This window comes from Streptomyces sp. NPDC026092, assembly GCF_040638605.1.
Taxonomy (GTDB): domain Bacteria; phylum Actinomycetota; class Actinomycetes; order Streptomycetales; family Streptomycetaceae; genus Streptomyces.
In genome coordinates this window covers 53658-110734 of sequence record NZ_JBEZYN010000015.1, presented here as the reverse complement: position 1 = coordinate 110734, position 57077 = coordinate 53658, and the positions used below count along the sequence as shown (strand labels likewise).

45 protein-coding genes, 1 tRNA gene and 1 pseudogene (2 of these 47 cut by a window edge) are annotated in these 57077 nt (G+C 71.4%); 21 read left to right on the top strand and 26 right to left on the bottom strand.

The annotated features are described in order from the left end of the window. The 3 genes from pflB to nirB all read right to left on the bottom strand — a co-directional run. On the bottom strand, positions 1-1642 hold the 5' portion of the coding sequence (gene pflB, locus AB0F56_RS24005) for a formate C-acetyltransferase (protein ID WP_362013117.1). The gene continues 638 nt to the left of window position 1, outside the view; 1642 of the gene's 2280 nt are visible here — the first part of the coding sequence; the start codon lies at positions 1640-1642; its stop codon lies beyond the left edge, outside the window. 167 nt (positions 1643-1809) lie between these two features. Then, entirely contained in the window at positions 1810-3234 is a 1425-nt protein-coding gene (locus AB0F56_RS24000) for a NarK family nitrate/nitrite MFS transporter (RefSeq protein WP_362013115.1), read from the bottom strand. A gap of 161 nt (positions 3235-3395) precedes the next feature. Beyond that, entirely contained in the window at positions 3396-6203 is a 2808-nt protein-coding gene (gene nirB, locus AB0F56_RS23995) for a nitrite reductase large subunit NirB (RefSeq protein WP_362013113.1), read from the bottom strand. 229 nt (positions 6204-6432) lie between these two features. Here nirB and AB0F56_RS23990 point away from each other — a divergent pair, with 229 nt between their 5' ends. From AB0F56_RS23990 to AB0F56_RS23975, 4 genes are all read left to right on the top strand, one after another. Next, entirely contained in the window at positions 6433-7119 is a 687-nt protein-coding gene (locus tag AB0F56_RS23990; RefSeq protein WP_362013111.1) for a CbiX/SirB N-terminal domain-containing protein, read from the top strand. Between the two features lie 171 nt (positions 7120-7290). Continuing rightward, on the top strand, positions 7291-8481 hold the full coding sequence (locus tag AB0F56_RS23985; RefSeq protein ID WP_362013109.1) for a low temperature requirement protein A: 1191 nt from the start codon (positions 7291-7293) through the stop codon (positions 8479-8481). A 32-nt stretch (positions 8482-8513) separates the two neighbouring features. Then, positions 8514-9587, top strand: a complete 1074-nt coding sequence (locus AB0F56_RS23980; protein WP_362013107.1) for a P1 family peptidase — start codon at positions 8514-8516, stop codon at positions 9585-9587. 133 nt (positions 9588-9720) lie between these two features. Further along, entirely contained in the window at positions 9721-10500 is a 780-nt protein-coding gene (locus AB0F56_RS23975) for a DUF6227 family protein (protein WP_362013106.1), read from the top strand. A gap of 19 nt (positions 10501-10519) precedes the next feature. Here the strand turns inward: AB0F56_RS23975 and AB0F56_RS23970 are convergent, their stop codons facing one another. After that, on the bottom strand, positions 10520-12091 hold the full coding sequence (locus tag AB0F56_RS23970) for a glycosyltransferase family 39 protein (RefSeq protein ID WP_362013104.1): 1572 nt from the start codon (positions 12089-12091) through the stop codon (positions 10520-10522). A gap of 9 nt (positions 12092-12100) precedes the next feature. Further along, positions 12101-13183 (bottom strand): glycosyltransferase, encoded by a 1083-nt coding sequence (locus tag AB0F56_RS23965; protein WP_362013102.1) that lies wholly within the window; start codon positions 13181-13183, stop codon positions 12101-12103. Positions 13184-13458: 275 nt separating this feature from the next. Between AB0F56_RS23965 and AB0F56_RS23960 the strand changes: the two genes are divergently transcribed. Beyond that, positions 13459-14826, top strand: a complete 1368-nt coding sequence (locus AB0F56_RS23960) for a hypothetical protein (RefSeq protein WP_362013100.1) — start codon at positions 13459-13461, stop codon at positions 14824-14826. A gap of 106 nt (positions 14827-14932) precedes the next feature. On the opposite strand, the gene AB0F56_RS23955 is transcribed toward AB0F56_RS23960, so the two are convergent. The 4 genes from AB0F56_RS23955 to AB0F56_RS23940 all read right to left on the bottom strand — a co-directional run bounded on the left by AB0F56_RS23955 (position 14933) and on the right by AB0F56_RS23940 (position 20401). Further along, the gene (locus AB0F56_RS23955) at positions 14933-16936 is read right to left on the bottom strand and encodes a fructose-specific PTS transporter subunit EIIC (RefSeq protein WP_362013098.1); all 2004 of its coding nucleotides are present in this window, start codon (positions 16934-16936) and stop codon (positions 14933-14935) included. Then, positions 16933-17886: a 1-phosphofructokinase gene (pfkB, locus tag AB0F56_RS23950; protein ID WP_362013096.1), complete on the bottom strand. Its 954-nt coding sequence runs from the start codon at positions 17884-17886 to the stop codon at positions 16933-16935. The genes AB0F56_RS23955 and pfkB overlap by 4 nt, the downstream gene beginning before the upstream one ends. Next, positions 17883-18644, bottom strand: a complete 762-nt coding sequence (locus AB0F56_RS23945) for a DeoR/GlpR family DNA-binding transcription regulator (RefSeq protein WP_362013094.1) — start codon at positions 18642-18644, stop codon at positions 17883-17885. Before AB0F56_RS23945 ends, pfkB begins: the two co-directional genes overlap by 4 nt. A gap of 215 nt (positions 18645-18859) precedes the next feature. Continuing rightward, entirely contained in the window at positions 18860-20401 is a 1542-nt protein-coding gene (locus AB0F56_RS23940) for an MFS transporter (protein WP_362013092.1), read from the bottom strand. A 63-nt stretch (positions 20402-20464) separates the two neighbouring features. Here AB0F56_RS23940 and AB0F56_RS23935 point away from each other — a divergent pair, with 63 nt between their 5' ends. After that, positions 20465-21421, top strand: a complete 957-nt coding sequence (locus AB0F56_RS23935; protein WP_362013091.1) for a transcriptional regulator — start codon at positions 20465-20467, stop codon at positions 21419-21421. A gap of 58 nt (positions 21422-21479) precedes the next feature. Here AB0F56_RS23935 and AB0F56_RS23930 read toward each other — a convergent pair whose 3' ends face one another. Beyond that, positions 21480-22487, bottom strand: a complete 1008-nt coding sequence (locus AB0F56_RS23930) for a sigma-70 family RNA polymerase sigma factor (protein ID WP_362013090.1) — start codon at positions 22485-22487, stop codon at positions 21480-21482. A 147-nt stretch (positions 22488-22634) separates the two neighbouring features. Here AB0F56_RS23930 and AB0F56_RS23925 point away from each other — a divergent pair. Both AB0F56_RS23925 and AB0F56_RS23920 read left to right on the top strand, forming a co-directional pair. Further along, a pseudogene (locus AB0F56_RS23925) lies at positions 22635-23068 on the top strand (hypothetical protein). Beyond that, positions 23065-23640 carry a Uma2 family endonuclease gene (locus AB0F56_RS23920; RefSeq protein WP_362013088.1) on the top strand — a complete coding sequence of 192 codons (576 nt, stop codon included), beginning with the start codon at positions 23065-23067 and terminating at the stop codon, positions 23638-23640. The pseudogene AB0F56_RS23925 and the gene AB0F56_RS23920 overlap by 4 nt, the downstream one beginning before the upstream one ends. A 153-nt stretch (positions 23641-23793) precedes the next feature. On the opposite strand, the gene AB0F56_RS23915 is transcribed toward AB0F56_RS23920, so the two are convergent. Beyond that, the gene (locus AB0F56_RS23915) at positions 23794-24582 is read right to left on the bottom strand and encodes a class III extradiol ring-cleavage dioxygenase (RefSeq protein WP_362013087.1); all 789 of its coding nucleotides are present in this window, start codon (positions 24580-24582) and stop codon (positions 23794-23796) included. Positions 24583-24728: 146 nt separating this feature from the next. On the opposite strand from AB0F56_RS23915, the gene AB0F56_RS23910 reads away from it, so the two are divergent. Further along, complete coding sequence (locus AB0F56_RS23910; protein WP_362013085.1) at positions 24729-25241, top strand: MarR family transcriptional regulator; 513 nt, start codon at positions 24729-24731, stop codon at positions 25239-25241. 129 nt (positions 25242-25370) lie between these two features. Here AB0F56_RS23910 and AB0F56_RS23905 read toward each other — a convergent pair whose 3' ends face one another. Together AB0F56_RS23905 and AB0F56_RS23900 are read right to left on the bottom strand one after the other, a co-directional pair. Then, entirely contained in the window at positions 25371-26876 is a 1506-nt protein-coding gene (locus AB0F56_RS23905; RefSeq protein ID WP_362013084.1) for an MFS transporter, read from the bottom strand. A 148-nt stretch (positions 26877-27024) separates the two neighbouring features. Continuing rightward, positions 27025-27699, bottom strand: a complete 675-nt coding sequence (locus AB0F56_RS23900) for a TetR/AcrR family transcriptional regulator (protein ID WP_362013082.1) — start codon at positions 27697-27699, stop codon at positions 27025-27027. A 298-nt stretch (positions 27700-27997) separates the two neighbouring features. Here AB0F56_RS23900 and AB0F56_RS23895 point away from each other — a divergent pair, with 298 nt between their 5' ends. Continuing rightward, complete coding sequence (locus AB0F56_RS23895; RefSeq protein WP_362013081.1) at positions 27998-29272, top strand: M6 family metalloprotease domain-containing protein; 1275 nt, start codon at positions 27998-28000, stop codon at positions 29270-29272. Here AB0F56_RS23895 and AB0F56_RS23890 read toward each other — a convergent pair. Further along, complete coding sequence (locus tag AB0F56_RS23890; RefSeq protein ID WP_362013079.1) at positions 29259-30968, bottom strand: class I adenylate-forming enzyme family protein; 1710 nt, start codon at positions 30966-30968, stop codon at positions 29259-29261. The genes AB0F56_RS23895 and AB0F56_RS23890 overlap by 14 nt on opposite strands. Positions 30969-31008: 40 nt before the next feature. Then, a complete protein-coding gene (locus AB0F56_RS23885; protein WP_362013077.1) occupies positions 31009-32115 on the bottom strand; it encodes an MFS transporter in 1107 nt (368 codons plus the stop codon). A gap of 89 nt (positions 32116-32204) precedes the next feature. Between AB0F56_RS23885 and AB0F56_RS23880 the strand changes: the two genes are divergently transcribed. Together AB0F56_RS23880 and AB0F56_RS23875 are read left to right on the top strand one after the other, a co-directional pair. Beyond that, positions 32205-32672: a helix-turn-helix domain-containing protein gene (locus AB0F56_RS23880; RefSeq protein ID WP_362013075.1), complete on the top strand. Its 468-nt coding sequence runs from the start codon at positions 32205-32207 to the stop codon at positions 32670-32672. A 63-nt stretch (positions 32673-32735) separates the two neighbouring features. Beyond that, positions 32736-32808 (top strand) — tRNA-Arg (locus AB0F56_RS23875). Between the two features lie 1078 nt (positions 32809-33886). Here AB0F56_RS23875 and AB0F56_RS23870 read toward each other — a convergent pair. Beyond that, a complete protein-coding gene (locus AB0F56_RS23870) occupies positions 33887-36217 on the bottom strand; it encodes an LPXTG cell wall anchor domain-containing protein (protein ID WP_362013073.1) in 2331 nt (776 codons plus the stop codon). Positions 36218-36423: 206 nt separating this feature from the next. Here AB0F56_RS23870 and AB0F56_RS23865 point away from each other — a divergent pair, with 206 nt between their 5' ends. Then, positions 36424-37017, top strand: a complete 594-nt coding sequence (locus AB0F56_RS23865; protein WP_362013071.1) for a hypothetical protein — start codon at positions 36424-36426, stop codon at positions 37015-37017. 99 nt (positions 37018-37116) lie between these two features. Here AB0F56_RS23865 and AB0F56_RS23860 read toward each other — a convergent pair whose 3' ends face one another. The 3 genes from AB0F56_RS23860 to AB0F56_RS23850 all read right to left on the bottom strand — a co-directional run bounded on the left by AB0F56_RS23860 (position 37117) and on the right by AB0F56_RS23850 (position 42610). Continuing rightward, positions 37117-38157 carry a kelch repeat-containing protein gene (locus AB0F56_RS23860; protein WP_362013069.1) on the bottom strand — a complete coding sequence of 347 codons (1041 nt, stop codon included), beginning with the start codon at positions 38155-38157 and terminating at the stop codon, positions 37117-37119. Between the two features lie 236 nt (positions 38158-38393). Continuing rightward, a complete protein-coding gene (locus AB0F56_RS23855; protein ID WP_362013067.1) occupies positions 38394-40082 on the bottom strand; it encodes an MFS transporter in 1689 nt (562 codons plus the stop codon). Positions 40083-40363: 281 nt separating this feature from the next. Continuing rightward, positions 40364-42610 (bottom strand): serine hydrolase, encoded by a 2247-nt coding sequence (locus AB0F56_RS23850; protein WP_362013065.1) that lies wholly within the window; start codon positions 42608-42610, stop codon positions 40364-40366. A gap of 162 nt (positions 42611-42772) precedes the next feature. Between AB0F56_RS23850 and AB0F56_RS23845 the strand changes: the two genes are divergently transcribed. The 3 genes from AB0F56_RS23845 (at position 42773) to AB0F56_RS23835 (ending at position 45001) form a co-directional block, all read left to right on the top strand. Then, complete coding sequence (locus AB0F56_RS23845) at positions 42773-43483, top strand: GPP34 family phosphoprotein (protein WP_362013305.1); 711 nt, start codon at positions 42773-42775, stop codon at positions 43481-43483. A 202-nt stretch (positions 43484-43685) separates the two neighbouring features. Continuing rightward, on the top strand, positions 43686-44546 hold the full coding sequence (locus tag AB0F56_RS23840) for a helix-turn-helix transcriptional regulator (protein ID WP_362013063.1): 861 nt from the start codon (positions 43686-43688) through the stop codon (positions 44544-44546). Between the two features lie 254 nt (positions 44547-44800). After that, positions 44801-45001: a DUF397 domain-containing protein gene (locus tag AB0F56_RS23835; protein ID WP_137988782.1), complete on the top strand. Its 201-nt coding sequence runs from the start codon at positions 44801-44803 to the stop codon at positions 44999-45001. A 139-nt stretch (positions 45002-45140) separates the two neighbouring features. Here AB0F56_RS23835 and AB0F56_RS23830 read toward each other — a convergent pair whose 3' ends face one another. Continuing rightward, on the bottom strand, positions 45141-45998 hold the full coding sequence (locus AB0F56_RS23830; protein ID WP_362013061.1) for a hypothetical protein: 858 nt from the start codon (positions 45996-45998) through the stop codon (positions 45141-45143). Between the two features lie 82 nt (positions 45999-46080). Between AB0F56_RS23830 and AB0F56_RS23825 the strand changes: the two genes are divergently transcribed. Together AB0F56_RS23825 and AB0F56_RS23820 are read left to right on the top strand one after the other, a co-directional pair. Then, positions 46081-46863, top strand: a complete 783-nt coding sequence (locus AB0F56_RS23825) for an SDR family oxidoreductase (RefSeq protein ID WP_362013059.1) — start codon at positions 46081-46083, stop codon at positions 46861-46863. Between the two features lie 209 nt (positions 46864-47072). Continuing rightward, on the top strand, positions 47073-48626 hold the full coding sequence (locus tag AB0F56_RS23820) for a sodium:solute symporter family protein (protein WP_362013057.1): 1554 nt from the start codon (positions 47073-47075) through the stop codon (positions 48624-48626). A 7-nt stretch (positions 48627-48633) separates the two neighbouring features. Here AB0F56_RS23820 and AB0F56_RS23815 read toward each other — a convergent pair whose 3' ends face one another. Then, the gene (locus tag AB0F56_RS23815) at positions 48634-49752 is read right to left on the bottom strand and encodes an ADP-ribosylglycohydrolase family protein (RefSeq protein ID WP_362013055.1); all 1119 of its coding nucleotides are present in this window, start codon (positions 49750-49752) and stop codon (positions 48634-48636) included. Positions 49753-49914: 162 nt separating this feature from the next. Here AB0F56_RS23815 and AB0F56_RS23810 point away from each other — a divergent pair, with 162 nt between their 5' ends. Beyond that, the gene (locus AB0F56_RS23810) at positions 49915-51003 is read left to right on the top strand and encodes a tyrosine-protein phosphatase (protein ID WP_362013053.1); all 1089 of its coding nucleotides are present in this window, start codon (positions 49915-49917) and stop codon (positions 51001-51003) included. A 57-nt stretch (positions 51004-51060) separates the two neighbouring features. Here AB0F56_RS23810 and AB0F56_RS23805 read toward each other — a convergent pair whose 3' ends face one another. The 4 genes from AB0F56_RS23805 to AB0F56_RS23790 form a co-directional block, all read right to left on the bottom strand. After that, positions 51061-53652, bottom strand: coding sequence for a bifunctional FO biosynthesis protein CofGH (locus AB0F56_RS23805; RefSeq protein ID WP_362013051.1), 2592 nt, complete (start codon positions 53650-53652; stop codon positions 51061-51063). Beyond that, positions 53649-53906: a hypothetical protein gene (locus tag AB0F56_RS23800; protein WP_362013049.1), complete on the bottom strand. Its 258-nt coding sequence runs from the start codon at positions 53904-53906 to the stop codon at positions 53649-53651. Before AB0F56_RS23800 ends, AB0F56_RS23805 begins: the two co-directional genes overlap by 4 nt. A gap of 98 nt (positions 53907-54004) precedes the next feature. Next, entirely contained in the window at positions 54005-54256 is a 252-nt protein-coding gene (locus AB0F56_RS23795) for a hypothetical protein (RefSeq protein WP_362013047.1), read from the bottom strand. Then, positions 54253-54714: a prevent-host-death family protein gene (locus tag AB0F56_RS23790; protein WP_362013045.1), complete on the bottom strand. Its 462-nt coding sequence runs from the start codon at positions 54712-54714 to the stop codon at positions 54253-54255. The genes AB0F56_RS23795 and AB0F56_RS23790 overlap by 4 nt, the downstream gene beginning before the upstream one ends. 20 nt (positions 54715-54734) lie before the next feature. Between AB0F56_RS23790 and AB0F56_RS23785 the strand changes: the two genes are divergently transcribed. Further along, on the top strand, positions 54735-54860 hold the full coding sequence (locus AB0F56_RS23785; RefSeq protein ID WP_362013043.1) for a hypothetical protein: 126 nt from the start codon (positions 54735-54737) through the stop codon (positions 54858-54860). Here AB0F56_RS23785 and AB0F56_RS23780 read toward each other — a convergent pair. Further along, a complete protein-coding gene (locus tag AB0F56_RS23780) occupies positions 54857-55690 on the bottom strand; it encodes an LLM class F420-dependent oxidoreductase (protein WP_362013041.1) in 834 nt (277 codons plus the stop codon). The genes AB0F56_RS23785 and AB0F56_RS23780 overlap by 4 nt on opposite strands. Positions 55691-55791: 101 nt before the next feature. Between AB0F56_RS23780 and AB0F56_RS23775 the strand changes: the two genes are divergently transcribed. Beyond that, positions 55792-57077, top strand: the 5' portion of a protein-coding gene (locus AB0F56_RS23775; RefSeq protein ID WP_362013039.1) for a CehA/McbA family metallohydrolase. It continues 199 nt past the right edge of the window; 1286 of the gene's 1485 nt are visible here — the first part of the coding sequence; it begins with the start codon at positions 55792-55794; its stop codon lies off the right edge, out of view.

Here is a 57077-nt window from a genome sequence, read left to right as displayed (position 1 = left end):
TGGCGTACTTGACGGCGGCCAGCGAGTCGGCGGCCACGGAGAGGCCGGCGATGCCGCAGGCCATGGTGCGGCGCACGTCGCGGTCGTGGAGCGCCATCTCGATGCGCTCGTACGCGTACTTGTCGTGCATGTAGTGGATGACGTTCAGGGCGTGGACGTAGACGCTCGCGAGCCACTCCATCTGCTCGTCGAACCGGGCCAGGACCTCGTCGTACTCCAGGACGTCCGAGGTGATCGCGCCGGTCTCCGGGCCGACCTGGGCGCCGGACTTCTCGTCCCGGCCGCCGTTGATCGCGTACAGGAGGGTCTTGGCGACGTTCACGCGGGCGCCGAAGTACTGCATCTGCTTGCCGACGGGCATCGCGGAGACACAGCAGGCGATGGCGGTGTCGTCGCCGAAGCGGGGCCGCATCAGCTCGTCCGACTCGTACTGCACGGAGGAGGTGTCGATCGACACCTTGGCGCAGAACTCCTTGAAGCCCTGGGGCAGCCGGGGCGACCAGAAGACGGTCATGTTCGGCTCGGGCGCCGGGCCGAGGTTGTACAGGGTCTGGAGGTAGCGGAAGGAGGTCCTGGTGACCAGCGGACGGCCGTCCTCGCCCATCCCGGCGATGGACTCGGTGACCCACGTCGGGTCGCCGGAGAACAGCTCGTCGTACTCGGGGGTGCGCAGGAAGCGGACGATACGGAGCTTGACGATGAAGTCGTCGACCAGCTCCTGGGCCTGCTCCTCGGTGAGGAGCCCGGCCTCGATGTCACGCTGGAGATAGACGTCCACGAAGGTGGAGGTCCGGCCGAGGGACATCGCGGCGCCGTTCTGCTCCTTCACGGCGGCGAGGTAGGCGAAGTACAGCCACTGGATGGCCTCGCGGCCGGTGGTCGCCGGGCCGGAGATGTCGTACCCGTAGGCGGCGGCCATCGTCTTCAGCTCGCCGAGCGCGCGGATCTGCTCGGCGAGCTCCTCGCGCAGCCGGATGGTCTCCTCGATCGAACGGCGACCGGCGGGAAGGGAGTTGAGCCCCTCCTTCTCCTCCTGCTTGACCGCGATCAGACGGTCGACGCCGTAGAGGGCGACGCGGCGGTAGTCGCCGATGATGCGGCCGCGGCCGTAGGCGTCGGGGAGACCGGTGACGATGCCGGCCTTGCGGGCGGCGCGGATCTCGGGGGTGTAGGCGTCGAAGACACCGGCGTTGTGGGTCTTGCGGTACTCGGTGAAGACCTGCTCCAGCTCGGCCGGGACCGGGTAGCCGTAGGTCTCCAGGGCGCCGGCGACCATGCGCCAGCCGCCGTTCGGCATGATCGCGCGCTTCAACGGGGCATCGGTCTGGAGGCCGACGATCAGGTCCTTGTCGCGGTCGATCCAGCCGGGGGCGTGGGAGGTGATGGTGGAGGGGATGTCGTGGGCGATGTCGAAGACGCCCTTGGCGCGCTCCTCCGGGAAGCGGTCGGTGATCGCCTTCCACACGGCGGTGGTCCGCTCGGTGGGGCCGGCGAGGAAGGAGTCGTCGCCCTCGTAGGGCGTGTAGTTCTGCTGGATGAAGTCACGGACGTCGACGGCATCGCGCCACAGTCCGCCCTTGAAGCCCTTCCAGGCCCGCTCGTTCACCGTTGCCTCAGCAGGGGTCGCAGTCACTGCCCGCACCGCCTTCTTCGAATCATTCGATCGCGTCGTTGCCTACCTCCATTGCACGCCTTTTGATCGATCAAAAGGCTCGGCATTGGTCACCAGTCGACGGCCATTGGTCCCCCTCCGGGCATGCGGAAAGACCCCGCCTGAGCGGGGCCTTTCGCGAGCGGATCGACAGCCGGTCAGCTGGGCGCCTCCGCGCCCTTGCGGGCGTAGAACCACCAGGTCACGACCGTGCAGCTGGCGTAGAAGGCGACGAAGCCCCACATCGCGCTGGTCACGGCGACCGAGCCGAAGAGGGCCGGGATGAAGAAGAAGCCGTAGGCGGCGATGGCCGAGGTGAAGCCGGTGACGGCGCCGGACTCCATCTCCGACTGCTTCAGCGCCTTCGTGTACTCCGGCGTGCCCTCGTCAAGCCCCTTCAGGTGCGTCGAGCGGAAGATCACCGGGATCTGGCGGAAGGTCGAGCCGTTGCCGATGCCCGAGAAGAAGAACGCGGCGAGGAAGCAGAAGAAGAAGCCGTAGAAGTTGCCGGTGTCCGCACCGGTCGGCAGGAAGCTGATGACGCCGATGATCGAGGCGGCCATGCCCACGAAGGACAGGATCGTCACCCGGGCGCCGCCCAGCTTGTCCGCGACCCAGCCGCCCGCCCACCGGGCCAGGGCACCGACGGCGGGACCCATCCAGGCGTAGGTGGCGACGGAGTAGTCCGGGAAGGTGGTCTTGATCAGCATCGGCAGCGCGGCGGCGAAGCCGATGAAGGAGCCGAAGGTGCCGACGTACAGCCAGGTCATCACCCAGTTGTGCTTGCGCTTGAAGATGACCTTCTGCTTGCTGAACGGGGTGGAGGCGACCTTCAGGTCGTTCTGGCCGAACCAGGCCACCGCCGCGAGGATCAGCAGCACCGGCACCCAGATGAAGGCCGCGTTCTGCAGGTAGACCGGGGTGCCGTCGGCCTTGTGCTGGGCCGAGCCGATCGCGATGGTCGAGAAGGTGATGACGATCGGCGTGAGCAGCTGGACCACCGAGACGCCCAGGTTGCCCAGGCCGCCGTTGATGCCGGTCGCGCTGCCCTTCTTCGCCTTGGGGAAGAAGAAGCCGATGTTGGCGAGCGAGGAGGCGAAGTTGGCGCCGCCGATGCCGCACAGGGCGGCGATGCCGACCATCACGGCGTACGGGGTCGACGGGTTCTGGATCGCGATGCCCAGCCAGATCAGAGGGACGATCAGCACGACCGTCGAAAGCGCCGTGAAGCGGCGCTGGCCGATGCGCGGGCCGAGGAAGGTGTAGAAGATCCGGGCGGTGCCGCCGGTCAGACCGGGGATCGCCGTCAGCCAGAACAGCTGCGAGGTCGAGAAGCCGAAGCCGACGTCCTTCAGGTTGGTGGCGGTGACGCTCCACACCTGCCAGACGACGAAGGCCACCAGGAGCGCCGGGACCGCGATCCACAGGTTGCGGTTGGCGACGCGCTTGCCGATCGACTTCCAGAAGAGCTCGTTCTCGGGCTCCCAGTCGTTGATCGGCCTGCCGGGGCGGTACTGCTCCGCGTCGTACGAGGGTGCCGGCCCGCTCGTCGCCGCTCTGCTGTCCTGGACTACGGAACTCATGGCGCTTCCCTGGGGGTGGGGACTTCGGTGGGTGGGGACTTCGGGTTCTTCCTTGCTCCTCCACCGTGCGCCCGTACATAAGGGGGAGGTCAGAGGCCATGGTCGCGACCTGAGCGGGCGGAGGTCCCGTCCGTCACGGGCCGTCCGTCGCGGGTCCCCCGTCAGTCGCGGGCCGTCGGGACACCCACACCCGCCCCGACCTCGTGCACCGGCAGCGCGACCGACGGGTCGTCCCGGCAGACGCCGGTCCGCAGCGAGAACTCCTGCTTGAGCATCGGCGAGGCCACCACCGGCTCCCCGTCCCGCGTTCCCATGATCCCGTCGGCGATCACGTCCGCCCCGGAGAACGGGTCGCGGTTGCCCACCGCGTACACCTCGCCCGTCCCGTCCCTGAAGAGCGCCGCCTCGCTGCCGTCCGCGAGCACCGCGGTCCGCCCGCGCCCCGGCTCCAGGAACTCCACCCCGTCGCCGTACGGGCCGAAGCGTGCCAGCGCCGCCGGGTCCTCCAGGACCGCGCGCCACTCGTCGCGGTAGGCCGCCACGTGCCGCCCCATCTGGGCCTCCAGCTCCGCGCCGATCCCGAGCCGGTCCTCGACGAGCACCTCCCGCAGATGGCCGAGGCCGCCGTCGAGCCGCTCCAGCCACGCCGACGTACGCTCCAGGCGCTCCCCGGTCCGTACGTAGTACATGAGGAACCGGTCGATCAGCGCGAAGAGTTCGGCCGCCGACAGGTCGGAGGCGAGCAGGTCGGCGTGGCGGGGGCTCGCGCCGCCGTTGCCGCAGACGTACAGGTTCCAGCCGCCGGCGGTGGCGATCACGCCGATGTCCTTGCCGCGCGCCTCCGCGCACTCGCGCAGACAACCCGACACCCCGCCCTTGATCTTGTGCGGGGCGCGCAGCCCCCGGTAGCGCAGCTCCAGGTCGATGGCGAGCTGCACGGAGTCGCCCTGCCCGAAGCGGCAGAACTTCGACCCGACGCAGGACTTCACGGTGCGCAGGGACTTGCCGTACGCGTGCCCCGACTCGAAGCCCGCGTCGATCAACCGCCGCCAGATGCCGGGTAGTTCGGCCTTCCGCGCGCCGAAGAGGTCGATCCGCTGGCCGCCGGTGATCTTCGTGTACAGGCCGTGGTCGCGGGCGATCTCGCCGATGACGATCAGCTGCTCGGCGGTGATCTCACCGCCAGGAACGCGCGGCACGACCGAATACGTTCCGTCCTTCTGGAGATTGGCGAGGAAGAGGTCGTTGGAGTCCTGCAGCGCGGCCTGCTCGCCGTGGAGGATGTGCGGCAGCCCGAGTTCGGGGCCGAGCGTCCCGAGGACGTTGGCGACGACGGGCTTGCAGACGACGCACCCCTCGCCCTTCCCACACTTCTCGATCAGCTCGCTGAAGGACCGGATGTGTTCGTCCCGCACGCGCGCGTAGAGCTCCGACCGGGAGAGGTCGGGGAAGTGCTCGCACAGGCCGCGCGGCTTCTCGACCCCTGCGGCGTCGAGGACCGCCTGGAGGGTGTTCACGCAGCCGCCGCAGCCCGTGCCCGCCTTCGTGCAGCGCTTGATTCCGCCGACGTCGGTCAGGCCGTGCTCGGCGACGGCGGCGCGCACCGCGCCCTTGGTGACGTTGTGGCACGAGCAGACGACGGCGTCGTCGGGCAGGCTGTCCGCGCCGGGCAGCTCGCCGCCACCGCCCGCGGGCAGCAGAAACGCTTCGGGAGGGGCCGGGAGCCGCCGCCCGGCGTGCGGCATCAGCGCACCGTACGCCTCCGCGTCGCCGACCAGGATGCCGCCGAGCAGCTGCCCGTCGGGGCCGAGCAGCAGCTTCTTGTACACGCCCTCGCGGCCGTCCGAGAAGACGATCTCGGTGGCCTGCGGCCCGGCGGCGAACGGGTCGCCGAAGGAGGCCACGTCCGCACCGAGGAGCTTCAGCTTGGTGGAGGTGTCGGCGCCCGTGAAGACCAGGTCACCCTCCCCCGCCAGCCGGTCCGCGACCGTCTCGGCCATCTGGTAGCCGGGCGCCACGAGCCCGTAGACCCGCCCGTCGCAGGTCTGGGCGCACTCGCCGATCGCGTAGATGTACGGGTCCGTGGTGCGGCAGTGCTCGTCGACCGCCACGCCCCCGCGATCGCCGACCGCGAGCCCCGACTCCCGCGCGAGCCGGTCCCTGGGCCTTACCCCGGCCGAGAAGACGACCAGGTCGGCGGGGACGCGGGTGCCGTCGGAGAGCTTCAGGGTGCGTGTCCGTCCGTCCGCGTCCGTCTCGATCTCGGCGGCGCCGACGCCCGTGTGCACGGCGACGCCCATCGACTCGATGGTGGCCCGCAGCGCGGCGGCCCCGCCGTCGTCGACCTGGAGCGGCATGAGCCGGGGCGCGAACTCGACCACGTGCGTGGTCAGTCCGAGGGTCCGCAGCGCGCCCGCCGCCTCCAGGCCGAGGAGCCCGCCGCCGATCACGACACCGGTGCGGCGGCCTTCGGCGCGGCGGTTCTCGGCGTACGAGGTGAGGGCCTCGACGTCGTAGAGCGTGCGGTAGGTGAAGCAGCCGGGCACATCGGCGCCGGGGATGGGCGGGACGAACGGGTACGAGCCGGTGGCCAGGACCAGCGCGTCGTACGCGACGACGGCGCCGGAGGTGGTGGTGACCGTGCGGGCGGCCGTGTCGATCTGCTCGGCGGGGTCGCCCAGGCGCAGGTCGATGCCGTGTGCTTCGAGGAACTCGGCGTCGGCGAGACCGAGTCGGTTCGGGTCCGTGCCCGTGAAGACGGACGAGAGGTGGACCCGGTCGTAGGCCGGGACGTCCTCCTCGGCGAGCACGACCACCCTCCCCCAGACTCTGTCCGGGGGGACCCCCATGCCGGGCGCCCCCGGGTCGGCGGGGTCGGCGAGCGCGCCGCGCTCGGCGAGCGCCTCCAGGAGACGGTGGCCGACCATGCCGTGGCCGATCAGCACGAGGGTCTGGGTGGGGGTGGCCATGGCGGGCTCTCCGAGAGGTAGAGGGATGTCCGTCTCCGACCGTAGGCGGGCCCGGGGGCCGGTTCGGCGCCGTGAAGGGCCCGAGGAGAGGGGACTTGTGGCCCGTCGGGGCGGGACCGATGACGGTGCTGCCGGCGCGGCGGCCCGGCTTAGCGTGAACGGGTGGGGGCCGTGGGGCGGCGTACGACACCGCCGGCCGCGGCCCCGACCTTCTTGGAGGTGCGTACGGATGCTGGTCCTCGCCGTGCACGGCAGCGCGGTCCCCGAGGCGGGGGCGACGATCGAGCGGCTCGCGGAGTCGGTGCGGCGGCTCACGGGCACGCGGGTCGCGGTCGGGCACCTGGACCACCAGGCGCCTTCGCTGGCGGACGTGCTCGCCTCCTGTCCGGGTGCGGTGGTCGTCCCGCTGCTCCTCGGCGACGGCTACCACCGGACCGTGGACATCCCGGCGGTCGCCCGCCGCCACGACTGCGTGGTCACGCCCGGGCTCAGCGGCGTCTCGGCCGTGGGCCTGGCCCTGCACGACCGCCTCGCGGAGGCCGGCGGGCCCGGGGACGCGGTGGTGGTGGCGGGGGCCGGGTCCTCGCGACCGGGCGGCAACGACGGTACGGAGGCGGCGGCGCGGCTCCTCGCGCGTCGGGTGGGGGTGCCGGTGGTGACGGCGTACTGCTCGGCCTCGGAGCCGTCGGTGCCGGACGCGGTGGCGGGGCTGCGGGCGGCCGGCCACGCGCGCGTGGCGATCTCGACGCACCTCCTGGCCCCCGGCCGCTTCACGCACGCGCTCGCCGCCGTGCCGGGCGCCTGGACGGTCGCGGCTCCCCTGGGCGCCCACCCGGGCCTCGCCCACACGGTGGCGTGGCGCTACGGCGAGGCGTCCAGGTCCGCGCGGACCGACCTCGCCCTGAACGCCTCCTGACCACCCACGACGGTCAGGCAGCACCCACCACCGTCAGCCAACGCCCCGCAACCGTCAGGCAGCGCCCGCATCCGTCAGGCAGCGCCCACGAGCGTCCCGTGAGCGCACAACCGTCCGGCAATCGCGTGCCGTGGCCCCCGCGCGGGTACGGGCTCTGGTGTCCTGGGGCGCATGACGCAACCGTTCCTGCCGCTCACCGCGCGGTCGCGCGCCGAGGCGCACCGCGCCGCCACGCCGCTCGAGCTCTTCTTCGACCTCTGCTTCGTCGTCGCCGTCTCCCAGGCCGGTGCCGAGCTCGTGCACGCGATCGCCGAGCACCACGCCGCCGACGGGATCGCGCACTACGCGATGGTCTTCTTCGCGATCTGGTGGGCCTGGATGAACTTCACCTGGTTCGCCTCCGCGTACGACAACGACGACGTCCTCTACCGCGTCGTCACGCTCGTCCAGATCGCCGGCGTCCTGATCCTCGCCGCCGGAATCTCCCGGGTCTACGAGGACGACTTCTCCGTCGCCGTCATCGGCTACATCGTGATGCGGATCGCCCTCGCCTCCCAGTGGCTCCGCGCCGCCCACCACGCCTCGGACCCCGGCGAGCGCAGGATGTGCCGCCGGTACGCGGGCGGGGTGCTGCTCGTCCAGCTCGGCTGGGTCGCCTTCCTCTGGGCTCCCGAATCCGCCCAGCCCTGGATCTTCCTCGCCGGGGTCGTCGCCGAGCTGGCCGTCCCCGCGTTCGCGGAGAAGGACGTCAACACCCACTGGCACCCGCACCACATCGCGGAGCGCTACGGCCTGTTCACCATCATCGTGCTCGGCGAGACGATCTTCGCGGCGACCGTCGCCGTGAAGACCGGCGTCGCGGAGTACGACGCCCTGGACCAAGTGCTCCCGATCGCCGCCGGAGGACTGCTGATCGTCTACGCCGCCTGGTGGATCTACTTCGCCGCCCCGGCCCACCTCCGTCTCGCCTCCAACCGGCAGGGTTTCCTCTGGGGTTACGGCCACTATCTGATCTTCGCCTCCGCCGCCGCAATCGGCGCCGGCATCGAGGTCGCCGTCGAACAGGTCGTGGGCAAGGCCCACATCTCCACGCTCGCCGCCTCCTCGGCCGTGACGATCCCCGCCGCGCTCTTCCTGCTCTGCGTGTGGGTGCTGCACGCCCGCTACTTCAAGGTCGGCATCGCGCAGCAGCTCGTGCTGCCCGTCTCGGCCCTGGCGATCCTGATGTGCACGTTCGCGGGCCGCTGGGCGGTCCTGATCGCGGGCCTCGTCGCGGCGGCGACGGTGGCGGTCGGCGTGACCCTCGCCTCGCGCAACCCGGCCTCGCGCGGTGCGGGACCCGGCCACGGTCAGGGCTACTGACCGAACACGCGTGGTACGCAAGGACCATGACCATGACGAACCATGACGCAATCACGGACGTGACCGGGCTACGGGTCGGCCACGCGCGCGTGGCGGGGCCGGGGGCGCTGAGCGGGACCACGGTCGTCCTCGCCCCGGAGGGCGGGGCGGTGGCCGCCGTGGACGTGCGCGGCGGCGGCCCCGGCACCCGCGAGACCGACGCCCTCGACCCCCGTAACCTCGTCCAGCGGATCGAGGCGCTGGTCCTGACGGGCGGCAGCGCGTACGGGCTCGACTCGGCCGGCGGGGTGATGGCCTGGCTGGAGGAGCGGGGGCGAGGGGTACGGGTCGGGCCCGAGCCCACGCACGTGGTCCCGGTGGTGCCCGCCGCCTGCGTCTTCGACCTGGGCCGGGGCGGCGACTTCTCGGCCCGCCCGGACGCGTCCACCGGTCGGGCCGCCGTGGAGGCCGCCGCCGCGACGGAGCTCCACGCGCGCGTGGAGACGGGCGCGGTCGGCGCGGGCACCGGGGCCGTGGTCGGCGGGCTCAAGGGCGGGGTGGGTACGGCCAGTACGGTCCTGGAGTCGGGGATCACGGTCGGCGCGCTCGTCGTCGTCAACGCGGTCGGCTCGGCGGTCGACCCGGAGACGGGCGTCCTGTACGGGGAGCTCTTCCAGGGCCGCCTCCCCGACCGGCCCGCACCGGCCGTCCACGAGGAGGCGCGGCGGCGGCTCGCCGATGCGGCGGCCCGGAACACCCCGCCGTCCCTCAACACCACCCTCGCGGTCGTGGCGACCGACGCCGACCTGAGCCGCGCGCAGGCACAGAAGTTGGCGGGCACGGCGCACGACGGCATCGCGCGCGCCGTGCGCCCGGTGCATCTCCTCAACGACGGGGACACCGTCTTCACCCTCGCGACCGGCGCCCGCCCGCTGCCCCCGGAGGCCGGGCCGCTCGCCCTCAACGAGATCCTCGCGGCGGGCGCCGACCTGGTGACCCGGGCCATCGCACGGGCGGTCCGGGAGGTCACCGAGGGGGTGGCCGGACCGGGCGGAGAGTTCCCCGCACACCGCGAGCTGTACGGACCCGAGCCCACTGTCGACTCCCCGTCCAATAAAGGGAGTTGACGGATTCGGCCTTCCGGCGCGCGGGAACTTTCCGCGCGCCCCCTTCGTTTTGCCGAACCCGGACACGATGTCAGACCCAGGGACTACGTTTAGCAAGCACCAAGTGACATGCGGCGACGGCCTGGAGAACCCCTTGAACGATCCGCAGGATCCTCACGATCCGTACGAGACGACCGAGACGCACCTCGCGCGGCTCCTCGGCCGTGCGCTCAACTCCTTCGACCTCCCCGACAGCATGATCGAACGCCTGGAGACGGCGTTCGCCCACTCCAGCACGCTGCACTCCTCGCACCACAGCGCGTCGCTGCACCGCACGACGTACCGCCACACCTATCTGCTCGCCGACGGCACGGCGCTCGGCCTCTGGGAGCTCGTGCACAACTCCGGCCGGGCCGGCACCGAGCAGCACGAGCTGTACGCGGACGAGGCGGAGGCCCGGCTCGCCGCGTCCCGGCTGCCGACCCGCTTCGCCCCGGGCTGGGACGTGGAGCGCACGTCCGGGCCGGAGTTCGACGAGGACAACGACCTCGAGCTGCTGAGCGCGCTCCTGTCCCGCCCGATACCGAAGCAGCCCCGGATGTACGTCCCGGACAACTCCCCGGACCACGCCCGCCGGGTGCTGCGCCGCGCGGAGAACCCGGACCGGCCCGGCGAGCAGACGGCCCGCCGGCTGCGGATGGCCTTCGCGCACCACATCACCCAGGCCTTCGGCCGGCTGTGCACGGTGGAGGGCGGTGGCCGGGACGCCGGATTCACGCTCTACGAGCACGCGTTCCTGCTGCTCGACGGCGGCGAGCTGAGCCTGTGGGAGGTGGAGCACACGGCGACCCCGGACGGCCGCCACATGTGCGAGGTCTACGAGGACGAGCACGCGGCCCGCGAGGCGATGGAGCACCGCGCCCGCGTGCGGTGAGCGGGCGGGCGCGTTCCGCTCAGGTGGTCGTGCGGACGAGCAGGGCCACCGTCACGCCCGTCAGCCGCTCGGTGCCGGTCGCGGTGTAGCGGGCGCGGAGGGCCCGCGCCTGCTCGGCCGGGAGCGCGTCGAACGGATCGGCCGCGTCACCGGCCACCACCAGCCAGATCCTCTGCTCCGCCTTCAGGCAGGCGACCGGGTCGGGGCACTCCGTCGACCACAGGTCCGCGCGGTCGGCGGACGACGTGGCGAGGAAGACATCGCGCGGCCGCAGCTCGTCCCGCAGATAGAAGCGGACGCCGACGTCGAGCATGCGCCAGTAGTCGTCACCCCGGTCGAACGCCACCGCGTCCCCCGGCCGGTGGTACTTCTCGATGGTCCGCGCGGCGCCCTCGTAGTCGATGCCGTGCCAGAAGTGCGCGTACGGACGGCGGACCGCCTCCTGGTCCGGCAGCGTGAGCACCACGAGCGCCACCAGGACCGCCGCGACGACACCCCGGGACCTCGGCCCGGCGAGCCCCGCGAGCCCCGCTCCGGCGAGGACGGCCCAGGCAGGGAGGGTGAAGAGCAGATAGCGGAAGTAGAAGTACGAGACGTCACCGTGCGAGACCGCCCAGAGCAGCAGCGGGGGCAGCACGGCGAGCGCGGAGACGACGAGAACGGGGCCCCGGGCGGCCGGTCTACTGGGCGTGGCGCGGCGCTCGCCCCACGCCAGTACGGCGAGCGTGGTCACGGCCCCGGCGACCAGCGCGGAGGCGTACAGCTGGGGCAGGAAGGTGACCAGACTCCACAGGTCAGGGCCGGGGATCCAGGAGATCTGGCGGCCCGCCTGCGTCCGCCCGAGGAGAGCGACCGGCGCGACGGCGGCGGTCCCGGCCAGCGCGGCGAGACCGAAGCGCAGGGCGATCGGGCGCTCCTCGCGGGCCCGCAGGGCCACGGCGACCAGATGCCCGGCGAGCACGGTCAGCGCGACGATGTGCAGCAGGCCGACCGCCGCCACGCACAGTCCGTACGCGGCCCAGCGCCACCGGCTCTCCGGCCGGTCCAGCGCGCGCAGGAGCAGCAGCGTGGAGACGGTGACCGCGAGGACGACCAGGGCGTACGGACGGGCCTCGTGCGCGTAGCGCGTGACGACCGGTGCGAGCGCGAAGAGGAGACCGGCGGCAAGCCCGGCGCGGGCGCCGAAGAGGCGCCGGCCGATCAGCGCCGTACAGCCGGCGGTACCGGCCATCGCGAGGGCGGAGGGCATGCGCAGCGCGGCGGCGGAGTCCCCGAAGACGGCCATCCAGCCGTGCAGGAGGAGGTAGTAGCCGCCGAGCACCGCGTCCACGCGCTGGACCGTGTCGAGGAGCTGCCCGGTGGACCGGGCGGCCATGTCCCAGGTGTTGAGCTCGTCCTGCCACAGCAGCGGGCGGCCGATCGCGTACACCGACAGCGCGAGGGCGACCAGCGTCGGCCACAGCCAGACGCCGTGCCGCCGCCCCCGTACCGCGTCCGGTCGATCGCCGGGGCGGGGTACGGGGCGGGACGGGCGGTCCGCGGCCGGGGCAGCGGTGAGGGTGGACGCAGGCGTCGGGGAAGGGGTCGCCATGGCCGGGCCTCAGTCCCGCACCGCGGCGGCCGGCTCCGGGATCGGGGCGGCCTGCCCCAGACCCCGTACGGCGAACTCGCGGTTGGTGCGGGTCTGTTCGCGGTACGTCTCGGGCAGGTCGGGCAGGGCGAGCAGCCGGTCGCAGGCCGCGAGGGAGGCCGCGTGGTCGCCGACCCAGTACGCGGTGATCGAGTACTCGAAGAGCAGCCCCCACCGGTACACCCACGGCTGCATGAAGAGCAGGTCGTCCGGCTGCTTCCGGCCGACGACGGCGGAGACGACCGCGTGCGCGGAGTGGTTGCGGCCCCGCAGCCGTAGCCGCGAGGCCAGTTCGTAGCAGGCTTCGAGCCGCTCGGGCCGGGCGTCCCAGGCGCGCGTCAGGGTGTCCATCGCGGCCGGCCAGTCACCGGACTCCGCCCGCAGGACGCCGGCCTGGAGCAGCGCGTAGTACACCTCCTCCGCCCAGCCGCCCATCGCCGCACGGCGCTCGTAGAGGGCGATCGCGTCGGCGGTACGGCCCAGGTCGCGCATGGTCTGCGCGAGGTAGAAGACCGTACGGACGTTGGAGGGGTCGCGTTCGAGTTCGGCGCTGAGCAGGCGGGCGTCGCGTTCGAATTTGTCGTGGCGCGAACCCCCGTCGGCGTGGTCCTGGATGAACAGGGCGTCGAGGTTCTCCTGGACGTGGTCCTGGTCGGCCGTCAGGTACTCGTGGGTGACGCCCTCGTACCGCCACGGCAGATCGCCCCTGACCAGGCGTTTGATGCGGTACTCGAGCGCGCCCTCGTGGCGGAGCATGTAGGCGTCGGCGGTCAGCGGGGGCAGGGGGCCGTCCTGGCGGAGGACGAGGTCGGCGTCGAGGAGAAGGATGTAGTCGGCGCGGCCCCGGGCGTGGGAGATGTTCAGGCTCCGGTTGTGCCCGAAGTTCACCCAGGGCTCCTCGTGGAGCTCGCCGGGGATGCCGTCGAGCGCCTTCCTGATCAGGTCCTGGGTCCCGTCGGTCGAGCCGGTGTCGGAGATGACCCAGGTGTCCACCAGGTCGCGGACGGAGGCGAGGCACCGTTCGATGACACGCGACTCGTTCTTGACGATCATGCACAAGCAGACGGACGACTTCACGGCAACACCGCTTCCGGGGGGTCGGTCGGGCAGCGACCGTACGCACGGGCTTGCGAGACGGCGGGACGGCACGCCGACAGCCCTCCCAGAGTTCGCTACCGCGTACGCATCCATTGGGATTCCACCCCTAGGCCAAGGCGTTGAGACTCCGCCGAAGCCGTCAAGTCTTCGCCGTCGCGAACCGATGATCGTATCGGAAGCCTGTGCGCTTCCCGGTAAGACACTCGATCCGGTTGAGAAGGAGCAGGTGTATGAGTCCTGATTCCAGGACAAGGACCAGGTCCTCGCTGGGACCGCTTCCCCGTCGACGCGCGTGGCTGGGCAGCAGCGCCCTCGCCTCCGTCGCACTCGTGCTCACGGGTCTCGCGACCCCGGCGGTCGGTGGCGTACGGAACGAGGGCCCTGAGGGTCCCGCGTACGACGCACGAGAGATGTACCCGGTAGGCGAGGACTGCGAGGAGCGGCCGCACCACGAGGACGGCCCGCCCCCGCACCACCAGGACGGCCCGCCGAGGCACGAGGACGGCCCGCCGCCGCACGAGTACCAGGGACCACCCGGTCACGGGGGTCCGCGGACGTCGGGGGTGCCGGGTGTGCCCGGCGACCTCCAGCAGTACCTCGACCACGAGGTCGGCCGTCTCATGGACGGCCCCCCGAACCACCTCCGCGCGGGCGCCTGGGGCGGTCCCCCGGACCACTGCAAGGAGGGCCCGACGGGGCCGACCGGTCCCACGGGCGCGACGGGCCCGACGGGGCCGACCGGCAACACCGGCGACACCGGGGCCACGGGGCCCCAGGGGCCGCAGGGCGAGACCGGGGCGACGGGTGCGACCGGGGCGACTGGTGAGACCGGAGCGACCGGAGCGACCGGAGCAACGGGAGCCACCGGCGAGACCGGGCCCGCAGGACCCACGGGTGCGACGGGAGCGACCGGTGCCACCGGCGCGACCGGCGCGACCGGCGAGACGGGTGCGACCGGCGAGACGGGCCCCGCGGGTCCGACCGGAGCCACCGGAGCCACCGGAGCCACCGGAGCCACCGGCGAGACCGGGGCCACAGGCGCCACGGGTGCCACCGGCGAGACCGGGGCCACAGGCGCCACGGGTGCCACCGGCGAGACGGGCCCCGCGGGTCCGACCGGAGCCACCGGTGCGACCGGAGCCACGGGCGCCACGGGCGCGACCGGAGCGACGGGTGCCACCGGTGCGACCGGCGCCACCGGCCCCTGCTCCGACATCGACGTCTACGCCCCCCTGATCGGCCCCGAGGACTTCCAGGCCGTCCTCACCAACGGCGACGTGTTCGCCGGCCGGGGTCCGTCGCTCGGCGGGACGATCGTCTGGCAGGACCTCACCAACGGGACCGCTGTCGACGGCGATCCGGCCAACCCCGACTACCCGGCGAACGTGTGCGCCGTGGGCATCGAGGCCCGGGGCCCCAACGCGTACGTCAAGGTGATCACCACGGACAACACGGTGTGGCAGACGCACGGTGATGTCGGCGGGACCACCTTCACCTGGGACGAGCCCTGGACCCAGCAGACGACACCCACACCGGTGGTGCTGCGCAACACCAAGTTCACGCGCGGCCTGCCGCCCGGAGTCATGAACCGTTCCTGACCCGGCACCGGCAGGACACGCCCGAGGGGCGGTGCGTCGCTCGCCCGACGCACCGCCCCTCGGGGCCTTTCCGAAATGAACCGGCCGGTCAGGCCGGTCAGGCCGGTCAGGCCGCCACGGTCACCTTCGGCTCGGCGGCCTCAGGCTGTTCCCCGGCCGCCACCACCTCCGGCGCCTGCTTCCGCGCGCCCTTGAGGAGGATGACCAGCGCCGCGCTGACCAGCGTGCCCGCGACGATCGCGATCAGGTAGAGCAGCGGGTTGCCGATCAGCGGGACCACGAAGATGCCACCGTGCGGGGCCCGCAGGGTGCACTCGAAGGCCATCGACAGGGCGCCGGTGACCGCGCCGCCCGCCATCGCCGCCGGGATGACGCGCAGCGGGTCGGCCGCGGCGAACGGGATCGCGCCCTCGCTGATGAACGAGGCGCCGAGCACCCAGGCCGCCTTGCCGTTCTCCCGCTCGGTCTTGGTGAAGAGCTTGCCGCGCACGGTCGTGGCGAGCGCCATCGCGAGCGGCGGCACCATGCCCGCGGCCATCACGGCCGCCATGACCTTCAGGGAGCCCTCGTTCGGGGTCGCGAGGCCGCCGACGGCGAAGGCGTACGCGACCTTGTTGACCGGGCCGCCGAGGTCGAAGCACATCATCAGGCCGAGGATGACGCCGAGGATGATCGCGTTGGCGCCGGACAGGCTGGAGAGCCAGTCGGTCATCGCGTTCTGGAGGCTCGCGATCGGCTTGCCGATCACCAGGAACATCAGGAAGCCGACCACGATCGACGCCAACAGCGGGATCACCACCACCGGCATGATGCCCCGCAGAGCGGCGGGCACCTTGACCTTCTGGATGGCGAGGACCGTTCCGCCCGCGATCAGACCGGCGGCCAGACCACCGAGGAAGCCCGCGTTGATGGTGAGCGCGATCGAGCCGCCGACGAAGCCGGGTACGAGACCGGGCCGGTCGGCCATCCCGTACGCGATGAACCCCGCGAGGACCGGGACGAGGAAGGCGAACGCGAGCCCGCCGATCTGGAACAGCAGCGCGGCCCAGCTGTCGGCCTGGCCCCACGCGAAGTGCTCGGCGACGGACGGGGCCTTGTCGATGTCGTAGCCGCCGATGGCGAAGCCGAGGGCGATGAGGAGACCGCCGGCGGCGACGAACGGAACCATGTAACTGACGCCGGACATGAGCCACTTGCGGAGCTTGGTGCCGTAGCCCTCCTCGGGCTCGCCCGCGCTCTCGACCGGGGTCGGCTTCCCGGCGTCCGGCGCGGTGACCTCGCCGCGCTCGGCCTTGCCGCGGACCTCGGCGATCAGCTCGGCGGGCCGGTTGATGCCCGCCTTGACGCCCACGTCGACGGTCGGCTTTCCGGCGAACCGTTCCTTCTCCCGTACCGGCACGTCATGCGCGAAGATCACGCCGTCGGCCGCGGCGACGACCGCCGGGTCGAGCCGGGTGAAGCCGGCGGAGCCCTGCGTCTCGACGACGACCTCGACCCCGGCGGCCTCTGCGGCCTTCTCCAGGGACTCGGCGGCCATGTAGGTGTGGGCGATGCCGGTGGGGCAGGAGGTGACGGCGACGATCCGGAAGGGAGCGGCGTCGGCGGCCACTGTCGGCTCCTTCGGAGCCTCCTCCTCCGCTGCCTCTTCCGCCTCCGAGGCCTCCACCGTCTCCTCCCCCGCGATCAGCGCCGCCGCCTCCGTCGGCGAGGCCGCCGACCTGAGCGCCGCCGTGAACTCCTCGTCCATCAGCCGGCGGGCGAGCGCGGAGAGGATCGTCAGGTGGGCGTCGTCCGCTCCCGCCGGGGCCGCGATCAGGAAGATCAGGTCCGCCGGGCCGTCCGGGGCGCCGAAGTCGATGCCGGCGGGCGAGCGGCCGAAGGCGAGCGTGGGGGCCGCCACGTGGGCGCTGCGGCAGTGCGGGATGCCGATGCCGCCGCCGAGGCCGGTCGGCATCTGCGCCTCGCGGGCGGCGACGTCCGCCAGGAAGCCGTCCAGGTCGGTCACCCGGCCCTGCGCGACCATGCGCTCCGCGAGCGAACGGGCCGCCGCTTCCTTCGTTCCGGCGGACAGGTCGAGATCGACCAGGTCCGCGGTGATCATCTGGCTCATCGCGGGCTCCCTTGCTCGCTGAGTTCTCGGTCGAGGGGTACGTCGGCGGTCACGGTGACCGCGGACGGGTTCAGGTCGGCCGGGGTGGGCATCTCGCTCCCCGGCAGCTGAACGGCCGCCGCGCCGTGCGCGACCGCGGCCGCGAGGGCTTCGGGGCCTTCGCCGCCTGCCGTGAGGAATCCGGCCAGGGATGCGTCGCCCGCGCCGACGTCGGAGCGGACGGTGTCGACCGCCGCCGCGCCGAACCAGGTGCCGTCGGCGGTGACGAGCAGCTGGCCGTCCGCGCCGAGGCTCGCGAGCACCGCGCCCGCGCCGCGCAGGCGCAGCTCCTCCGCCGCCTTCACGGCGTCGCCGACGGTGGCCAGGGGCCGGCCGACGGCCTCGGCGAGTTCGTCGGCGTTCGGCTTGACGACGTCGGGGCGGGCCGCGAGGGCCGCGTTGAGGGAGGGGCCCGAGGTGTCGAGGGCGATCCGGGCGCCCGCGCCGTGGGCGCGGGTGACCAGTTCGGCGTACCACTCGGGCGCGAGGCCGCGCGGGAGGCTGCCGCAGCAGGCGATCCAGTCGGCGGCCGGTGAGTAGGCCCCGACGGCGGCGAGGAGGGTCTCGGCCTCGTCCGAAGTGAGCTCCGGTCCCGGCGCGTTGACCTTCGTCAGCGTGCCGTCCGGTTCCGCGATCGCGATGTTGGAGCGGGTGTGACCGGCCACCGGTACCGGCGCGACCTCGATGCCCTGTTCGGCCAGGAGTTGGGCGACCAGTGCGCCAGGCGCCCCGCCGAGCGGGACGACGGCCACGGTCCGCCGCCCGGCGGCGGCGACCGCCCGGGAGACGTTGACGCCCTTGCCGCCGGGGTCCATCCGCTCGGCGGAGGCCCGCAGCACCTCGCCGCGCTCCAGGGCCGGGACCTCGTAGGTCCGGTCGAGGGAGGGGTTGGGGGTGACGGTGAGGATCATGTGCGTACGACTTCCGTTCCCGCGGCCTCGATCGCCGCGGCGTCCTCGGGGCTGAGCCCGCTGTCGGTGATGAGCAGGTCGACGTCGGTGAGGGCGCCGAAGCGGGCGAAGTGCTCCTCGCCGTGCTTGGCCGAGTCGGCGAGCAGCACGACCCGGCGGGCGGAGGCGATCACGGCCCGCTTGACGGCGGCCTCGGCGAGGTCGGGGGTGGTGAGCCCGAGTTCGGGCGAGTAGCCGTTGGCGCCGAGGAAGGCGACGTCGGCGCGGATCTCGCCGTACGCGCGCAGCGCCCAGGCGTCGACGGCCGCGCGGGTACGGTGCCGGACCCGGCCGCCCACGAGGTGGAGGTCGATGCCGGGGTGGTCGGCGAGCCGGGCGGCGACGGGCAGGGCGTGGGTGACGACGGTCAGTCCGCAGTCGAGGGGGAACTCGGCGGCGAGCCGGGCGACGGTGGTGCCGGCGTCGAGCACGACGCTTCCCTCGTCGGGGAGTTCGGCGAGGGCGGCCCGGACGATCCGGTCCTTCTCGTCGGCGGCGGTCCCCTCGCGCTCGGCGAGGTCGGGCTCGAAGTCGAGCCGCCCGGCCGGTATCGCGCCCCCGTGCACCCGGCGGACGAGTCCGGCCCGGTCGAGGGCCTTCAGGTCGCGCCGTACGGTCTCGGCGGTGACCTGGAACTCCTCGGCGAGGGAGAGGACGTCGACGCGTCCGCTCTCCCGGGCGAGCCGGAGGATCGCCTGCTGTCGCTCGGGTGCGTACATGTGGTTTTACATCCGTTCCATGCCCGAACCTGTGGTTTCTCTTGCAGGCTACGTCCACGTATCCGCGAAGTAAACAGATTCGGGCATCGAAAACGGACACGGAACCGGACATACGACGAAAGGCCCCGGCCCCCGGGGACGTCCATCCCAGGGGACCGGGGCCCTTCGGCCTCGCTCACGTCCTCACGTACTCACGTACGTCCTCACTCGCGCACTCACGAGGTGAGCGCGGGCTCCTTCTGGACCGTGGCGTCCTCGATGTCCTCGTCCTCCGCGCCCTCGATGTGCTGCTTCGGCTTCGCCGGCAGCGCGAACATGACCAGGAAGATCACGGCGAGCACCGCCACCGCCCAGCCGAGCGCGTTCTGGAAGGCGTCCGCGAACGCCGTGCCTATCTCGGTCGGGACCTCCTTGAGCCGGTCCTCGTCGATCACGCCGAAGAAGACGACCGACACGAGCCCGAGTCCGAGGGCGTTGCCCATCTGCCCGGTCGTGTTGATGAGGCCCGAGGCCGAGCCCGCGTGCTCGCGCGGCACGTCCGAGAGGACCGCGTCCGTCAGCGGGGCCACGATCAGGCCCATGCCCAGACCCATGACGACCAGCGGCGGGATCATCTGCCAGGTGGTGATGTCGGTGCCGTACCGGCCGGCCTCCCACAGGTAGAGCACCATGCCCGCGGCCATCGTCAGCGCGCCGGTCTGCAGCACCTTGCGGCCGAAGCGCGGGACGAGCTTCTGCACCGAGAGTCCGGCCGCCGTCGAGACGGCGATCGAGAACGGCACGCCCGTCAGGCCCGCCTTGAGCGGGCTCCAGCCGAGACCGATCTGCATGTACAGCGTCCAGACCAGGAAGAAGATGCCCATCACGACGCCGAAGGTCAGCTGGACCGCGATACCGGCCGCGAAGCTCTTCACCTTGAACAGGGAGAGCTCGACCAGCGGGGAGCCGTCCTTCTTCGTCTTGTACTTCTCGTACGCGATGAGGGCGGCGAAGACGACGAGGCTGCCGGCCATGCAGAGGTGGCCCCAGAGCGGCCAGTCCAGCTCGCGGCCGCGCGTCAGCGGGTAGATCAGCATGAGCAGCGCGAGCGTCACGAGGAGCACGCCGACGATGTCGAGGCGGAGCGCCTTCGGCGCCTTCGACTCGGTGATGAACTTCCGGCCGAGGAGCAGGCCCGCGATGCCGACCGGCAGGTTGATGAGGAAGATCGGCCGCCACTCCAGGCCGGCGATGTTCCACTGGGTGAGCAGCGCGCCCAGGAGCGGTCCGGAGACGGCGCCGAGGCCGATGATCGCGCCGAACATGCCGAAGACCTTGCCGCGTTCGTGGGCGGGGAAGGTGACGTGGATGATCGACAGGACCTGCGGCACCATCATGGCCGCGGCCGCGCCCTGGAGGAGGCGCGAGGCGACCAGCATCTCCGGGTTGGCGGCGAAGCCGCAGAGCGCGGAGGCGACGGTGAAGCCCGCGGTGCCGAGGAGGAACAGCCGCTTGCGGCCGTAGATGTCGCCGAGGCGGCCGCCGGTGATCAGACCGGCGGCGAACGCGAGGGCGTAACCGGCGGTGATCCACTGGATGGCGCCGAAGGTGGCGCCGAGGTCCCGCTCGATGCTGGGGATCGCGATGTTGACGATCGTGGCGTCGACCAGGTCCATGAAGGCGGCGGTCATGACGATGGCGAGGGCTATCCAGCGTCTGCGGTCGGCGGAGACCGCGGGGGCCGCCTCCGTGGCGGCGACGGCGTCGTGTGAACTCATGAGGAGAAACCTAGGGTGGATATAGGTCAGTACATGTCCTAGATGCGTCGCATGCTGGAACACATGACGGACACTCCGGCACGACTCCTGAATCTGCTCTCGCTGCTCCAGACGCCGCGTGAATGGCCGGGCAGCGAGCTCGCCGAGCGGCTCTCGGTCTCCGCGCGGACGATCCGCCGGGACATCGACCGGCTGCGGGAGCTCGGCTACCCGGTGGAGGCGACGAAGGGCGCGGTGGGCGGGTACCGCCTGGTCGCCGGTACGGCCATGCCGCCGCTGCTGCTCGACGACGAGGAGGCGGTCGCGATCGCGGTCGGGCTGCGGGCGGGCGCGGGGCACGCGATCGAGGGCGTGGAGGAGGCGTCGGTGCGGGCGCTCGCCAAGCTGGAGCAGGTGCTGCCGTCACGACTGCGGCACCGGGTCTCGACGCTGCAGAACGCGACGATCCCGCTGACGCGGGGGGACGGGGCGACGGTCGCCCCGTCGACGCTGACGGCGCTCGCGGGCGCGGTGACGGCACAGGAGCGGCTGCGGTTCGGCTACCGGGCGGGGGACGGTACGGAGTCGCGGCGGCAGGTCGAGCCGTACCGGCTGGTGTCGACGGGGCGGCGGTGGTACCTCGTGGCGTACGACCTGGAGCGCGCGGACTGGCGGACGTTCCGGGTGGACCGGGTCTCGGACCCGTTCGCGACGGGGGCGCGGTTCGCGCCGAGGGAGCTGCCGGAGGGCGGGGCGGCCGGGCTCATGAACCGCTCGATGGCCCGGGCCCAGCCGGAGCTGGACCTGGACGTCACCTTCGAGGCCCCCGCCGACTTCGTGGCGGCCCGCCTTCCGTCCCACCTGGCCCCGACCCCGACGGGCCCGACGACCTGCCACGTCCGCACGCGCACGACGGACTCCACGGAGTGGCTGGCCGTCCGCCTGGCCCTGGTGGACGCCCCGTTCACGATCCACGGCCCGGAGGCCCTGCTGACGTACACGAGGGACCTGGGGTCGCGCTTGGCGGCCGCGACGAGCTGAGCCCGCACAGGCCCCTAGGGCCAGGGCTCGGGCCCTGGCCCTTGTTCGCCGGCCGCTCTCAGGCCACCGCGTCGAAGCCCGTGTCCCGGGCCATCTTCTTCAGTTCCAGGAGCGCGTGCTTCTCGATCTGGCGGATGCGCTCGCGGGTGAGGCCGTGTTCCTTGCCGACCTCCGTGAGCGTGCGCTCGCGGCCGTCCTCGATGCCGTAGCGCATGCGGATGATCGAGGCCGTGCGGTGGTCGAGCTTGTCGATCAGGTCGTCCAGCTCCTCGCTGCGCAGCAGCGTCAGGACGGACTGCTCCGGCGACACCGCCGACGTGTCCTCCAAGAGGTCGCCGAACTGCGTCTCGCCCTCGTCGTCCACCGACATGTTCAGCGAGACCGGGTCACGGGCCCAGTCCAGGACGTCCACGACACGAGCGGGGGTCGAGCCCAGCTCCGCCGCGACCTCGGCCGGCTCCGGCTCCCGGCCGTTCTCCCGGTTGAACTCGCGCTGCACACGCCGGATCCGCCCGAGCTCCTCCACCAGGTGGACGGGGAGCCGGATCGTGCGCGACTGGTCGGCTATGGACCGCGTGATGGCCTGGCGGATCCACCACGTGGCGTACGTCGAGAACTTGAAGCCCTTGGCGTAGTCGAACTTCTCGACCGCGCGCACGAGCCCCGCGTTCCCTTCCTGGATCAGGTCGAGCAGCGGCAGGCCACTGCGCGGGTAGCGCCGCGCGACCGCGACGACCAGCCGCAGGTTCGACTTGATGAAGAGGTCCTTGGCACGCTCGCCCGCCGCGTACAACGCTTCGAGCTCCTCGCGGGAGGCGCCGGCCGCCTCGCTCTCCACCTCGCCGTCGAGGATCTGCCGGGCGTACACGCCCGCCTCGATCGTCTGGGAGAGCTCGACCTCCTTGGCGGCGTCGAGCAGGGGTGTGCGCGCGATCTCGTCGAGGTACATGCCGACCAGGTCGCGGTCGGCGATCTCCCCGCCCACGACGCGAACGCTGCTTGCCCGGCTCTTGCCGCTACCGCTGGTGGCGGAGGACTGACGACGGGCGACGGCACGGGTTGCCATGCGTGCTCCCTTGCTGAGTAGGTCGCGACACCCTTTCGGGTGCCCTGCATCCGACGGAAACAACGACTGGAATCAGGACAGAATTCCCACCCGACGCATCGATTTTCGCGATCATGCAGTACCCTGTGCCGCCTCCGAGGGGGATCGATGGCATTCGCACGCACAGAGGCGCAGGTCAGGCCGGGCCCGGAGGGTGACCTGGCACCGCTCACGGAGCCGTACGACCACGACGTCGATGAGACGAGCATCACCTTCGGCGCCCGCTCCCACCCTGAAGACGGCCCGCATCGCCTTCTGGTTGCTCGCGATGTCCAGAATGGGACGAAAGGCCGAATTCTCGGGTACGCGACCAGCAGCGCGTTCCGCCCGAAGCCCGCGCACGCGACGTCAACGAGCCCTCGGTCCGGCTCCGCACGCGGTTCGGCTTCCGGCACGTCAGGACGTACGGCGAGGTCGGCCGGACGTTCGGGCGGTGCGGGGACATCGCGTGGTACGAGAAGCGGCTCGGACGGCACCCCGTGACGCCGGTCACCCTGGATACGATGAGCCCAGGTCGAAGACCAGCGAGGGAGGCACGATGATCGACCAGTCGTGGCTGGAGTACGTACAGCCTCAGGTCCAGGAGTTCCTGGAGGGCACCCGACTCGTCCGCCTCCGGCTCACGGAGGAAGGCGTCAAGTTGGTCCCCGTCACTCCCGCCCACAAGAAGACCCAGCGGCGGATCGAAGAGCAGATCGAGAACGGCCTCCCCGGCTTCGAGCCGATCGCCGAGTTCCGCCTGGTACCCACGGTCGAGAGCTACAACCCGGAGCCCGACGCCGCCGCGATCCCCAGCTCCCTGTACAACGCGGGCGAACCGAACTACCACCACACGGACCTGCCGTTCGTCGTGGAGATCGTCTCCGCCGAGTCGAAGGCCCGCGACTACGTCACCAAGGCCTCGCACTACGCCCTGCGCGACATCCCCAGCTACCTCGTCGTCGACGTCTACAACGGCACCTGGGAGCTCCTGAGCGATCCGCACTCCCCCACGGCGGGACCGGCCGAGTACCGCACGTCCCACAAGGGCGCCTTCGGCGACCCGATCACCATCGCCGTGGGGGCGACCGAGCTGGTCCTGGACTCCTCGAGGTTCGAGCAGATCACTCCTTAGGACACCGACCCCGACACCGCGCTCGGCGTCGGTGACGCGAAGGCCCTGACCGCCGCCGCCCGGGCGATCGACCTCAGCCCTCCGGTCTTCTGGTCGCGAGCGTCTAGGGCCTGTCCGGCCCTGATCCGCCGGACAGGCCCTAGCCGAAACCTTCTACCCGAACTGGACCGAGCGCTTCGCGAGCCCCATCCAGAAGCCGTCGATCACGCTCCGCCCGGCATCCAGGTCGCCCGTCGCGTCCGCCGCCCCCAGGGTCACGAAGAGCGGTGCGAAGTGCTCCGTACGCGGGTGGGCCAGGCGCCCCGCCGGGGACTTGTGCTCGAAGTCCAGGAGCGCGTCGACGTCCTGCGCCGCCAAGGCGTCGCGGCCCCAGTCGTCGAACTCCGCCGACCAGCCGGGCACCCCCGCCCCCGTGTGCCGCAGCGCGGCCAGGTTGTGGGTGAAGAAGCCGCTGCCGACGATCAGGACGCCCTCGTCGCGCAGCGGCGCGAGCCGCCGGCCGATCTCCATCAGCTTCCGCGGGTCGAGCGTGGGCATCGAGATCTGGAGTACGGGAAGGTCGGCGTCCGGGAACATCTCCACGAGCGGCACGTACGCGCCGTGGTCGAGCCCGCGGTCGGGGATGTCCTGCACCGGCGTACCGGGCCCGTGCAGCAGCTTGCGGACCGAGGCCGCGAGTTCGGGCGCGCCAGGGGCGTCGTACCGCACGCGGTAGTAGTGCTCGGGGAAGCCCCAGAAGTCGTAGACGAGCGGCACGGCCTCGGTCGCACCGAGGGCGAGCGGGGCCTCCTCCCAGTGGGCGGAGACCATCAGGATCGCCTTGGGCCGGGGCAGCCCGGCGGACCAGGCGGCGAGCTCGCCCGGCCAGACGGGGTCGTCGGCGAGCGGCGGGGCGCCGTGCGAGAGATAGAGGGCGGGCATCCGTTCCAGCGTGGCGTCCATGATGACGACCGCCTCCCGAAGATCTGGGATCGAGGGATCGAGGGATCGAGGGATCGAATCAGGATCAATCGATTCCTTGAAGTTTCAAGCTTGCTGACACCCCAGCGTAAGTCCATATAGTTCAACTTTCAAGGACGAGTCGTACGATGGATCCCATGACCACCGCACCCGAAGACCCGCCCCGCTGGCTCAGCGACGAGGAACAGTGCGTCTGGCGCGCGTACCGCCACGCCACCACCCTCCTCGAGGACCATCTCGACCGCCAGCTGCAGCGCGACGCCGGGATGCCGCACATCTACTACGGTCTGCTCGTCCAGCTCTCCCAGGCGCCCCGGCGCCGGCTGCGGATGACCGAGCTGGCCAAGGACGCCAAGATCACCCGTTCCCGGCTCTCGCACGCGGTAGCCCGCCTGGAGAAGAACGGCTGGGTGGTGCGCCAGGACTGCCCCTCGGACAAGCGGGGCCAGTTCGCGCACCTCACGGACGAGGGCTTCGAGGTGCTGAAGCGGACGGCGCCCGGTCATGTCGGCGCCGTACGGCAGGCCATGTTCGACCGGCTGAGCCCGGAGCAGGTGGCCCAGCTCGGCGAGATCATGAAGGTCATGGCGGAGGGGCTCCAGCCGACGGGCCCGGACGCGGACCTGCCCTGGCTCCGCTGAGCGGAACCAGGGCAGGGGCCTTGCCGAGGTGGTCGTACCGAGGTGTGGTCGTACCGAGGTGGCCGTACCGAGGTGGCCGTACCGGGGGCGCGGCGCCGGGGTGGGTACCGGCGGCCGCGCCAGGGTGGGTCAGTGCGCGATGACGGGGATCTTCACCTCGTCCTCGACGCCGTCGCCCGAGCCGGCGACCGGCCCGGTCTCCGGCTTCCCGGTGTTGATGAAGGTGAAGGCGATCGTGGCCGCGACGACCAGGATGCCGACGGCCCACCAGATGGCGGCCGCGTAGCCCTCGACCATGCCCTGGAGCTGGAGCAGCTTCTGGGCGCCCTGCGTGGTCGCGCCGGCCGCGTGGTCGGCGATGTACGCGGTCGTCGCCGAGGCGGCGATCGTGTTCAGCAGGGCCGTACCGATGGCGCCGCCGACCTGCTGCGAGGTGTTGACCATCGCGGAGGCCACACCGGCGTCCCGCGGGTCGACGCCGTGCGTGGCGAGCGACATGGCCGGCATGAACGCCGTACCCATGCCGAGGCCGAGCAGCAGCTGCGCGGGCAGGATCAGACCGGCGTACGAGGTGCCGATCTCCAGCTGCGTGAGCAGCAGCATGCCGACGCCCGCGGTCAGGAAGCCGGGGCCCATCAGCCAGCGCGGGGGAACCCGCATCATCAGCCGCGTACCGATCTGGGTGGAGCCCACGATCATGCCCGCGATCATCGGGAGGAACGCGAAGCCCGTCTTGACCGGCGAGTACCCCTTCACGACCTGGAGGTAGTACGTCAGGAAGAGGAACAGGCCGAACATCGCGATGATGGCCAGACCCAGCGAGAGGTACACGCCACCGCGGTTGCGCTCGGTCAGGACGCGGAGCGGCAGCAGCGGGGACTTGACCTTGGCCTCGGTGAGGACGAAGGCGGCGAGGAGCACGGCGGAGGCGACGAACATGCCGATCGTCGTGGCGTCCGACCAGCCCTCGGACTCGGCGCGGGTGAAGCCGTAGACGAGCGCGACCAGACCGAGGGTGGAGAGGACCACGCCCGGGATGTCGAGCGGCGAGCGGTTGCGGCCGCCGGCCGGCTCACGGATCACGAAGTACGCGCCCGCGGCGGCGACGATCGCGAAGGGGATGTTGACGAAGAAGGTCCAGCGCCAGTCCAGGTACTCGGTGAGGAAACCGCCGAGGATCAGGCCCACGGCGCCACCGCCACCGGCGATCGCACCGTAGATGCCGAAGGCCTTGGCGCGCTCCTTGGCGTCGGTGAACATCACCGCGAGCAGGGAGAGCGCGGCGGGCGCGAGCAGCGCGCCGAAGGCGCCCTGGAGCGCGCGGGCACCGAGCATCATGGCCTCGCCGGTCGCGGCACCGCCGAGGGCGGAGGCGGCGGCGAAGCCGATCAGGCCGACGACGAAGGTGCGCTTACGGCCCCACAGGTCGGCGATGCGGCCGCCGAAGAGCAGCAGACCGCCGAAGGCGAGGGCGTAGGCCGTGATGACCCACTGCCGGTTGCCGTCCGAGATACCCAGGTCCTGCTGGGCGGAGGGCAGCGCGATGTTCACGATCGTCGCGTCGAGCACGACCATCAGCTGGGCGAGAGCGATGAAGACCAGCGCTTTCCAGCGCCGGGGATCTGTTTCGGACATGGGGGTAGCCACCTCGTGGTGCGTAAAAGGAAGAACGGGATGTAAGTGGGTGGTCCGTAAGGGGAGTTACGGACGCGAGTACGGGGTCAGGTCACGGTCACGGTCACGACCGACCGTGGGTCACTGATCACCGGTCATCGGTCACTGGTCACTGGTCGCAGGCGCCCCTCAGGTCCTCCAGAGTGGCGGCCGAGCCGGGCAGTACGGAACGCGCGGGCGCTTCGAGTCCGTCCAGGAACAGCTGCAGATGGCGGTGGACGAAACGGTCCATGTTCAGGCAGGCGGTACCCGGGAGCGGGCGGGTGAGCTGGGAGACGGCCACCATCAGGTCCCCGACGCCGACGTCGGTGCGGAGCCTGCCCGCGCCGTGCGCCCGGTCGACGAGGTCCTGGACGGCCTCTTCCAGCTGCTCGCGCCCGGCGTGCAGTTCGGGGTGGTTCTTGTCGAAGGTGCCGTCGAGGATCGGGCACAGGGCGCCGATGCGTTCGTCGGCGGCGGCGTGGGTGAAGCGGCGCAGCGCCTCGAAGGCGTCGAGCTCGCCCGCGTCGACGGCCTGGGCCGCCTCCCGCGCCAGGTCCGTGGTGCGGTCGGTGACGGAGAGGACGACCTCGTGGACGAGGTCGTTCCGCTCGGGGAAGTTCCGGTAGAGGGTGGCGTTGCCGACGCCCGCGCGGCGCGCGATCTCGTCGAGCGGCACCTGGGGGCCGAACTCGACGAACATCTCACGGGCCGCGGTGACGATCCGCTCGCGGTTGCGCAGGGCGTCCGCCCGCGGGCGGGGTACGCGGCGAGCGGGCGCGGTATCGGCTTCGGCGGCGGTCATGCCACGCCTCCTTCCAGAACTCCGGGGCTGTCGCCCCTTGGGATCCTCGGACCCTTGGATGACGATCCGGGGAATGGGTCCCCACTTCTTCGAACACAGGCGTAAACGGGGAGGGAGTCCCCGGTTATTTCCCGCCAGGAATGTGACCTGCGTCACACTCGCAGACCTCCCCGCGAATACCCACGATCGGGCCACCCGACGCGCGCCCCCGGAGCTCTCGACTCAGGCTGATCGAACAGCAGCGCTGATCAGAGACGCACGCCGATCAGAGACGCACGCCGACCCGAGAGGCGACCGCATGCAGCAGACCCGCCGGCGCATACGCAGACCCGTCGTCCTCGCGACCGCGGCGGCCCTCACGCTCGCCGCCCTCGCCTCGGCCAGCAGCACGCTTCCGGGCCCCGCCCCGGCCTCGGCGGGCCCGGTGGCCGCCGCGCCCGGGGACGCCACGGCGCTCGGGCCGTGCAGGATCGCGACGACGATGGGTGTGCAGATGTCGGAGGGGATGCCCACGGCCCCCGGGTACGCGCGCTCCACGGGCCGCGTCAGGGCCCTCAACCTGATGGTCGACTTCCCCGACGCGGAGGGGGAGGGCACGGCGCTCGAACGGTACGACGAGTTCTTCCCGAAGACCTCCGAGTGGTTCAGCACCAGCTCGTACGGGCGCCTGCACTACCACCCGGAGGCCCCGATACCCGACTGGCTGCGGATGCCGCGGCCGTTCTCCTCGTACGGGATAGAGCGCGGCTCACCGTACGAACCGGGCTACCGCGGCCTCGTCGAGGACATCGTGAGGACCGCCGACCCGAAGGTCGACTTCAGCGCGTACGACCTGGTCAACATCCTGGTCACCCCGAACGCCGGGCCCTCGGCCCTGGACACCGTCCTGTCGGTCACCTTCTCCGGGAACGACGAGGCGCCGTACGCGGACGGCGTCCCGCTCTCCAACACGTCCTTCGTCTACAGCCGCCAGGACGACGGCTCGGGGACGTACGACGAGACCGGCTACCGCGTGCTGCCGCACGAGAACGGCCATGTCTTCGGCCTGCCCGACCTCTACACCGTGGACGGCGGGGGCACGGTCGGGCACTGGGACATCATGTCCGAGGACTGGGGGGCCAACAACGACCTGCTCGGCTGGCACAAGTGGAAGCTGGGCTGGCTGGACAACATCCAGGTCCGCTGCGCGGCGCTGCCCGGGGCGCACGACTACGCGCTGACCCCGTTGGCGAAGGCCGGCGGCCCGAAGCTCGCGTTCGTCCCCCTCTCGGAGAAGTCGGGCTACGCGGTCGAGGTCCGCACCCGGGAGGGCAACGACGAGGCGGTCTGCGAGGAGGGCGTCCTGATCTACCGGGTCGAGTCGGACGTCGACACCGGCCACGGCCCGGTGACGGTGTCGGACAGCGACCGGGAGAGCGGCGGCTGCACGCGCCGCCCGAACGTCCACGCGGAGCTGTCGGACGCGCCGTACCGGCCGGGAGAGACGTTCCACGACCGGACGAACGGCATCCGCATCTCGGTGCTGGGCGAGGACGCGGGGGGCACGTACCGCGTACGGATCACGCGCGCCTGAGCGCGCGCGTGTCGCGCAGCGCGTCCCTTGGGCCGTCCCGCAGCTCGCCCCCTGGGTCGTCCCTCGACTCTTCCCACAGCTCTTCCCGCAGCTCTCGCTTGAGCACTTTCCCCGTGGCGTTCCGGGGCAGTTCGGTGGGGCGTACGACGACCTGGGCGGGCACCTTGAAGGCGGCGAGCCGGGTTCCCGCGTACGTCCTGAGTTCGTCGACGCCGACGGTCGCGCCCTCGCGCAGGCGCACGACGGCGGCGACCTCTTCCCCTAGCGTGGGGTGGGGCAGGCCGAGGACGGCGGCGTCGAGGACGTCGGGGTGCTCGTGGAGCACGGCCTCGACCTCGACGCAGTACACGTTCTCGCCGCCCCGGATCACCATGTCCTTGAGCCGGTCGACGACGGTGAGGCGCCCGTCGTGGAGGCGGGCGAGGTCGCCGGTGCGGAACCAGCCGTCGTCGGTGAAGGCGGCGCGGGTGGCGGCCTCGTCGCCCCAGTAGCCGCGGACGAGGGACTGGCCGCGCAGCAGCAGCTCCCCCACCCCGTCGGCGTCGGGCCGGTCGACGCGTACCTCGGTGGCGGGGGTGGGCCGGCCGAGGCCGCGCGGATGGGCGCGGTACTCGGCGCCGAAGGTGGCGAAGACCCCGCCGCAGGTCTCGGTGAGGCCGTAGCCGTTGCGGGGCTCGATGCGCTCGCCGTAGGCGGCGGTGAGCCGGGCGACGAACTCCGGCGGGGCGGCGGCGCCACCGGTGTTGAGCATGGTGAGGCTCTCCAGCGGATCGCCGGTCCGCTCGGCGAGGTCGAGCAGTTGGAGGGCGGTGGTGGGGACCCCGGCGTAGTGGGTGACGCGGTGGAGCCGGATGAGCTCCAGCGCCTGTTCGGCGTCCCACTTCCGCATCAGTACGAGAGTCCCGCCGGCGGCCATGACGGAGTAGAAGGAGGTGAAGGCGGCCACGTGGAAGAACGGGAACGTGGTGAGCGAGACGGGCGCGGGCCCCTGCCCGGGGACGGTGCCGCGCCCGAGGGCGGAGGCGGCCGCGAAGTAGCGGGGGTTCATCGCGGCGCCGGCCTGCGCGAGGTGGGTGGCGACGGCGCCCTTGGGGCGGCCGGTGGTGCCGGAGGTGTAGATGAGGGTGGCGTCGTGCTCGGGCAGGACGTCGACGAGCGGCGGCCCGAGGAGGGAGTCGGTGTCGCGCACGTACGCCTGGAACCCGTCACCGCCCTCCCCGTGGAAGACGATCCCGGGCACCCGATTCCGCTGCGCCCACCCGCGTACTCGCTCCTTGCGCTCCCCGTCGACGAGGAGGACGCGGGGCGTGCAGTCGTCGAGGGCGTACGCGCACTCCTTCTCGGTCCACCAGGCGTTGAGGGGCACGGCGACGAGGCCGGCGAGCTGGGCGGCCCAGAAGGCGATCTGCCACTCGGGGTGGTTCCGCATGGCGACGACGGCCCGGTCGCCGGGGCGCAACCCGTACTGGTCGACGAGCCGCCGGGCGAGCCCGCAGGCGGCGTCGAAGAAGGCGCGGTAGCTCAGCACCCCGTCCTCGGAGACGAGGAACGGCCGGTCCCCGTACGCCCACGTGGCCTCGACGAACTCCCGCAGCGTGCGGGGCCCCTCGACGTACACCCCGTCCTCGACGGCGAAGGGCCCCCCGGGCGCGGCCAGCCGCGCGGCGACCGCCTCCGCGGCTTCTTCCACACCCACGATGGCCCCTCTCTAAGCACTTGCTCAGTCCCGGCCGACGCTATGCCCGCGCCCCGGAGGCGTCAAACACGGGCCGCGGCAGCAGGACGACGGTGACGACGAGCGCGGCGACGGCGAAGGCGGCACTGATGAGAAAGGCGTCATGGAAGACGGTGACGCGGGCCTCCCGAACGAGCTCCGGTATGCCGCGGCTCCGGGCCTCCAACTCGGGGATCCGCCGGAAGGCGAAGGTGGCGGCGACGGCGAGACCGAGGGCTCCGCCGACCTCCTGGGAGGTGTTGATGAGCCCGGCGGCGAGGCCCGACTCGTGCTCCTCGGAACCGGCGAAGGCGGCGACCTGGAGCGGTACGAAGGAGGCGCCCAGGCCGAGGCCGCAGAGGAGGAAGGCGGGCAGCAGGTCGAGGACGTACGAGGAGTCGGACGGGGCGCGCCACAGCAGCAGCATGCCGGTGGCGACGAGGGCCAGACCGACCATCAGGAGGGGCTTGGCCGCGACCTTGGTGACGACCTGGGAGGCGATGCCGGCGCCGACGGCGGTGGTGAGGGCGAGCGGGACGTACGCGAGGCCGGTGGTGACGGCCGACCAGTCGAGGACCTGCTGCATGAAGAGGCCGGCGAAGAAGAACAGACTGACGCAGGTGCCGAGGAGCAGGACCGCGATGATGTTGGCCGCGCGCAGGGAGGGCCGACGGAAGATCGAGAGCGGGATCAGCGGGGCGGCGGTACGGCGCTCGATGAGGAGAAAACCGACCAACAGGAGCCCCGCCAGGCCGAAGCCACCGTAGATGCGGGCGGTAGGGACGTCGGAATCATCGACGGTCTGCCCCAAGGTGAAGATCAGCAGGACGAGCCCGACGGTGAGGACGAAGGCCCCGGCGAGGTCGAAGGAGCGGGCGCGAGCGCGGGTGGACTCGGCGGCGCGACTCTCACCGACCACCCTCGGGGCGACGAGGGCGCCGATGAGGCCGATCGGCACGTTGACGAAGAAGATCCACCGCCAGCCGGGCCCGTCGGTGATCACCCCGCCAAGAGTGACACCGACGACGGCGGCTACACCACTGAGCGCACCCCAGGCACCGAGCGCCTTGTTCCGGGCGGGCCCTTCGTCGAAGTTGCCGGTGAGGAGTCTCTCGAACGGACATGCCACTCCTAGGCGTTGGGAACGGAAGCTTTCGGGAAGCTAGCATCCGAAGTAAAGTAGGTACCTAGAGGAAAGTGACTACCTGGAGGGTCTCCATGCCCCCGTCCGAGGCCTCCCCGACCGCCGCTCCGACGGCAGCCCAGACGGCAGCCGTGGCCGCGCAGGCGGCACAGGTCGGCTCGCAGCAGGCCTGCCCGATCGCCCCCGTGCTGGACATCGTCTTCAGCCGCTGGACGACCCCGATCCTGTGGACCCTGCACTCCTTCGGACGCCAGCGCTTCGTGGTGCTGCACCGCAACATCGGCACGATCACGGCGAAGGTCCTGACCCAGCGCCTACGACAGCTGGAACGGGACGGCCTGGTCGTCCGCACGTACTACCCGGAGGTGCCCCCGAGGGTCGAGTACGAGATCAGCGAACTGGGCCTGAGCCTGGCCCCTCTCTTCGCCCACCTCGCCGACTGGTCGACCGCCAACCTCCCGCGCGTAGAACAAGCCCGCCACCAGTTCGACGCCACGGAGCCCCAGCCAACGGGGGCGACCTCTCCCAACCCCATCCGCTAGGCTGTCAGCGGTCAGCCACCCTCCAGGGCCACGCGCCCGACCAGGCCAGCCTGACCAGTGCACGCCTTCGTAGCTCAGGGGATAGAGCACCGCTCTCCTAAAGCGGGTGTCGCAGGTTCGAATCCTGCCGGGGGCACACCAAGAAGGGCCAGCTCAGGGGAACACTCCCCCGATGCTGGCCCTTCGCCATGATCACGGCCGTGCCACCTACGTGCCAGAAGGCGGCGGCGTCCGCGCGGTCCCTGGAACACGTGGGCGTCCTGTCCGGTACCGGGGAAGTGCTCCAGGTGGTGCGCGAGATCCGAGACGAGTTCGGCGGGGAAGGCGACCGGCAGGACGCCGGCGGCGGACTTCGGTCAAGGCACCCGCAGTGGATGGGTCCGGAGGACATGGGTCGAGACCGATCCGTGGGCCACGGACATGGCTCCGGCGGGGGCGCTCAGACTCCGGGATGGGAGGGGCGCCGTTCGCGGGTGCGGGCGGATTCGTGGTGGGTTGGGGCGCGAGGTGACGAGGCTGGCAAGAAATCGCCTAGGTCACGGAGAACCAGATCACAACCCCTACTGGAGTCAGCCCGCAGACGAGACCCACGGACAGACACACGTATGCCAGCGCCTTGAACGCCTTCTGCTGTTGAGCACGGCAAGCAGCGAAGCAAGTGAAGCCCCCGATGGCCAGGCAGGGCAGGATGATGAAGAAGAAGCCCAACGCAGCCACGGTGCCCCCACACTGATCACGTCACGGCCGAGCCGCATACGCGGGCATCATCGCAGACCGCGCCCAATGCGTGCCCGACGCGTGCCCGACCCAGAGGGCCGCGGGGAGTCGCGGGGGCGGCCGGCTCACCGCCAGGTCAGAAGCCCCGCAGGTCAGGCCCCATCCGTATACGGGGTCTTCCGAACTGTGAAAAGGGCACCTACCCATCTTGGTAGGTGCCCGCTCGCTCGCCTGCGCCCGTCCGGGGCCGTGGTCCGCGTACGGCGTGGAGCAGCGGAAGAAGAAGGAAGCCGAAGCGAAGATGCGCAAGCTCCGGAAGAAGCGGTGACCGGGGCTGCCAACCCGCGTGACATCGACAGCTGCCATCGGCGGCGGACGGAGCGGTATCCGGCTGCATCGGCGACCGCTCGAATCCTGCCGGGGCGCAAGCGAAACGGCCCGGAGCGATCGCGCTCCGGGCCGTTCGGCTGTCTCAGCCCGTCAAGAGGGCGTTCCGGCTAGCCCTCGAGGGCCCTGCGGCGGCGGGTCCACCAGATCAGGCCGCCGCCCAGGGCCGCGATCGCCGCAGCGATGCCGGCGATCAGGGCGACCGGGGTGTCGGAGCCGGTGTCGGCGAGGTCGCCGTCCGGGTCCGGCTTGTTCGCCGGCGGGGCCGTCGTGCCGTCACCGGGGCCCGGGGTGGTCGGGTCCGGGGCCGGGGTCGTCGGCGGGTCCGTCGGGTTCGGCGGGTCGGTCGGGTCCGGCGACGGCGGGGTGCCTCCGTCGTCGTCCTTCTGGCCGGCGCTGTTGCCGCCGAGGAGGAGCAGCCGCTCCCGCTCGGTGTCGTCCGTGAGGGCCTTCACCGACGTCTGGGTCTGGCGCGGCAGGTGGCGGTTCTGGAGCCGGAACTCGGCCTGGGTGACGTTCCGCTTGGGCTGCTTGGACAGGTCCACGCCGCCGACGGTGATGACCCAGACCTCTTGGCCCTTGGTGAGCTCGTACTTGAACTCACCCTCCTTGAAGACCTTGACGTACTTGTCGAAGACGTCGGTCTTCTTCCAGTCCTGGTGCGGCGCGCGGATCGGCCACTGCGCCACGTTGTTGCTGTTGATGATGGTGCGGTAGTCCGTCGGGCGCTGGGCGTCCTGCTGACGGACGAACTCGGCCGCCACCCGGGACTTGTAGACCCGGCGCAGGTCGGCGTACTGCGGCGCCTCGTTGATCCACTTCTCGACCTCGGGCACGATCGTGGAGCGGAACACCCGCTCGTTGTGCTCGATCTCGGCCTTGGTCAGCGAGTCCTGGCAGGGCTTGCCCTCGCCGGGGCCGGGGGTGTTGACGTCGGCGTACTCCGACTGGAGCTTGAGCGGCGCGTCGAGGATGTAGATCCCGCCGTCCTGCTCGCGGACCTTCGCCGTCTTCGGCTCGATCCAGTTCCGCGTCGACGTCAGGCACGGCCAGCCGTTGACCTTGGACAGGCTGTCCCAGGTGTTCTTGCCCAGGGCCGTCTTGGGGTCCATCGCCTTGAAGAAGTCGTGCTTGAGCCGGAGGTCGGCCTCCAGCAGCACCCGGCCGGCGTCCGTGGCCGCGAACTTGTCGTCCATGATCGTGCCGGGGGTGTCCGGGTTGAGGTTCACCCAGAACTTGTCCGGCGTCAGCGCCAGCCACGTGAAGAACGCGTCCGAGGCCATCTGCGCGTTCGCCCTGCCGCCCCAGCCGACGGTGTCGTTGTCGGGGTCCTCCTTCGCGCCGAAGGAGTAGTCGAGGCCCTTGCCCTTCACGGGCGCGCCGACGTACTGGAGTTCCAGGGTGGAGAAGTCGATGCCGCCCGGGGAGGGCATCTGAGAGATGCCCGGGATCCGGCCGATGCGCTGAAGCCGGTCGGCGAGCTGCTTCGGGTTCTCCGGCGACTTCTGGATCATGTCGTTGCCGCCGCCCCGGGAACCGGTGCTGGTGCCGGGCTTGGCGTTCATGTACGGATCGACACGACGCGTCGGGCTGTTCGACGTACCGCTCGGGGCCTTCTCGACCGCGTCCGCCTTGTACGAGATCTTCTTGACCCGGTCCGGGGCGATCTTCCTCAGGTCGGCGTCGTGGTTCTTCGCGCCGCCCTTCGTCTCGCGCCCGTACGCGTAGGTGATCTTCTTGTCCTGGTGGTTCGGGTCCCTCAGCAGCGCCTTGTCCTTGGGGCGCTGCGTGGGGTCGGGCTTGTCGTTCGACTTGCCCTCGACGATCTCCCCGGTGCGCTGGTTGTAGGCGTCCGCACGCCGTACGTAGCGTTCCTTGGTGTCCGGGTCGATGACCTCGAACTCCTTCTCGCAGATCCAGTCCGGACCCACCAGGCCGAAGTCGTAGACGAGCTTGGCCATGTACGCCTTGCCGCGGGGGTCGTTGCCGCCCTTGGGGATGTAGAAGTCGTCCCGGTACGTCTCGAACGGCACCCCCTTCCACTGCGCTGTCTTCTGCGCCTTCTTGTAGTAGGCCCAGACCCGGCGCTTGTCGCCCTTCTTGTAGTCGTCCGGGTTGTCGCTGATCTCGTTGAGCTCGTCGGCGGTCGGCGCCGGCAGGCCGTCCCACTGCTTCTGCCCGTTGACGTAGTCGTACGAGTCGCGGTCCGCGTCCGGCCGGGCGTACCCGTCGGCCGGCATGCCGCCCTCGACGACGTCGGAGAAGTCGTAGAAGTCCTTGTACTCCTCGTCGCAGCGCTTCCCCTGCTTCAGCGGAGGTTTCGCCTTCGCCTCGGCCTGGTCCCAGCCGGGCAGGCCGGTCAGCGAGACGGCACCGGCGCAGGCCAGCGCGATCGCCGCCCGCGCCCACCAGCGGCGTCGGGAACGTATGTGATGGGTCACGAAAACCCCCTGGGGGCCCCAGGTCAGTCAGATGTCCTCGCGTGGCGCCACGGGCCCCCGTGGTCAGTCGGCGCCGCTGCGGGAGCAACCCACCCTAGGGCCTCAACTCCCCCAGCCCGCACGCGAATTACCGAGGACACACCGACAACTCACCTGCTGTGCCGGATCTTTACATCCAGCACACATGGTTCCCCTAGTCTCGGGGCATGGAGTGGACCGACCCGCGCGACATGGACGAGGACGAGTACGCCGAGTACCTGCGCGAAGAGAAGACCCGAGACCACGTCAGCGCCCACAACCCGGTGCTGGAGAAGTGGCTGGACCAGCAGCGCGCCGGATTCCCCGCCTGGGCGGAGGAACACGCCGGCCGCGGGCCGTGGGACTTCACCGTGGATTCCCTCCCCCGGCTCGAAGCGCTCATCAGGGACGCGTTCGACAGCCCCGCCCAGGCCCGCAAGGCGACGGACACGCCCCTGGTCGCGGTCGCGGCCTGGTACCTCGGCGAGGTCCACAACCGCGCCTTCGGCACCCAGTGGCGGTTCCACCCCTCCTTCGCCGACGACAACCCCCTCGACCACCGGCCGCACATCACCCCGCCCTGGGAACGCCGGGAGGAGTTCCACTACACCGACCCCGAGCACATCGAGGACGACGCGCGCCCGATCTACTCCCCCACCGAAAACCTGTGCAACCTCCCCGCCCGGCCCGCCGATCAGGGACTCCTGCACCGCATCGACGGCCGGTGGGAGGTACCCACCTCCTGCGACGATCCGTCCTGCCGCTATCACCCCAACCGGTAGCCGCCGCACAAGGCACGACGGCTGACGGCCCCGGTCCCTTGCGGGACGGGGGCCGTCAGGCCTGGATCAGTGGATCACTGGATCAGCACGACCACTGGATCAGTGGGTCAGGATCGGCGGGTCCAGAGCCTCCAGGGAGGCTGTCGTGCCGCTTGCCGCCTGGCCGCCGGAGACGTAGACGCAGGCTCCCGTGATTCCCGGCGGGCAGTGTGTGGCCGCCGCCGCGAGGAAGGCGCGGGGGGTGGGCTGAGAGGGCAGCGTCGTCCAGGTGTTGGACGACGGCTGGTACGACTCCACCTTGCCGGAGAGGCTGCCGTTCACGCCGCCCACCGCGTAGACACAGGTGCCGGTCTGTCCCGGCGGGCAAGGCGCCGCCGCCGTCGCCAGCCCGTAACGGGGCGTGGGGAGGGACGCCACGGGGGTCCAGACGTTCGTGGCCGGGTTGTAGGACTCCACCTGTCCGGTGGCTGCGTTGTCATCGCCGCCCACGGCGTAGACACACGTACCGCTCTGCCCACGCGGGCAGGTGGACGCCGCCGCACCCAGTCCGTTCCGGGGGAGCGTGAGGGAGGCCACGGGGCTCCAGGCGTTGGTCACCGGGTTGTACGACTCCACCGAGCCCGTGCGGCCGGCGGCCGTGATTCCGCCCATCGTGTAGACGCACGTGCCGGTCTGCCCCACCGGGCACGGAGCGGCCGCTGCGGCGTTGCCGAACCGGGCGATGCTCAGCGAGGCGACGGTGCTCCAGGCGTTGGTGGCCGGGTTGTACGACTCCACCGTGGCGAGGCCGCCACCGCCACCGCCGGGCAGGCCGCCGACCGTGTAGACGCAGTAGCCGCTCTGCCCCTTCGGGCAGGGCGCGGTCGCCGCCCCCAGCTGGTTCCGGGCCGTGGGCATGGGTGGCAGGGTCGACCATGCTCCGGAGAGCCGGTTGTACGACTCGGCCGCACCCGTGACCCCGGAGGCGGACACACCGCCGACCGCGTAGACACAGTTGCCGCCCTGGCCGGGGGGACAGGGTGCCACCGCGGACGCCAGGTCGATCCGGGCCGTCGGCATGTTGGTCAGCGTCGTCCAGATCGTCCCGTTGTTGGCCGCTGCCGCGGGCAGCACGGCCGCGATCAGGCCGGCGGCTGCCACCAGGGTCGTGAGTCCGAAGCGGCTCCGCCAGCTTCGGCTTCTCCGACCAGATGGGGGCTCGTTGTTTATGCCTCGCACGTTGGGTCCTTTCGTTCGCCCTTCGGGCATGAGGAATGCCCTGGGAGCGTTCCCGGACCCACCGGGTCGCGCAGCCGGCTACCGACGGGAAACCATCGGGTGGCCCACAGCGCCGCCCGAACGGTCTACGAGCGCATCAACAGCGATTCAACAGGACATCAGCGCAGTTCCTCCGGGCACGCCGTGCCCCTCGGGAAGAACTTGTACGGAGCCGACAAGCGGTACACGCCCGCCTTCGGGGCCAGGAGCTCCGTCCACTCGTCGCCGTCCGCGTCCGCCTCCGTCTTCAGCAGGCAGCCCGACTCGTTGAGGAAGACCTTCTCCAGCTCCTCCGTCGACTCCTCCCGCGCCTGCTTCGACGCCTCCGTCTCCTCCGGCGGCGCGATCTTGCCGCCGTTCTCGTCGACGAGCGCGAGCCACGGCGAGTACGGGACCCGGATCAGGACCCGGCCCGGGGTGTCGACCTCGATCACGACCTCGTTCGCGCCCGCCCTGCGCACCTTCGCCGGCGGGTCCGCCAGCGGCGTCGGATTGTCGACCTCGTACAACCGCCAGTTCGCGTCCGACCAGACCTGCTTCAGGTACGGCAGCCCGTCCCCGACCAGCTTGGCCTCCAGCTCGGCGCCCGAGTCGGGCGCCCCCGTCGGCAGCACCACGTAGTGGACCGCCCAGCGGTCGAGCCAGTCCTGGTAGTTCGTGGCGTTCAGGGTGTCGTCGTAGAAGAGCGGGTTCCGCTCCATGTCGGCCTGGCGGTTCCAGCCCCGCGCCAGGTTGATGTACGGGCTGAGCGCCGAGGACTCCCGGTGGCTCGACGCGGGCACGACCTCCACCCGCGCCTGCTCCGCCCCGCGCACCTGCAACTGGTTGATCAGCGGCGCGACCTCCCGCGCCCAGGACGCGTCCGGGGCCGTACGGATGACGTCGTCGACGCCCTTGAAGCCGATCCAGAAGTTCAGGCCGACGAAGGCGAGCACGAGCGCGTACCACTTGCGCGAGCGCGGGACGCTGTACGGCAGCGCCGCGAGCAGCACCACGCCCGCGAAGAGCATCACGAGCCGCGAGACGTTCGAGCCGATCTGCGAGTCGATCAGCCAGGTCAGGAGCGTGCCCGCCGCGTACACCGCCGCGCCCGTCCGCACCGTGCGCCACTCGCGCGGTACGAGCGCGAAGCACAGCACCCCGAAGAGGAACGGCAGCGCCGTCGACGCCCACGACATCGGCTGCGTACCGGAGAAGGGGAACAGCCAGGAGGAGAGGGCGACCACCAGGACCGGGGCCAGGCCCAGGGCGTACGCGCCCGGCCGGCGCCGGTTCAGGAAGAGCGCCGCCGCCGCGACGCCCAGGAAGAGGCCCGCGACCGGGCTGCACGCGGTGGCGATGCCCGCGAGCGGCGCGGCGACCGCCGCCTTCGCCCAGCGCTTGCGCCGCCATCGGTGCGGCCAGCAGAAGACCGCCGCGACCGCGCCCAGCGCGAACATCATGCCGAGCCCGAAGGTCACCCGCCCCGACAGCGCGTTGCACAGGACCGCGAAGACCCCCGCAAGCGAGCACGCCAGCGGATTGCGCACCGCCCGCACCCGCACCAGGATCAGCGCCGTCAGACCCGCCGACAGGGTGCCCGCGATCATCATCGTCGAACGGACGCCGAGCACCGACATCACGTACGGCGAGACGACGCTGTACGAGACCGGGTGCATCCCCCCGTACCACGCGAGGTTGTACGCGGAGTCAGGGTGCCGCCCCACGAACTCGGCCCAGGCGTCCTGCGCCGCGAGGTCCCCGCCACTGTTCGCGAACAGGAAGAACCAGAGGATGTGGGTGAGCGCCGCGACGCCCGTCGCGATCATGACGGGGTAGCGGCGCTTGCGGCGGAGCGGGCGGCGGGTCGGCGACTGCTCCGTGTGCCGTCTCGGCGTCGGGAGGTCTATTCGCGACGACGGAGACGAGGAGGGTGACGAGGTCGGGGAAGGCGACGGGCGCTTCGGCGCGCCCTCCTCGGCGCGTTTCGGCTCGGCGGTGGTCACTCGCGTCCCTCTCCCGTACTGCTCCCGAACTGCCTTTCGCACATGTCTCGGCTCCGGCACGCTAACAGCAGGGCGCCCCGGGGAAACCGGGACGCCCTGACACCTCAGCCCAGACGGGTCAGCTTCTTGTCGAAGCCGGGCTCGACGAGGTCCGTCTGGAGGGAGACCGGCGAGCTGACCTTGCCGGCGCCGGTGCCGATCGACACCTGGCCGACGACGTCGCCCTTCTTGCCGGTGTGCGGGACGGGCTTGCCGCCGTCGGTCAGCTCCAGGTCGACCTTCAGGCCCGGCCAGCCGACGGCCTTGAGCTCCTTGTCCGCGACCACGGCGGTACGGCCGCCGAGACCGTCGTCGATGTAGCCGACGACCTGGCCCTTACGGATCACGGACGCCGAGGTCACGTCCTTCTGGGCCTGCTGGATCAGCTTGAGGCTGTAGTCGATCGACAACTGGAGCTTCTCGTGCAGGACGGCCGCGTCCTTCGCGCCCATGACGACACCGAGGATCCGGCGCTCCTTGCCGTCGACGACGGTGTTCGCGGACCAGAGGAGGTTGCCGCCGGCCGGAGTCGACGAGCCGGTCTTGATCCCGGAGACACCCGGCTCGAGCAGGATCTTGTTGTTGTTCTCGATCCGGCCCGGGATGCCGTCGACGGTCAGGTTCGGCATGTTCACGATCTCCCGGAACACGTCGTACTGCATGACCGCCTTCGCCAGCTTCAGCTGGTCCAGCGGGGTGGAGACCGTGGTCGCGTTCAGACCGGACGGGTCCGTGTACGTCGACTGGGTCATCCCGAGGTCCTTGGCGGCGGCGTTCATCTTCTCGACGAACGCGGCCTCGGAGCCGGCGTCCCAGCGACCCAGGAGCCGCGCCACGTTGTTCGCGGACGGGATCATGAGGAGCTGGATCAGCTCCTTCTCCGTGTACGTCTGGCCTTCCTTGACCGCCGCCGTCGACTCGAACTCGGCGCCCGCCTCGTCGGCGGCCTTCTTGTCGATCGTGATCTCGGGGCCGGTCTCCTTCCCCTTGATGGGGTGGTCGCGGAGGATCACGTACGCCGTCATCGTCTTGGCCACGCTCGCGAGCGGGGCCGGCTTCTGCGCCCCGTACGTGCCCAGCGAGCCGACACCCTCGACCTCGGCGGCGCCCTGGCCCTCGGTGGGCCACGGCATCTGGAGCTCGCCGCCCTCGAAGGTGAAGGTGGGCGCGGCGGTGAGGGAGAGCGTGGCCGCCGGGAGCGGCCGCACGAACTGTACGACCGCAAAGACGATCAACAGAAGGACGACGAGCGGCGTCCAGATCCGCACCCGCCGCATGGTCGTGCGCATCGGCGTCGGCGCCGGGGGCGGCGTGTTGGTCAGCTCGGCGAGCAGGTCGAGCGGGGGCAGCGGCGGCATCGGCTGCTGCCTGGTCCGCTCGGCCTCGGTGAGCGACGGCGGCGGGGGTACGGGGGTGGGGGCGGCGGCCACGGGGGCGGCGGCCGGGGTGGGCTCCGCCGGAGTCTGGGGCCGCAGCGGAACGAAGGTGCTCGGGCGCTCGGGCGCGGCAGCGGGCTCGGGCTCCGGGGTCGGCTTCGGCTCGGGCTTCGGGGTCGGCGGGAGCTTCAGCGCCGTCGTCGGCTGGTCCACGACCGGCGGACGGACCGCCTTGAAGACGGTGGTCGGCTGGTCGACCGGCTCGGCGGGCTCCTGCTCGGCGGGCTCGGGCTCGGGCTCGGCCTCGGGCTCGTCGTCGGTGTCGACCTCAGCCTCGGCCTCGGGCTCCTCCTGCGCCTCCTCCGTCGCCGCAGCGGGCTTCCGCGAGGCGAACCAGGAGTCGGCGTCGCCGGACGCCTCCTCGGCGGCCTCAGCGGCCTCCGGAGCCGTCTCGTCGGCCTCCGGCTCGTCCTCGGGCTCGTCCTCGACCTCGGGCTCGTCCTCGGCCTCGGGCTCGTCCTCGACGGCCTCCGCGGCCTCGGCGGGCTCCGCGGGCTCGGAGCCCTCGGAAGACTCCGCCTCGCCGTCGGACTCGTCGCCGGAGGCGACCCACGCCGCCACGGCCTCCCGCAGGCGGTCACCCTCGCCCGCCGGCTCCGACACCGACTCCGTCTCCGGCTCCGAGTCTGTCACCGGCTCCTCGACACGCTCCTCCACCGGAGCGTCCACCCGCGCGTCGTCCTCCGAGGTCCTCGGTGCGAGGGTCTTGAAGACGGCCGTCGGCTGGTCGACCTGAACCGGCAACGACGCGGGCTCGCGGAGTACCGACAGCCGGGGATCCCGGCCGCCGCCGCCCGGAGTCGTCTCCTTCGAGGACTCCTGCTGCTCCGCCTTGTCGGGGGACTCGCCCGCCACCGTGCCTCCTCCATGCGTCATGCCAACGTCCGAACCGTGTACCAGTGTCCTGTGTGAACCCCTTGGCCCCCGTGCTAGACGAGAACGACATACCTACCGGTTCCCGTACAGACCACCCAGGCGCTCTCGACAGATGAATGTGAGAGGGGTCACCCTGTGACTCATCCACGCGGGGAGGCATGGATGGGCAGGAGCCGCAGAACAATTCCGGAGGAGCTTCTGCTGCTCGCTCTGGACCCGGCCACGGGTACCACAGCGCAGCCGCAGTCGCTCGACCTCGGCCTGGCCGGAGCACAGCTAGTGGAGCTGGCTCTGGCAGGACGGATAGCCCCTGACGGGGATCGTATAGCCGTGGTGATGCCACGGCCGACCGGAGATCCGACACTGGACTCCGCACTGGAACTGCTGCGCCGACGCGGCAGCCCGGTTCGGGCAGTCCACTGGATCGGCGGGCCCCGACTGGGGCTGCGCCAGATCTACCTCGCTCATCTGGAGCGCTGCGGCATGGTCCATGCCGTGGAGGGCCAGATGTGCGGAGTGCTGCCGACGACTCGCTACCAGGCGACGGAGACAGCCATCAGCCGGGACATCAGGGCCCGGCTGGACAGTGCGATCCGCACCGGCGTACCGCCGGACCCGCGGACCGCGGCGCTCGCCGCGCTGGCCCACGCGGTCGGTCTCGGCAAGCACCTGTACCCGGGGAACGAAGGACGGTCGTCGCGGTCCCGGCTGCGCGATCTGATCCGGCACGACCCCATGGGCGGGCTCGTGGCGCATGCCGTGATGGACGTCCAGAACGGTGTGGCCGCTCAGCCGCGCCGGAGTGCTCCGAGCACGGGTGGCGTTCCCCAGCAGCCGCGTCGCGGCAGCATGGCGCGCGCCGCCGTGCACTGACACCGACCCGTTCCGGGAGCCGCAAGTCGTGTGTGGGGCGGTCGTCTCGACCGCCCCACACACGTGCTCCGACACGTGCGCCCGTACACACGCGCCCGCGCACGTTGTGGTCATTTCCCAGCGCACACCGCACCTTTGGTGGCAGTCTGCCAAGCAGTAGATACTCACAGCTACGCAGCAGACAGCCGGAGGTGCAGTTTCCGTGGCGTCCAACGTCAACCCCACCGTCAGGCGACGCCGTTTGGGCCAGGAGTTGCGCCGGCTCCGGGAGCAGAAGAACATGACGGCCGAGCAGGTCGCCGAGCGTCTTCTGGTGTCGCAGTCGAAGATCAGCCGCCTGGAGAACGGTCGCCGGTCGATCAGCCAGCGCGATGTCCGTGACCTCTGCGGGGTGTACGAGGTCGAGGACGAGCGCGTCGTCGAGTCGCTGATGCAAATGGCCAAGGACTCGCGCCAGCAGGGCTGGTGGCACGCCTTCGGCGACATCCCGTACAGCGTCTACATCGGTCTGGAGACGGACGCGGAGAGCCTGCGGGTGTACGAGCCGCAGATCATCCCCGGTCTGCTGCAGACCCACGGCTACGCGGAGGCCGTGATCAGCGGCGCGCTCCCGGAGTCGACGCCGACGGACATCGACAAGCGCGTCACCGTCCGCACCCGCCGCCAGGACCGGATCAAGGACGAGGAGCGTCCGCTGCGGCTCTGGGCGGTCATCGACGAGGGCGCGCTGCGCCGGGTCGTCGGCAACAAGCAGCTGATGATCCAGCAGTTGGAGCATCTGGTCGAGCAGTCGCACCTGCCGCACGTGACCGTGCAGGTGCTGCCGTTCGACATGGGCGCGCACCCGGGCATCAGCGGGCATTACGCGATTCTGGAATTCCCGGACACGTCCGACTCCAGCGTCGTCTACATCGAGGGCGTCACGAGCGACCTGTATCTGGAGAAGGCCCAGGACGTCGCCAAGTACAGCGTGATGTACGAGCACTTGCGGGCACAGGCGCTGAATGTCGAGCAGACCCGGGAGTTCATTTCGGACATCGCCAAGTCCTATGCGGCCGGCTGATCCCGCCCTCCGCTCGCGCGGAGCCCGCTGATCCCAATTTCCCGATTCGGGGCTGAATGCGGTCATTCGGCCGAGCCCCCCGGGGAATGAGGACGGTACGGTACACCGCCGACTCGCTCCAATGGAAGCTCGCTTGGAATATGCCATCCGGTCGGGTGAACGCCGGCCCCACACACCGGGACCGGCGAGTAGCGTCGATCACGCCAGCACGAAGGTTGGCGCGACACACCACTGGCAGAACCGGAGTGAAGAACATGGCCATTATTCAGGGCGCTACGGACACCTGGACGAAGTCCTCCTATTCCGGCGGCAACGGGGCTTGCGTCGAAGTCAAGTCGCCCGTCGTCGCGGCGATCGCGGTCCGGGACTCCAAGGCCCCCGAGGGTCCGTCCATCGCTTTCGGCTCGGCGTCGTGGAACGCCTTCGTCGGCGAAGTGAGCAACGGGGCTCTCTGAGCCCGGGGATGAGCACTGCGCAGCCCCGCACCGCACCACCGCGCGAGACAACGCAGTACGAGCAGTTCGCACAGTTCCAAAGGAAAGAGCCCTCTCGACCGGTCCGCCGTCCTGGCCGAGGGGGCTCGGCCTGTGTCCGTCAGCGGAGTTCGTCGACGTACCGGTCCGTCCCCGGCACTGTCGGGATGAACGGCGCCACCAGCTCCACCCGCCCCGCGCCCCCGCCGACCGTCTCCAGGTCGGCGAAGTGCTCCGTCCAACAGGCGCGCGGGTCGCTCTCCAGGAACCACAGCAGGGTCAGCCGGGTGTCGACCCCCTCGACCTGCTTCACGTAGGTCATCCTGTCCCCCGGCAGCGGCGTCGGGCGGAAGACGGTGACCATCGCGGCCGGGGAGCCCGCGAGCCGCCTCGGCAGTTCGCGCGCGACGAGGTCTTCGAGCAGCTCCGCCCGCGCCTCGGGCCCCTCCGCGTCGACGACCTGCAGGATCAGGCCCTGGTACGGGTGGTCGAGGGCGTGGAAGTCGCGCGGGCCGGCCGCCCCGTCGCGGTACACGGTCGCCTCGCGGTCCTGGAAGGACGTGAAGACGTGCGTACGGTCGCGGTAGACGCGGGCGTCGCGGTTGAGGCGCTTGTTGATGCCGACGGTCCACTTCATGTGCTCGTCGTAGCGGCCCTCGGTGACCCAGTACGTGGAGAGGTAGCAGCCGGCCGTGACCGGCTGGGCGACCGCCGACTTCTCCGGGCCGCGCAGTTCCTGGAGCGCCCGGGTGGCGACCCAGCGGCGGCCCGCGTACATCCAGGGCATCGCCATCGCGCCCGCGTAGTAGTGGTCGTCCTCGTACCAGCGGTTGTAGGCGTACTCGTGGCCCGGGTGCGGTTCCACCATCGTGATCAGCGCGTGGCCCGGCCGTACCCCGTACGGTCCGACCGCCGCCAGCTCGGCGTACGTCTCCGCGTACGTCTCCGCTCCTGCCGCCGCGCGTGCCTCACTGTCCATGCCCGTACCCCTTCCCTTGTCCTCTGGGGGTCCCTACTCTGACGGGTCGTCAGATCGATCGCCAGAGTCGGGAGGCACCCGGATGCTGCTCCAGGGAAAGACCGTGATCGTGTCGGGGGTCGGCGCCGGTCTCGGCCACCGGGTCGCCGAGACCGTCGTACGGGACGGGGGCAACGCGGTCCTCGGCGCCCGTACCGAGGCCAACCTCGCCAAGTCGGCGGCCGAGATCGATCCGGAGGGCCGGCACACCGCGCTGCGCGCCACCGACATCACCGACGAGGCGCAGTGCGAGGCGCTGGCCGCGCTCGCGGTGAAGCGGTTCGGCGGGATCGACGCGGTCGTCCATGTCGCCGCCTGGGACAGCTACTTCGGCGGGATCGAGGACGCCGACTTCGCCACCTGGCAGGGCGTCCTCGACGTCAACCTGCTCGGCACGCTGCGGATGACCCGGGCCTGCCTGCCGGCCCTGAAGGAGCGCGGGGGCTCGGTGGTCCTCATCGGTACGCAGTCGGCGGTGGCCGCGCCCTCGCAGGTCCAGCAGGCGGCGTACGCGGCCTCGAAGGGGGCGCTGACCTCGGCGATGTACTCGATGGCGCGCGAACTCGGCCCGCACCGGATCCGGGTCAACACCGTGCTGCCGGGCTGGATGTGGGGCCCGCCGGTGCAGGCGTACGTGACGTTCACGGCGCACACCGAGGGCGTGCCGGAGGACGAGGTGCTCGGGCGGCTCGCCGAGCGGATGGCACTGCCGGAGCTGGCGACGGACGGGGACGTGGCGGAGGCGGCGGCCTTCCTCGCCTCCGACCGGGCGCGGGCGATCACGGGCCAGTCGCTGCTCGTCAACGCGGGCGAGCTGATGCGGTAGCGCCCGCTCGGTCCACAGCGGCCGCACGGTACGCGAGGGCGTACCGTGCGGCCCTTTTTGACCCCATCTCGATTCAGGGATGTGAACACAGATCAGCGAGAAGAACGATTTTGCTTTCTCTTGACCCTCCCGCGCGTTGTCGTCGGCCCGCAACTCCCCACACCATGAACGGCGTTCACAAGGCGGACCGGACCCCTGGAGGGGGCTCAATGAACAGTCTCGACTGGGCCGTGCTCATCGGCTATTTCGGCGTCATGGTCGCGATCGGCGTCTGGTCCCACAAGCGCGTGGACAACGTCTCCGACTTCTTCACGGCCGGCGGCAAGATGCCGTGGTGGCTGTCGGGCATCTCGCACCACATGTCCGGCTACAGCGCGGTGATGTTCACCGGGTACGCGGGCATCGCGTTCACCTACGGCGTCACCTCGTACGTCACCTGGTCCTTCCCCATCGCGATCGGCATCGCGATCGGCGCGCACCTCTTCGCGCCCCGCCTCAACCGGCTCCGCTCACGGCTCCATGTGGCCTCCCCCCTGGAGTACCTGAAGAACCGGTACAACCTCCCCACCCAGCAGGCGCTGGCCTGGTCGGGCGTGCTCCTGAAGATCGTCGACGTGGGAGCCAAGTGGGCCGCGATCGCGACCCTGCTCTCCGTCTTCACCGGGATCTCCCTCAACCAGGGCATCCTCATCACCGGTGTCATCACCGGCATCTACTGCACGGTCGGCGGCCTGTGGGCCGACGCGCTCACCGAGCTCGGCCAGTTCATCATCCAGTTCTTCGCCGGCATCGCGATGCTGGTCGCCGTGCTCGCCAAGCTCGGTGGCGTCAGCGCGCTGTGGGAGGTGTGGGACCGGCCCGAGCTCCAGGGCCACACCGCGCCGACCGCGGGCCCGTACACGCTGACCTTCCTGCTCGCCTATCTCTTCATCAAGACCTTCGAGTACAGCGGCGGCATGTGGAACCAGGCCCAGCGCTACATGGCGACGCCCAACGCCCGTGAGGCGACCCGCTCCGGGCGGCTCTCGGCCGTCCTGTGGTTCGTCTGGCCGCTGGTCCTCTTCTTCCCGATGTGGGTGGCGCCGCTCCTGGTCGACCCGAAGAAGCCGGACGCGTCGGACAGTTACGCCCTGATGACCGAGCAGCTGCTGCCGCACGGCCTCCTCGGCCTGGTCATCGTCGGCTTCTTCTCGCACACGATGGCCATGTGCTCCTCCGACGCCAACGCCATCGCGGCCGTCTTCACCCGGGACATCGCCCCCGTCATGAGCAAGGCGGCGCGGCGCTGGACGCAGCAGGCCGGGCTGATCGCGGCGCGCTGGTCGACGATCGCGTTCCTCGCGCTGTCGATGGCGGTCGCCACCCAGGTCAACTCGCCCACCTTCAAGGACATCATCACCGTCGTCATCAAGTGGGTGGCCGGACTGATGGGCCCGATCGCGATCCCGTTCATGCTGGGCCTGCTCAAGACCTTCCGGAAGTCCGGCCCCACGGCAGCCCTTGTCTCCTGGGCGGCGGGTCTCTTCGCCTTCTGGCTGACCAACTACGGGCTCGACGGCATCGAGCTCCAGATCCAGATCGTCTCGCCGCTCGCGACCTCGCTGATCCTCTACATCGTCATCGGCTTCGTCCGGCCCGAGGACACCCCGGAGCGCGACGCGGTCCTCGCGAAGATCAACCAGGACCCGGACGGGGACGAGGACGGCGGCGCCGCCATCCCGCCCCAGGCCTCCGGCGAGCCCGCGGCACAGCCGCAGACGTGACCCGGGCTCAGCCCCTCGGGTAGCGGGCGAGCCAGCCCGGGTGGGACTCGGCGGGGCTGTGCAGGGCGGCGCCCTGGGTCATCTCCATCGCGAAGTCGTCGGCGAGTTCGAGCACCGTGGAACGGCCCTCCAGTTCGGCCAGCCAGGCCGGCGGGAGGGCCGTTTCGCCGTGCAGGGCGCCGAGGAGGGCGCCCGTGACGGCGCCCGTCGCGGCCGACGGGCCGTCGTGGTTGACCGCGAGGCGCAGGCCGTGGCGGATGTCCTCGCCGACGAGCGCGCAGTACACGGCGGCGGCCAGCTGTCCCTCCGCGCGGTCCTCGTCGGCGCCGAGGTCGGTGACCCGGCCCGCGTTCGGCATCCCCTGGCGTACGGCCCCCAGGGCCCGCTGGAGGGCGTCGGTGACGGGCTGGTGGCCGGGGCGCGGGGCGAGCTGGGCCAGGGCCCGCTGGACCGAGCCGTCCACGCTCTCGCCGCGCGCGAGGCCGTGGACGACGACGGCGAGCGCGCCGGCCGCGAGGTAGGCGGCCGGGTCGCCGTGGGTCTGTGCGGCGCACTCGACGGCCAGCTGGCACACGAGTTGGGGCTCCCAGCCGACGAGCAGCCCGAAGGGCGCCGAGCGGACGAGCGCGCCGGAGTCGGTCGCCCCCGGGTTCTTGGGCTTGTCCAGGGTGCCCAGATGCTCGTCGCCGAGGCCGGTGAGGCAGGCGCGGGCGGGGTCGCGGCGGACGTAGAGCCACTCCTCGCGGGCGAGCCAGCCGTTGTCCTTGCGGCGCTCGTCGGGGCCCCAGTCGCGCTGGGTGGCCGCCCAGCGGAGATGGGCGCGGTGCACGTCGGTGGGCGGGTGCCAGGCGCCGGTGTCGCGCCGGACCTGGGCGCGGATCAGGCCGTCGACGGTGAAGAGGGTCATCTGGGTGGCCGCGGTGACCGCGCCGCGCCTGCCGTGGGCGGGGACGGGCTCGGTGAGGCCCTCCGGTCCGTGGGCGGCCCTGATCGCGTCCAGGGAGAGGTGCGCGACGCCGGCGCCGAAGGCGTCGCCCATGGCCCCGCCGAGGAGGCAGCCGCGGACGCGGGCCCGGAAGTCCTGCTGTTCGGTACGGCCCCACACGGCCGCAGCGCTCGTGGTCACGAACTGCCCTCCCCCGGAAGCCCTCGGCGCACAGGTCTCGCAGCACTGTAATCGACCGCGTTCGCACCTTCGCGAGGCAGAACGTTTTGCGATCGGATGCCTTTCTGTCCATCTTCGACCGCAGTTCACCGGATGTTTCGGCATGCCTTGAACGATCCGCGCGTGACACGTTTCAAGACCTCAACGTACGCAGTCGTCGCCGCCGCGCTCGTCCTGGGCGTCACCGCCCCGGCCGCCGTCGCCCACGACTCCCGGCACACCCACGGCGGGCACTCCTCCCACCGGGAGCAGTCCTCCGTCCCCTTCACCTCCGCCACCGTCACCGAGAACGCCGACGGCAGCTTCACCATCGCCTGGTCCGCCCGGGGCACCCACGGTGTGAAGATCCGCACCGAGGGCCGCACGGTCGCCCGCGGCGGCGACACCGGCAAGGTCACCGTCAAGGGCCTGCGCGCGGTCGACCGCCGCTGGTTCGACCTGGTCCCCGACCGGGGCACCTCGCTGCGCCTGGCCGACCGTCTGATCAAGCTCCGGGGCACGGTCAACTTCCGTGACGCCGGCGGCTACCGCACCGCCGACGGCCACTGGGTCAAGATGGGCGAGATCTACCGCTCCGACGCCCTCAACCAGCTCACCCCGGACGACCTGGCCAAGCTGAAGCGCCTGGGCATCCGGACCGTGTTCGACCTGCGCATGCAGAGCGAGCGCGACAAGGACCCGGACCGCGTCCCGGCCGGCGCCACGCACGTCGTCGCCGACGTCCTCGCGGGCACCGGCACGTTCACCTCAAGCCCCAAGTCCCCGGCCGAGGCCGAGGCCATGATGGTCGAGGGCAACCGCTTCATGGTGAGCGGCGCCACGGCGAAGGCCGCGTACACCACGGTCTTCGAGGGCATCGCGGACGAGCGCCGGCACGGCGTCCTCTTCCACTGCACGGCCGGCAAGGACCGCACGGGCTGGAGCAACGCGGCCCTCCTCACCGCCCTCGGGGTCCCCGAGGAGACGGTGATGGCCGACTACCTGGCCAGCAACACCTACCGGGCGGCCGCCAACGAGGCGATCCTCTCCCACCTCCCGCCGCAGCAGGCCGCGGTCTACAAGCCGCTGCTCGACGTGCGCCCGGAGTACCTCAACGCGTCCTTCTCCGAGGTCGAGGAGGAGTACGGCTCGTTCCGCTCGTACCTGAAGCAGGGCCTCGGCATCGACGCCCGTGAGCTGAAGGACCTCAAGCGGGAGCTCCTGGTCGGCTGACCCGCCCCGCCGTGGTCAGGGCGACCGTCCTCGCCCTGACCGGCACGCCGGGCGCGCTCAGTCCCCCAGCACCGGCAGCAGCTCCGGCAGGTGGCCGTCCGAGGCCGTCGCCGCGCGCTGCCGCTCCTCGGGCACCTCGCCGTAGAGCGTCGACCGCGGACGCGACGGGCGACCCGCCGCCTCCGCGATGGAGACGAGATCGCGGATCGAGCGGTACGAGCCGTAACTCGAGCCCGCCATGCGGGAGATGGTCTCCTCCATCAGCGTGCCGCCCAGGTCGTTGGCGCCCGAGCGGAGCATCTCGGCGGCGCCGTCCGCACCCAGCTTCACCCAGCTGGTCTGGATGTGGGGGATGTGCGGGTGGAGCAGGAGGCGCGCCATGGCCGTGACCGCGCGGTTGTCGCGGACCGTCGGGCCGGGGCGGGCGATGCCCGCGAGGTAGACGGGGGCGTTGGTGTGGATGAAGGGGAGCGTCACGAACTCCGTGAAGCCGCCGGTCTCCTGCTGGATGGCCGCCAGCGTGCGGAAGTGGCCGAGCCAGTGCCGCGGCTGGTCCACGTGGCCGTACATCATCGTGGACGAGGAGCGGATGCCCAGTTCGTGGGCGGTCTTGATCACCTCGATCCAGGTGGCCGTCGGCAGCTTGCCCTTGGTGAGGACCCAGCGGACCTCGTCGTCGAGGATCTCGGCCGCCGTACCGGGGATCGAGTCGAGGCCCGCCTCCTTCGCGGCCGTCAGCCACTCGCGGATCGACAGGCCGGTCCGCGTCGCGCCGTTCACGACCTCCATCGGCGAGAAGGCGTGGACGTGCATCCCCGGCACGCGCTCCTTCACCGCCCGCGCGATGTCGAAGTACGCCGTGCCCGGCAGGTCCGGGTGGATGCCGCCCTGCATGCACACCTCGACCGCGCCGACCTCCCAGGCCTGCTGGGCCCGGTCGGCGACCTGGTCGAGGGAGAGGGTGTACGCGTCGGCGTCCGTACGGCGCTGGGCGAAGGCGCAGAAACGGCAGCCGGTGTAGCAGACGTTGGTGAAGTTGATGTTCCGCGTGACGATGTACGTGACGTCGTCGCCGACCACCGACTTCCGTACGTCGTCGGCGATCCGGGTCAGCGCGTCGAGCGCGGGCCCGTCGGCGTGCAGCAGGGCCAGCGCCTCGTCGTCCGTGAGCCGCGTGGGGTCGTCCGCGGCCGTCGCGAGGGCGGCCCGTACGTCCGTGTCGATGCGCTGCGGGACCATGCCGGGAGCCGCCGCCTCGCGCAGCGCGCCCCAGTCGCCGTAGACCTCGTCGAAGTCCTCGCGGCGGTCGTGGGTGCGGCCGGTGGTGTCGATCGTACGGTGCAGATCCGTGCGGCCGGCCGCCGTGAACGCCTCGTCCGGCTCCTGCCAGGGCAGGCCGCGGACGGTCGCGTCCGGATTGGCGAGGCCCGTCTCCGGGTCGGCGAGCGCGCGCACGTGCGGCAGCAGGCGCGGGTCGAGCCAGGGCTCGCCGCGGCCGACGAACTCCGGGTAGACGCAGAGGCGTTCGCGCAGCTCGAAGCCGGCGGTACGGGACTTCTCGGCGAGGGTGTCGATCTGCGGCCAGGGCCGCTCCGGGTTGACGTGGTCGATGGTGATCGGGGAGACCCCGCCCCAGTCGTCGATGCCGGCGCCGATGAGCCGGCCGTACTCCTCGTCGACGAGGTTCGGCGGGGCCTGGAGACAGGCGGAGGGGCCCATGATGTGCCGGGCGACGGCGATCGTGGCGATCAGGTCGTCGAGTTCGGCGTCGGGCATGCCGCGCATCGCCGTGTCCGGCTTGGCGCGGAAGTTCTGGATGATCAGTTCCTGTATGGAGTGGTAGGCGCGCGAGACGCGGCGCAGCGCGAAGAGGGACTCGGCCCGCTCCTCGTACGTCTCGCCGATCCCGATGAGCAGCCCGCTGGTGAACGGGACGGACGAGCGTCCGGCGTCCTCAAGGACCCGCAGCCGGACGGCGGGCTCCTTGTCGGGCGAGCCGTAGTGCGGGCCGCCGGGCTCGGACCAGAGCCGGGTCGCGGTCGTCTCCAGCATCATGCCCATGGAGGGCGCGACGGGCTTGAGCCGCTGGAAGTCCGTCCAGGACAGGACGCCGGGGTTGAGGTGCGGGAGGAGACCGGTCTCCTCGAGGATCCGGATCGCCATGGCCCGTACGTAGGCGAGGGTGTCGTCGTATCCGTGCGCGTCGAGCCACTCGCGGGCCTCGGGCCAGCGGGCCTCGGGCTTGTCGCCGAGGGTGATGAGGGCTTCCTTGCAGCCCAGTTCGGCGCCGCGGCGGGCGATGTCGAGGACCTCGTCGGGGGACATGAACATCCCGTGGCCGGCGCGGCGCAGCTTGCCGGGGACGGTGACGAAGGTGCAGTAGTGACACGTGTCCCGGCAGAGCCGGGTGAGCGGGATGAACACGCTCTTGGAGTACGTGATGACCCCGGGCCGCCCGGCGGCCTCGAGCCCCGCGTCACGCACGCGCGCGGCGGAGGCCGCGAGGTCGTCGAGGTCCGCGCCCCGCGCCTGCAGCAGCACGGCGGCCTCCCCGACATCGAGGGCCACCCCGTCCCTGGCCCGCTTGAGGGCTCGGCGCATGGCGTTCTCGGTGGGGCGTTCCGCCTGCCCGGGCTGCTGATCCGTCATGGAGCGAGCATACGAGTGACCTCGTGCGGACAGGAGACCTCCTCGACGACCGGCTCACCGTCCGGCCGGCCCCACGACACCCGCGCCCGGCGCGCCCCGGCGGCGCGGCGCCGCGCATCGCCCAGCTCCGCGCGGGCCGCGTCGACCTCCTCGGAGGTCAGCGGGCCATGGATCTCCTCGTTCGCCACGACCAGCTCGGCGAGGCCGTCCCGCTCGATCTGCCGCCGAACGCCACTTGCGCCCCAGTCGCTCACTCCGTGTCCTTGGGGTGACGTGGCGCCGCGTGGACGAGATGGACCGTGCGGCGCGCTTCGTCCACCAGGTAGCGCACGCGGCCGCCGGAAGTGACCTCCTACTCCCACTGGGGGTAGGCGCGTCCGCCCAGCGTGCCGGTGGCCAGGCGGCCACGCAGCCGATGCTGCCGGTCGGGTTCCAGGTGAGCCGTCGGGTCCCGGCGGAGCGCCTCGAAGCACCGGCGGGTGTTCCCGGGTGCCTCCGCGGCGAGTTCGCCCCAGCCCTTGGCGGCCTCGTTCGTCGCGAATCGCAGGCGCCACTCCGTACCGATCGACGGCGGGGCGACGTCGTCTCCCCTCTTCGGGCTCACGGAGCGGTCACCTCGCCGTGGTGCTCGTCGGGGAGCGCGCGCGTGAGTGTCTCGGTCAGCGTCGGGTCGGCGAGGATGCGCGCCGTCGCCCGCCATTCCACGATCGTCCGGTGCAGGTTCGCGTGGACGTCCAACTGCGCGGCGTCGTACGTCGCGTCGACCAGGTCCTGGACGAACTCCCTGAGTTCATCGACGGAGAGGTGCCGCACCCAGGGAAAGACCGAGGGTAGCGCTCGCCCTATGGTCCGAGCGCCGCCGTCGGCCGTGAGGAGCGCACCGAGCAGGCGGGCCGTGATCTCGGCCGTCTCCTCCCGCTCCTGGTCGTGGCGCGCAGTGGTGAGGTAGAGGTCCTGCCCGTCCCGACGCGTGACGAGCAGGCGATGCGCCCTGTCCAGCGTCTCGGCGACTCGCTTCGAGTTCTTGGAGAGTTCGGAGAACGAGACAGTCGTGGTCACCATGACCACGACCATACTTCGGAATGTATTCCGAAGTCAACGGGGGGCGGTGCGTGCCCCGCGCCTCGCGGACGCAGGAGCTGCATGACCCCGCCGGGGCCGGCGGCGACGAGGCCGTCGACGGGGTGAAGCCGCCGACCCCGGTCTAGAGGTACTGGGCGTACTCGTCCAGGACCCTCAGAACCTCGTCCTCCTCCCCCGGCGGCAGCTGCAGCACGACCTCCTCGCAGCCGAGCTCCGCGTAGTGCGCGAGCTTGCCCGGGTTCGGCAGGACCCCGTACGGGACGACCTGGAGGGACTTCGGGTCGCGGCCCGCGGCCTGCCAGGCCTCCTGGAGCACCGGCATCGACTGCGTCAGGCCGCGCCCGCCGATCGGCATCCAGCCGTCGCCGTACTCGGTGATGTGCCCGAAGAGCTTCGGGCCCGCCGCCCCGCCCAGCAGGACGCGCGGGGCGCCGCCGGCCGGCTTGGGGTACGCGTACGACGCCCGCACCGAGACGCCGAACTCGCCCTCGTACGCGGTCGGTTCAGGCGCCCACAGGGCCCGCATCACGCGCATCCGCTCCCGGCTCAGCTCGCGCCGCGTCGCCCACTCCACGCCGTGGTCGGCGGCCTCCTCCTTGTTCCAGCCGAAGCCGACGCCGAGGGTGAAGCGGCCGCCCGAGAGGTGGTCGAGGGTGGCGACCTGCTTGGCCAGGGCGATCGGGTCGTGCTCGGTGACCAGCGTGACACCGGTGCCGAGAAGGAGCCGCTCGGTGACCGCGGAGGCCTGGCCGAGGGCGACGAAGGGGTCGAGCGTACGGCCGTACTCCGGGGGCAGTTCGTCGCCCGCCGCCGGATAGGGGGTGGTCCGCTCCGTCGGGATGTGGGTGTGTTCCGGGAGGTAGAGGCCGGCGAAGCCGCGCTGCTCCAGCTCGCGCGCGAGCCGCACGGGCGTGATGGTCTCGTCGGTCAGGAAGATCGTGGTCGAGATCCGCATAGCGGCACGGTAGGGGGTCGGGCGGGGATTTCCGAGAGGTGCGACGCGTCAGGCCTCTTGCGTTGTCCGGGAGTTCACGCCCTACTACCAGGGTGCCGGACATGAGCGAACCGACCCGACGAACGCTCCTGACGACGAGCGTCGCCTCCGCCCTTACCTTGGGAAGCGTGAGCTTCGCGCACGCGGCCGACACCCCCGGTGGCGACCGCACCGAGACCGTCGGCGGCACGCTGCCGCCCGGCTCCCCCGACTACGTGTACCTGCCGGTCGAGATCCCCCGCGGGGTCCGCGAGATCCACGTCGCGTACACCTACGACCGGCCCGCCGTCCCCGCCGGGACGCAGGGCAACGCCCTGGACATCGGCATCTTCGACCAGCGCGGCACCGAGCTCGGCGGGGACGGCTTCCGCGGCTGGTCGGGCGGCGCGCGCAAGGAGTTCTTCCTGCGCACCGACGAGGCCACACCCGGCTACGTCGCCGGTCCGCTGCGGGCCGGGACCTGGTTCGTGGTGCTCGCCCCGTACACGGTGGCGCCGCAGGGGCTCACGTACTCCGTGACCCTCACCCTGCGGTTCGGCGCCTCGCTTCCCGTCGTCCGGCCCGTGTACCCGCCCGAGCGGGCCAAGGGGCGGGGCCGGGCCTGGTACCGGGGCGACAGCCATCTGCACACCGTGTACTCGGACGGCCGCCGCACGCCCGCCGAGGTCGCCGCGCTCGCGCGCGCCGCCGGGCTCGACTTCCTTAACCCCACCGAGCACAACACCCATGCCGGGCACGGCGCGTGGGCGGAGCTCGCCGGGGACGACCTGCTGATCCTCCTCGGCGAGGAGATCACCACGCGCAACGGTCACGTCCTGGCGCTGGGCACCGAGCCCGGCACGTTCGTGGACTGGCGCTACCGGGCGCGGGAGAACCGTTTCGGGCACTTCGCCCGCGCGATCCGCCGGGCGGGCGGTCTGGTGGTCCCCGCGCACCCGCACGCCACCTGCATCGGCTGCAACTGGAAGTTCGGCTTCGGCGACGCGGACGCGGTCGAGGTGTGGAACGGGCCGTACACCCCGGACGACGAGGTGTCCCTGGCCGGCTGGGACGCGGCGCTCGCGAAGGGCCGCTGGACCCCGGCGATGGGCAACAGCGACGCCCACCGCGACCCGGACCGGGTCGGCACCCCGCAGACCGTGGTCCTGGCGGACGAGCTGAGCCGGGAGGCGATCCTGGCGGGCCTGCGCGCGGGCCGTTCGTACGTCGCCGAGTCCTCGGCGGTCTCGCTCGACTTCGCGGTCACGGACGGGCGGGGGCGGACGGCCGGCATCGGCGAGCGCCTGCGCGTCCCGGCGGACCGGCCCGTGACGGCCCGGCTCACGGTGACCGGCGCCCCGGAGGGCGC

Bases quoted from the DNA above. Each gene is read 5' to 3' on its own strand.
- AB0F56_RS24000 (WP_362013115.1), bottom strand. From the start codon at position 3,234: ATGAGTTCCGTAGTCCAGGACAGCAGAGCGGCGACGAGCGGGCCGGCA.
- nirB (WP_362013113.1), bottom strand. From the start codon at position 6,203: ATGGCCACCCCCACCCAGACCCTCGTGCTGATCGGCCACGGCATGGTC.
- AB0F56_RS23990 (WP_362013111.1), top strand. From the start codon at position 6,433: ATGCTGGTCCTCGCCGTGCACGGCAGCGCGGTCCCCGAGGCGGGGGCG.
- AB0F56_RS23985 (WP_362013109.1), top strand. From the start codon at position 7,291: ATGACGCAACCGTTCCTGCCGCTCACCGCGCGGTCGCGCGCCGAGGCG.
- AB0F56_RS23980 (WP_362013107.1), top strand. From the start codon at position 8,514: ATGACGAACCATGACGCAATCACGGACGTGACCGGGCTACGGGTCGGC.
- AB0F56_RS23970 (WP_362013104.1), bottom strand. From the start codon at position 12,091: ATGGCGACCCCTTCCCCGACGCCTGCGTCCACCCTCACCGCTGCCCCG.
- AB0F56_RS23965 (WP_362013102.1), bottom strand. From the start codon at position 13,183: ATGATCGTCAAGAACGAGTCGCGTGTCATCGAACGGTGCCTCGCCTCC.
- AB0F56_RS23960 (WP_362013100.1), top strand. From the start codon at position 13,459: ATGAGTCCTGATTCCAGGACAAGGACCAGGTCCTCGCTGGGACCGCTT.
- AB0F56_RS23955 (WP_362013098.1), bottom strand. From the start codon at position 16,936: ATGAGCCAGATGATCACCGCGGACCTGGTCGATCTCGACCTGTCCGCC.
- pfkB (WP_362013096.1), bottom strand. From the start codon at position 17,886: ATGATCCTCACCGTCACCCCCAACCCCTCCCTCGACCGGACCTACGAG.
- AB0F56_RS23945 (WP_362013094.1), bottom strand. From the start codon at position 18,644: ATGTACGCACCCGAGCGACAGCAGGCGATCCTCCGGCTCGCCCGGGAG.
- AB0F56_RS23940 (WP_362013092.1), bottom strand. From the start codon at position 20,401: ATGAGTTCACACGACGCCGTCGCCGCCACGGAGGCGGCCCCCGCGGTC.
- AB0F56_RS23935 (WP_362013091.1), top strand. From the start codon at position 20,465: ATGACGGACACTCCGGCACGACTCCTGAATCTGCTCTCGCTGCTCCAG.
- AB0F56_RS23930 (WP_362013090.1), bottom strand. From the start codon at position 22,487: ATGGCAACCCGTGCCGTCGCCCGTCGTCAGTCCTCCGCCACCAGCGGT.
- AB0F56_RS23920 (WP_362013088.1), top strand. From the start codon at position 23,065: ATGATCGACCAGTCGTGGCTGGAGTACGTACAGCCTCAGGTCCAGGAG.
- AB0F56_RS23915 (WP_362013087.1), bottom strand. From the start codon at position 24,582: ATGGACGCCACGCTGGAACGGATGCCCGCCCTCTATCTCTCGCACGGC.
- AB0F56_RS23910 (WP_362013085.1), top strand. From the start codon at position 24,729: ATGGATCCCATGACCACCGCACCCGAAGACCCGCCCCGCTGGCTCAGC.
- AB0F56_RS23905 (WP_362013084.1), bottom strand. From the start codon at position 26,876: ATGTCCGAAACAGATCCCCGGCGCTGGAAAGCGCTGGTCTTCATCGCT.
- AB0F56_RS23900 (WP_362013082.1), bottom strand. From the start codon at position 27,699: ATGACCGCCGCCGAAGCCGATACCGCGCCCGCTCGCCGCGTACCCCGC.
- AB0F56_RS23895 (WP_362013081.1), top strand. From the start codon at position 27,998: ATGCAGCAGACCCGCCGGCGCATACGCAGACCCGTCGTCCTCGCGACC.
- AB0F56_RS23880 (WP_362013075.1), top strand. From the start codon at position 32,205: ATGCCCCCGTCCGAGGCCTCCCCGACCGCCGCTCCGACGGCAGCCCAG.
- AB0F56_RS23865 (WP_362013071.1), top strand. From the start codon at position 36,424: ATGGAGTGGACCGACCCGCGCGACATGGACGAGGACGAGTACGCCGAG.
- AB0F56_RS23855 (WP_362013067.1), bottom strand. From the start codon at position 40,082: ATGATCGCGACGGGCGTCGCGGCGCTCACCCACATCCTCTGGTTCTTC.
- AB0F56_RS23850 (WP_362013065.1), bottom strand. From the start codon at position 42,610: ATGACGCATGGAGGAGGCACGGTGGCGGGCGAGTCCCCCGACAAGGCG.
- AB0F56_RS23845 (WP_362013305.1), top strand. From the start codon at position 42,773: ATGGGCAGGAGCCGCAGAACAATTCCGGAGGAGCTTCTGCTGCTCGCT.
- AB0F56_RS23835 (WP_137988782.1), top strand. From the start codon at position 44,801: ATGGCCATTATTCAGGGCGCTACGGACACCTGGACGAAGTCCTCCTAT.
- AB0F56_RS23830 (WP_362013061.1), bottom strand. From the start codon at position 45,998: ATGGACAGTGAGGCACGCGCGGCGGCAGGAGCGGAGACGTACGCGGAG.
- AB0F56_RS23825 (WP_362013059.1), top strand. From the start codon at position 46,081: ATGCTGCTCCAGGGAAAGACCGTGATCGTGTCGGGGGTCGGCGCCGGT.
- AB0F56_RS23820 (WP_362013057.1), top strand. From the start codon at position 47,073: ATGAACAGTCTCGACTGGGCCGTGCTCATCGGCTATTTCGGCGTCATG.
- AB0F56_RS23805 (WP_362013051.1), bottom strand. From the start codon at position 53,652: ATGACGGATCAGCAGCCCGGGCAGGCGGAACGCCCCACCGAGAACGCC.
- AB0F56_RS23790 (WP_362013045.1), bottom strand. From the start codon at position 54,714: ATGGTGACCACGACTGTCTCGTTCTCCGAACTCTCCAAGAACTCGAAG.
- AB0F56_RS23785 (WP_362013043.1), top strand. From the start codon at position 54,735: ATGTATTCCGAAGTCAACGGGGGGCGGTGCGTGCCCCGCGCCTCGCGG.
- AB0F56_RS23780 (WP_362013041.1), bottom strand. From the start codon at position 55,690: ATGCGGATCTCGACCACGATCTTCCTGACCGACGAGACCATCACGCCC.